Origin of the sequence: Caballeronia calidae (genome assembly GCF_900044055.2) — a bacterium.
Taxonomy (GTDB): Bacteria; Pseudomonadota; Gammaproteobacteria; order Burkholderiales; family Burkholderiaceae; genus Caballeronia; species Caballeronia calidae.
In genome coordinates, this window is sequence record NZ_FCOX02000001.1 from 396,290 (window position 1) to 453,803 (window position 57,514).

A 57,514-nucleotide genomic window follows, 5' to 3' on the forward strand; every position below is an offset into this window, starting at 1 on the left:
GATCGCCACCGAGCTCGCCGCGCGCAGCATGTCGGTGCGCAGCGGCAGGCCGGCGGGCACGCGCGACAACGCGACCGCGCCGACGGCCTGCGCCGGATCGGTGACGATGGCTTGCGGCATCGCGGTGATGTCGCCGTCGCGGGCGATCAGATCGGCGTTGCTCAGCACTTCGCCCGGCGCGATGGCGCGCGCGGCCGAATAGTAAGTGGCGTTGATCGACACGCGCGCCTGGACATACAGCGTCCACGGACGCTCGCCGATACAGCGCACGCCGACCGTCATGCGGCCCCAGAGGCGCGCGCCGGTCGGCATGAAGGGATCGAGCGCGGAGCAGGCGGCGAGGCCGCGCGGGAAAACGGGCGTGACGGTGATCTCGACCTTGCCCGGCAAACCTGCGGCCTGCTGCTGCAGAAAGTTGAGCGCGGCGAGGCGGATCGATTCGCCGTCCTGCATCGCGGCAGGCGTGCCGGGCGCTTGTGGCAACGCGGCGGCAGCCGGCGCGGCTGCGGCAGACGGATTGAAGCTGACGCGCCGCATCGGTGACGCGGCGCCGGCGACGGGCGCAGCGGGACTGGCGGCGACAGGTTTCGCATTGGCGTTGCGGGCGATGCCATCGTCGCGCGTGACGACGACGGGCGTCACATCGCGCGAAGCCGAAGCGACGGGAACCCTCGCGAGCGCGGGCGCCGCGACCGGCGCGGCGGGCGCCGTCGCGCGCGCGGGCTTCGCTTCGCCCGGACCGGGAATGACGATCATCCCGTTCGCGTCGTTCATCGAATCGTCGGCGGCGTCGGCGCGGGCGTCGAGTTCCAGCGCGGCGTTGCGCATCGCGGCGTCGGCGGCTTTCGTCGCGGCGCGATAGCCGCTCGGTCGCGCGATCTCGGGCGCGGGCATCGCCGGAACAGCGGCCGGTGCGCGCGAAACCGGCGCAGCCAGGCTCTTCGCCATATCGGCGGCGGCGGCGGGATTGGTCTCCGCGTTGCCGGGAATGACGATCGGGCCATCGCCCTGCTGCGCATACGCGCCCGCCGCGACGCCCACGAAAAGCGACACGCCGGCCAGGGCGCGCAACGTGCGGCGCGCGAACGTCGCTGCGGCGCGAGCCGTAGGGTTCGATGCACGCTTCGCGGACCTGCTCATCACTTTTCTCCGTACCTGATTCGATCGAGCCGCGATCATCGCGGCGTTTCCGGCAAACCGATCGCGCAAAACAAATCCGCCATCGGCCACGAAACGAATTCTAGATATCGGCTGGCGCGGGCAAGCGTCGAATAGAGGCCCCGTTTCCCGGTTATTCGTCGGATTAGTTATTGCACGCCGCTCCTAAGATGCGTGTCATGCAAAAAGGCCTCGGCGCTGCCGACAGGAGAAACCGCAATGCTAGACAGACTCGACAAGGAATTCGCATTTGGCCGCGAGGCGCTCGATGTGCGCGCGTATCGGCAGGAATTGCTGTCGTCGAATATCGCCAACGCCGACACGCCCGGCTACAAGGCGCGCGACGTCGATTTCTCGAGCGCGCTCGCGGGTGCGCTCAAGCAGGGCGGCGGCGCATCCAGCAACGCGACACTGAAGATGGCGCAGCCCGTCAGCGTGAGCGCGAGCGGCGGCATGGCCACGACGGCCAGAGGCCATATGAGCGGCACGTCGACGCTCGCAGCGTCGGGCGGCCCGAGCGACGACTACGGCAAGCTCGCCTATCGCGTGCCGAGCCAGCCGTCGCTCGACGGCAACACGGTCGATCTCGACGCCGAGCGCGTGCAGTTCGCGGACAACGCGCTGCACTTCGAGGCGGGCATGACGGTGCTGAGCTCGCAGATCAAGTCGATGCTCTCGGCCATCACGTCCAACAGTTAAAGAAGCGAGAACGTATGCCTTCCCTGATGAACATCTTCAACGTCGCCGGCTCGGCGATGTCCGCGCAGGCGCAGCGCCTGAACGTCACCGCGTCGAACCTCGCGAACGCGGACAGCACGACCGGCCCGGACGGCCAGCCGTACAAGGCGAAACAGGTCGTGTTCGCGGTCGATCCGCTCGGCGGCGCGCGCACTGCGTCGGGCCAGCAGGTCGGCGGCGTGCAGGTGACCGGCGTGATCGACGATCCGAGCCCGATGAAAACCAGCTACGACCCGAGCAACCCCGCGGCGAACGCGGACGGTTATGTGACGCTGCCCAACGTCGATCCGGTGCAGGAGATGGTCAACATGATTTCCGCGTCGCGTTCCTATCAGGCGAACGTCGAAACGCTCAATACCGCCAAGCAACTGATGCTCAAGACCTTGACCATCGGAACCTGATAGAGACATTCAAGGAACACAACGTGAGCTCCTCCAGCACAACCATCGGCAGCAACGGCACGACTGTGTCGCAGACCCTGCTCGACACGATGAACGGCGCGTCGAAAAGCACGTCCAGTTCGTCGACCTCGGCGACCGGCGCGCAATCGGCGTCGGATCTGCAGAACACGTTCCTCACGCTGCTCGTGACGCAACTGAAGAACCAGGACCCGACCAACCCCGCCGACAGCTCGCAGATGACCTCGCAGCTCGCGCAGATCAACACGGTGACGGGCATCGGCCAGTTGAACACGTCGCTGTCCTCGCTCGCGACGCAGCTTTCGGCGGGCCAGCAGACGCAGGCCGCGTTGCTCATCGGCTCGAACGTGCTCGCGGCGGGCAACGGCGTGACGGTGTCGAGCGGCGCATCGTCGAGCTTCGGCGTGCAGCTCGCGAACGACGTCAGCGACCTGCAGATCGTCGTGAAGAACGCGTCGGGCCAGATCGTCAACACGCTCGATCTCGGCGCGCAAGGCGCGGGCGTCGTGCCGGTGACGGGCTGGAAGCCGGTCGATTCGAAGGGCAACACGCTCGCCGACGGCAGCTACACGATCACCGCGCAAGGCACGATCAACGGCCAGCAGGCGACCGCGACGACGCTCTCGGCTTCGCAGGTGCAAAGCGTCGTGCAGATGTCGGGCGGCGCGCCGGGTCTCAAGCTCGCGAACGGCTCGACGGTTGCGCTGACGAGCGTCGCTTCGATTCTCTGATCCCCCATTCCTTTAGGGCGAGCGCGGTCTCGCTGGAGAGATACACATGAGTTACCAACAAGCACTGAGCGGTCTGGGCGCCGCATCGAGCGATCTCGACGTCATCGGCAACAACATCGCGAACGCGAACACGGTCGGCTTCAAGCAGGGCGCGGCCCAGTTCGCCGACATGTACGCGAACTCGATGGCCACGGCCGTCAGCAACCAGATCGGCATCGGCACGCGCCTCGCGGAAGTGCAGCAGCAGTTTTCGCAAGGCACGATCACGACGACCAACCAGGCGCTCGACGTCGCGATCAACGGCAACGGGTTTTATCAGCTGTCGAACAACGGCTCGATCGTGTACTCGCGCAACGGCGTGTTCCACCTCGACGACAGCGGCAAGATCGTCAACTCGGCGGGACTGCAGCTGATGGGCTACGCGGCGGATTCGGGCGGCGTCGTCAACAGCGCGAGCACGGTGCCGCTGACGGTGCCGACCGCGAACATCGCGCCGACGGCCACGAAGAAAATCACCGCCGCGTTCAACCTGAACTCGCAGGACGACGTGAAGGCCGCAGCCGATTTCGATCCGACCAACGGCAACACGTATAACGCATCGACGTCCGTCGATGTGTACGACTCGCTCGGCGGCACGCAGAAGGTGTCGGTGTATTTCACGAAGTCGAGCACGAACACGTGGGAAGCGTTCGCGAGCTACGGCGACCCCGTCGCGGGCAAGACGGATCTCGGCCCGGTCACGTTCGATTCGTCGGGCAACATGACCTCGGGCAAGACCTTCACGTTCACGATTCCGGACGGCGCGAGCGCGACGGCCGGCGCGACGCAATCGCTGACGCTCGATCTCTCCGGCACGACGCAGTACGGCGCGAAGAGCGGCCTCACGAACCTGCATCAGGACGGCAACAGCACGGGCGAACTGACGGGATTCACGGTCGGCACCGACGGCATGCTGACGGGCAATTACTCGAACGGCGAAACCAAGGCGCTCGGCCAGATCGCGATCGCCAACTTCAACAACCAGAACGGCCTGCAGAACCTCGGCGGCAACGTGTATGCGCAGACCGCGGCTTCGGGCGCGGCGCAGGTGTCCGTGCCGGGCTCGACCAACCACGGCACGCTGCAGGGCGGCGCGGTGGAGAACTCCAACGTCGATCTGACGAGCGAGCTCGTGAATCTGATCACCGCGCAGCGCAACTATCAGGCGAACGCGCAAACGATCAAGACGCAGCAGACCGTCGATCAGACGCTGATCAATCTGTAAGCACCGTCCGCACGCGAAATAGACGCATCAGGGAAGAAGGAAGCGATTCATGGACCGTCTGATCTACACCGCGATGACCGGCGCGAGCCAGGCGCTCGAGCAGCAGGCCGTCGTCGCGAACAACCTCGCGAACACGTCGACCACGGGTTTCAAGGCGCAGCTCGCGGCGTTCCGCCAGGTGCCGATGTCGTTCGAGAACCAGTCCGCCGATGGCACGACGCGCACCTTCGTGCTCTCGTCGACGCCGAACGCGGATTACTCGGCGGGACCGGTGCAACAGACCGGCAATCCGCTCGATGTCGCGATTCAGGGCCCCGGCTGGCTGTCCGTGCAGGCGGCGGACGGCAGCGAGGCGTACACGCGCGCGGGCAATCTGCACGTCGATCAGAACGGTCAGCTCGTCACGGCGAACAATCTGCCGGTGCTGGGCGGCGGCGGTCCGCTGTCGATTCCGCCGGGCGCGGAAGTGACCATCGGCAAGGACGGCACGATCTCCGCGCTGATTCCGGGCGACCCGCCGACGGCGATCGCCGTGGTCGATCAGCTCAAGCTCGTGAACCCCGATCCGGCGACGCTCACGCGCGGCGATGACGGCCTGTTCCGCACCGCGAGCGGCGATCCCGCCGACGCGGACCCGAGCGTCGTCGTGGCCGGCGGCGCGCTCGAAGGCAGCAACGTGAATCCGGTCGCCGCGATGGTCTCGATGATCACCAACGCGCGCCAGTTCCAGATGCAGACGAAGCTGATGGAATCGGCGGACCAGAACGAACAGTCGGCCAACAAGCTGCTCAACTTCTCCTAAGCGGCGCACGCAAGCCATACAGGAAACGAAAGAACATGAATCGCTCTCTCTACATCGCCGCGACCGGCATGAATGCGCAGCAGGCGCAGATGGACACGATCTCGAACAACCTCGCGAACGTGAGCACGAACGGCTTCAAGGGCTCGCGCGCGGTGTTCGAGGATCTGCTGTATCAGACCACGCGCCAGCCGGGCGCGAACTCGACGCAGCAGACGGAACTCGCATCGGGCGTGCAGCTCGGCACCGGCGTGCAGCAGGTCGCGACCGAACGCCTCTACACGCAGGGCAACCTGCAGCAGACGGGCAATTCGAAGGACGTCGCGATCAACGGCCAGGGCTTCTTCCAGGTGACGATGCCCGACGGCACGACGTCCTACACGCGCGACGGCTCGTTCCAGACGAACGCGCAAGGTCAGCTCGTCACGTCGAGCGGCTATCAGCTCAACCCGGCGATCACGATTCCGCAGAACGCGACGTCGATCACCATCGGCTCGGACGGCACGGTGTCGATCACGCAGCAGGGCAGCACGGGCAGCACGACGGTCGGCGCGATCCAGCTCGCGACCTTCATCAACCCGGCCGGTCTCGAAGCGCGCGGCGAAAACCTGTTCTCCGAAACGGGCAGCTCGGGCGCGCCGAACGTGTCGCAGCCGGGCCTGAACGGCGCGGGCTCGCTGCAGCAGGGTTATGTGGAAGCGTCGAACGTGAACGTCGTGCAGGAGCTGGTCAACATGATCCAGACTCAGCGCGCGTACGAGATCAACAGCAAGGCCGTGACCACGTCCGACCAGATGCTGCAGACGCTCTCGCAGATGCAGGTTTGAAGTCACGCTTAACCAGAGTCACCAAGATGTCGCCTACCCGAATCCTCTCGCGCGCTTCGCTGGCCGCGCTCGTCGCAGCGCTCGCCGCGTGCGGCCTCGTGCCGAAAGAGCCGATCACCCAGCAGCCGATGACCGCGCGTCCGCCGCAGCCGCCCGTCGGCACGCGTTCGCCCGGCGCGATCTACAACGCGGGCTATGCCGGCCGGCCGCTCTTCGAAGACCAGCGTCCGCGCAACGTGGGCGACATCCTGACCATCGTGATCTCGGAAAACGTCAACGCGACGAAGTCGTCGCAGGCGAACACCAACCGCGCGGGCAACGGCTCGTTCGCCGTGCCGACTACGCCGGGCATCTTCGGCGGTCTGTTCAACAACACGAACCTGTCCGCGAATGGCGCGAACAAGTTCACCGCAACGGGCGGCGCGAGCGCGGCCAACACCTTCAGCGGCACGCTGACCGTCACCGTCACGGAAGTCCTGCCCAACGGCAATCTGATGGTGAGCGGCGAAAAGCAGATGCTCATCAACCAGGGCAATGAATTCGTGCGCTTCTCCGGCGTCGTCAATCCGACGACGATCTCGGGCAGCAACACCGTGTTCTCCACGCAAGTCGCCGACGCGAAGATCGAATATTCGGCGAAGGGTTACATCGACGAAGCGCAGAACATGGGCTGGCTGCAGCGCTTCTTCCTCAACGTCGCGCCGTTCTGATCATGAATCCGCTTCTCCGTTTCGTTTCCTTCTCGCTCGCAGCCGCGCTGGTTGCCATCAGCAGCGCGCCGCACGCGCATGCCGAGCGCCTGAAAGACCTCGTCTCGTTCCAGGGCGTGCGTGACAATCCGCTGATCGGCTACGGTCTCGTCGTCGGTCTCGACGGCACCGGCGACCAAACGATGCAGACCCCGTTCACGACGCAGTCGCTCACCAACATGCTCGGCAACCTCGGCATCACGGTGAACTCGGCGACGACGCAGAACATGCAGTTGAAGAACGTCGCCGCCGTGATGGTCACGGCGACGCTGCCGCCGTTCGCGCGCCCCGGCGAAGCGATCGACGTGACGGTTTCGTCGCTCGGCAACGCGAAGAGCCTGCGCGGCGGCACGCTGCTGATGTCGCCGCTGAAGGGCGCCGACGGCCAGGTCTACGCGATGGCGCAGGGCAACCTCGTCGTCGGTGGCGCGGGCGCGAGCGCGAACGGCAGCAAGGTGCAGGTGAACCAGCTCGCGGTGGGCCGCATTTCCGCCGGTGCGATCGTCGAGCGCGCGGTGCCGTCGGCGTTGCAGCAGCAGGGCGGCGTCATGCAGATGGAACTGCGCGAGATGGACTTCGACACGACGCAGCGCATCGTCGCGGCGGTGAACAACCAGTTCGGCATGGGCACGGCGCTCGCGCTCGACGGCCGCACCATTCAGTTGCGCGCGCCGCAGGACGCGAGCGAGCAGGTGTCGTTCATGGCGCAGCTGCAGAACATCGACGTGCGTCCGGCGCAGGCCGCCGCGAAGGTGATTCTCAACGCGCGCACCGGCTCCATCGTGATGAATCAGATGGTCACGCTGCAGAACTGCGCGGTCGCGCACGGCAATCTCTCGGTCGTCATCAACACGAAGACGGCGGTGAGCCAGCCGGGCGCGTTCTCGAACGGCCAGACGGTGGCGGCGAAGGAATCGTCGATTCAGCTGAAGCAGGACAGCGGCGCGCTCAAGATGCTGAGCGCGGGCGCGAATCTCGCCGATGTCGTGAAGGCGCTGAATGCGCTCGGCGCGACGCCGGCGGATCTCATCTCGATCCTTCAGTCGATGAAGGCCGCGGGCGCGCTGCGCGCCGACCTCGAAATCATCTAAGGAACGAAGGCTCATGAACTCGAACACGACCGGCATCGCCAGCAGCGCGTTGGCATCGACCGATACGACGAGCGGCTTGTCGAACCTGTCGAACCGTTTCGCGCTCGACACGCAGGGCTTCGATGCATTGCGCGCGCAGGCGGGCGCCAATCCGCAACAAGGGCTGAAGGAAGCCGCGAAGCAGTTCGACGCCGTCTTCACGCAGATGATGCTGAAGAGCATGCGCGACGCGACGCCTTCGGACAGCCCGTTCGAATCGAACGATACGAAGTCGTTCACGTCGATGCTCGATCAGCAGTTGTCGCAGCAGATGTCGTCGAAGGGCATCGGTGTCGCGGACATGATGCTCAAGCAACTGATGCGCAATTCGGGCGCGCAGACCGGCGCGAACGCCTCGGGCGGCGCCGGCGCGATGAACGCGATGCAGGCGCTCGGCGGCATGTCGGGCGGCGGCGGCGACCTCGAAGCGAACGCGGGCAATCTCGCCGCGATGAACGCGATGGCGAAGGCCTACGCGGCGGCGCAGGCCAACAAGAGCAGCGCGTCGCTCGCGGGCAAGGGCTATTCGGCGGCGGACTCTCTCCAGCCGCCGGTGCGCGGCAACGGGTCGGACAAGGTCAACGCGTTCGTCGATCGCCTCGCGGTGCCGGCGCAGGCAGCGAGCGCGGCGACGGGCATTCCGGCGCGCTTCATCATCGGTCAGGCGGCACTCGAATCCGGCTGGGGCAAGCGCGAGATCAAACATTCGAACGGCGCGACGAGCCACAACATCTTCGGCATCAAGGCGACGAAGGACTGGGGCGGCAAGACCGTCGATTCGGTCACGACCGAGTATGTGAACGGCCGGCCGCAGAAGGTCGTCGAGAAGTTCCGCGCCTACGATTCGTACGAAGAAGCGCTCACCGATTACGCGAGTGTCATCAAGAACAATCCGCGCTATGCGCCGGTGATCCAGGCTTCGCGCGATGTCGCGGGCTTCGCGCACGGCATGCAGAAGGCGGGCTACGCAACCGACCCGCAGTACGCGAAAAAGCTCATTTCGATCATGCGTCAGATCGTCTGACGAAGCCGCGCGGCCCTCGGTGCCCACGCAATCAGCGGATGTTTGCGGCCGGCTTCTTGCTGAAAAAGGCGTCACACGCGCTTTTGCGGCGCGCGGAAAGCGCGTATGTTCGGACCTCGGGCGACAGCAAACGTTTTACGTTTCTGGGGACGGCGCACCACATACATTTTTCGTTGCGCGACCCTAAACTTTTAAAGAGGTATGCCGCTAACCTGAATAATCGAAGTGCCGGGCCAATAGGGGTTCGGAACGACGCGCGACGTTCGGGGGGGCCTGGGCGGCGCGCGGGCACATTGCACACGGCTAGCACCATGAACACCAATCACAAACATGACGTTGCCGACGAGGACATCGCGCCGATCGTGGATTTCGGTCGGCGCAATCCGCTGGAAATCGGCGTGGCACTGCGCAATCTCGCCAATCGCGGAGACTTTCTGACGGCGCAATACGGCGACGGGCAGATCGTCACGCGTCTGCTCGATGTCGACGTAACCGCGCATCGTTTCACATTCGACTGGGGCGGCGTGGCGGAACAGAACCGCGGCGTGCTCGCTTCGCAGAGGCTCATTTTCAACGCGGCGCCGGAGGGTGTGCGGGTGGAGTTCACGACGCCGCCGCCGCGCGAGACGATATTCGACGGGCATCCTGCATTCGAGGCGGAGTTTCCGCCGGTGCTGTATTACATGCAGCGGCGCGAGTATTTCCGCGTCGAGGCGCCGGTGCTCGATCCATATATGTGCACGGGCACGCTGCCGGATGGGGAGCGATTCCGCTTCGAGGTGCATGATCTGTCGCTGGGCGGTGTGGCATTGCGGACAACGGATCAGCGGGTCGCGGATCTCGAGGTGGGCGTCGTGATTCAGGATGCTGAGCTGCATTTCAGCGCGAATGGTCGCGTGACGCTGGACATGATGCTTGTTTCGCATCGCGAGTCGACGACGCCGAAGGGTGATCGGCGGTATACGATGGGGTTCAAGTTCGTTTCGATGCCGGGGTCGGCGGAGAATACGCTGCAGCGGCTCATTACGCAGTTGGAGATGAAGCGGCGGTCTTTAGCGAAGTAGGCTCGCTTCGGTCGCTGGTTTTGGGGTTTGGGGTGCGGGGTGCGGGGTGCGGTTGTGTCATCGCCGGATCCCGGTTTCGCGTCGGTGTGTTTGCTCTGCCCCTGTGCGGGGCGGCAGTCGCCTGGTTTATGCTCGCGTGCGTGCGTGCGTGCGTGCGTGCGTGCGTGCGTGCGTGCGTGCGTGCGTAAAATCCTGTTTTCGCGTCGGTCTATTAGCACTGCCCCTGTGCGGGGCGGCAGTCACTTTCTTTGCTGCTGCAAAGAAAGTAACCAAAGAAACAGCTATCCCCATCCAAAGTACTTCACACCGGCCCCGGCACAGAAACACTCTCGTGGTCCGGCAGTAGCGAGTGCCCTCATAGGCCCTACCGGGCTTGGATCGCGCACGATCTGTCACACCGCGCCGCATAACTGACTGGTAAGGCGCCAAATAGCTCCGGCCCGCTGCGCGGCCGACCGGTCCATCGGGGATGCGTGCGCTTCCTTGCTAATGCTTCCATCTCACCGCATCGGTGGTCCGTTGGTTTCCCTTGCAAACCCAACGGCAGCGCGTAGCGCTGTGCCGGAGCTATTTTGTGCTGAACCAGCGCGCTTTAACTTCTAGCTTGTCAGACCGTGCGCGATCCAAGCCCGATTAGACCTATGAGGGCACTCGCTACTGCCGGACCACGTGCAATCTTCTGTGCCGCGGCCGGCCTGAAGTGCTTAGGCTGGGGATAGCTGTTTCTTTGGTTACTTTCTTTGCAGCAGCAAAGAAAGTGACTGCCGCCCCGCACAGGGGCAACGCCAATAGACCGACGCGAAAACGGGATCCAGCGAAAGCAAGAGCAAAAGCAAAGAAATAACCCTAAAACCCAACGCTCTTCGCGCAATAGCCATTGCCGCATCCCTCCGATAATGGCCTCATCGCAAAATCCCGCCGTCTCCCGCCAGGGAAACCCCTCCGCAAACGCTCAACTTCCCCGGCAATCGGCCGATATACATAACAGCCGAGCGGCAGCGCTCTCACCAGGATTCACGCATGTCCAATAACATTTTCAGCATTGGTCTTTCCGGTCTGAATGCGGCCCAGTGGGGCCTGACGACGACGGGGCAGAACATCAGCAACGCCGCGACGCCGGGCTATACGCTCGAAAAAGTCTCGTATCAGGAGTCGTCCGGTCAATTCACCGGCTCGGGCTATCTCGGCAACGGCGTGCAGGCCGTGACCGTCACGCGTCAGTACAGCCAGTACCTCACGACGCAGGTCAACAACACGCAATCGTCGAGCAGCGCGGCCAGCACGTACTTCTCGCTGATCTCGCAACTGAACAATCTCGTCGGCGATCCGACCAAGGGCATCGCGCAAGGCATCACCAATTACTTCTCCGGCCTGCAATCCGTCGCGAACTCGGCGAGCAGCACGGCGGCGCGTCAATCGCTGATGAGCAGCGCGCAAACGCTCGCCGATCAGATCAACTCGGCAGGCGAGCAATACGATCAACTGCGCCAGAGCGTCAACACGCAACTGACCAGCGCCGTCTCGCAGATCAACAGCTACTCGCAACAGATCGCCGATCTCAACAAGCAGATCAACATCGCAAGCGCCGGCGGCCAGCAGCCGAACCAGCTCCTCGATCAACGCGATCAGCTCGTCACGAACCTCAGCTCGATGATCGGCGTGCAGGTCGTGCAGCAGGACGGCAACTACAACGTTTTCATCGGCAACGGGCAGCCGCTCGTCGTCGGCAATACGCAATACGGGCTGCAAACGGTGCCTTCGCCGTCCGATCCGAGCGAGCTCTCGGTCGCGTTCCAGAATCGCGACGGCTCGACGCAAACCGCCGCGACGACGCAATACATCGAAAACTCGGCGCTGACCGGCGGCGTGGTCGGCGGTCTCATCGACTTCCGCACGCACACGCTCGATCCGGCGCAGGCGCAACTCGGCGCCATCGCCACGAGCTTCGCCAATCAGCTCAACGATCAGAACGCGCTCGGCCTCGATCTGAACGGCCAGGCGGGCGGCAAGCTGTTCGCGACCAGCGATCCGAACATCATCGCCAACGCGCGCAACAAGGGCACCGGCGTGCCGACGGCGACGATCGTCGATGGCACGCAGCCGCCCGCCAACGATTTCACCGTCACCTACGACGGCAGCAAATACACGGTGACGGACCCGGCGAGCGGCCAGACGCTCGGCACCATCGATCCGGCCACGGAAACCGCGAAGGACATCGGCGGCCTGAACATCGATATATCCGCACTGGGCGACGCGCAGAAGGGCGACTCGTTCACGATCCAGCCGACCCGCGCCGCGCTCGACGGCTTCAAGCTCACGACGAGCAACGGCGCGGCGATCGCGGCGGCATCGCCGGCGGTGACGTCGGCGGCGAGCACGAACACCGGCACGGCGTCGATTTCATCGGCGACGGTGACGAAGAGCCCGCTGTCGTCCGAGATCAACCTGAAGTACGACGCAACGGCGAAGAGCTTCACGGCGGACGTGGCGGTGAAGGTCGACGGCACCGATTACGCCGCAGGCACGACGATTCCCTACGATGCGTCGAAGGGCATGACGGTCGTCGGTGACGGCGTCTCGGCGACCATCAGCGGCACGCCGAAGGACACCGACACGTTCACGATCGCAAAGAATAACGGCGGCACGAGCGACGGCACCAACGCGCTCGCGATGGCGAACCTGGTTTCGGCAAAGTCGCTCAACGGCGGCAGCGACACGCTGACGAGCTCGTATGCGAACTACATCAACACGATCGGCAACCAGACCAATCAACTCAAGGCGACGAGCACGGCGCAGACCGCGCTGCTGACTCAGGCGACATCGGCGCAGCAATCGGTGCAGGGCGTGAACCTGAACGAGGAAGCGGCCAATTTGATCCAGTATCAGCAGCTCTATCAAGCGAACAGCAAGGTGATCCAGACCGCCGCGACGCTGTTCCAGTCGCTGCTCGGCATGTTCAACTGAGGCTCACTGCCATGCGTATCTCCAGTTCCCAGTACTTCAACATGAACGTCGCTTCGATGAGCGACCAGCAGAGCACGCTTGCTTCGATGTATCAGCAGATTTCGTCGGGCAAGCGCATTCTCACCGCATCCGACGATCCGCTCGGCGCGGCGCAGGCGGTGCAGCTCACGTTGAAGAGCGGCGCGCTCGCGCAATACGGCACGAACCAGACGGCGGCGCTTTCGTCGCTGCAGCAGGAAGATTCCACGTTGAGCAACGTGAGCAACGTGCTGCAGAGCATCCAGACGCAGATCGTGCATGCGGGCGACGGCTCGCTCACCGATGCGGACCGCACGTCGGTCGCGAATACGATTCAGGGTTTGCGCGATCAGCTCTTCAGCCTCGCGAACACGACGGACAGCGACGGCAACTACATCTTCTCGGGACTGAAGGGCGGCACGGCGCCGTTCTCGAACAATCCAGCCGGCGTCGGCGCGACGTATGACGGCGACTTCGGCCAGCGCACGGTGCAGATCAGCGAAGGGCGTTCGATGCAGGTGGGCGACACGGGTGTGTCGATCTTCCAGAGCGTGTCGCCGATGGAAAGCGATCCGGTGTCGACCGCGGGTTCGTCGAATTCGGGCACGGCGACGCTCAGCCCGGTGAGCGTGAGCGATACGAGCGACAAGGGTAACGCGAGCAAGTACACGATCACGTTCGCGGTCTCGCAGACCGATGGCACGACGACCTATTCGATCGAGTCGGACCCGGTGGATAGCACGCTGCCGACGAATGTGCCGTACACGGACAAGGCGGACATCACGCTCGGCGGCCAGAAGGTGACGATCGAGGGCGCGCCCAAGGATGGCGACACCTTCACCGTGAACCCGGCGGCGGCGGAGAACAACGACATCTTCGCGACGCTCGACAACATCGTGAGCGCGCTGAAGCAGCAGACGGGAACGCCGGCCGCGCAGGCCGCGCTGACCAATGCGCTGACGACTGCGGGCACGAAGATCAACAACACGTTCAACAACGTGCTGGCGGCGCAGACGGTTGTCGGCGGACGCGAGCAGGAAGTGCAGTCGACGCAGACCGCGATGCAGACGAGCCAGACGCAGACGGCGAGCGATATCGCGAATTTGACGAGCATCGATCTCGTGTCGGCGATTAGTCAGTACGAGCTGACGCAGAACTCGCTGCAGGCGGCGCAGATGGCGTTTTCGCAGATTCAGAAGATGTCGTTGTTTGATTACATCGGGAGTTGATGGGCGTTTGGGAGAACGCCTTGCTCCTTTTTTGTTTGCTTGCTTGTGCGTTTGCTTGCTTGTGCGCTTGCTTGCGCTTTGTTTCGCCGGATCCCGGTTTCGTGTCGGTCTATTAGCACTGCCCCTGTGCGGGGCGGCAGTCACTTTCTTTGCTGCTGCAAAGAAAGTAACCAAAGAAACAGCTATCCCCAGCCTAAGCACTTCATGCCGGCCGCGGCACAGAAGATTGCACGTGGTCCGGCAGTAGCGAGTGCCCTCATAGGCCTACCGGGCTTGGATCGCGCACGGTCTGACAAGCTAGAAGTTATAGCGCGCTGGTTCAGCACAAAATAGCTCCGGCACAGCGCTACGCGCTGCCGTTGGGTTTGCAAGGGAAGCCAACGGTGGGCGAAGGCAGTGAGATGGAAGCATTAGCAAGGAAGCACGCGCGGACCCGATGGACCGGTCGGCCGCGAAGCGGGCCGGAGCTATTTGGCGCCTTACCAGTCAGTTAAGTGGTGCGATGTGACAGACCGTGCGCGATCCAAGCCCGGCGAGTTTTGTGAGGGCACTCGCTACTGCCGGACCACGAGAGTGTTTCTGTGCCGGGGCCGGCATGAAGTACTTTGGATGGGGATAGCTGTTTCTTTGGTTACTTTCTTTGCAGCAGCAAAGAAAGTGACTGCCGCCCCGCACAGGGGCAGTGCTAATAGACCGACGCGAAAACAGGATTTCACGCACCCACGCACGCACCTACCCACCCACGCACCCGAAAACAAACCAGGCGACAGCCGCCCCCCACCGGGGCAACGCTAAAACAAGCCTCAAAACATCATCCCTCCGGCGATTCGCCGAACCTCCCCCAATCCCACATCAAAAATCCGCTGAAAAAACGGCATAAGATTCGGCACCATAAGCTGCAACAAAAGCAACCCGACGAGCATCGTCACTGGAAACCCGACCTGAAAGATGCCGATCTGCGGCGCGGCGCGATTGAGAATCCCGAGCGCGAGATTGGCGATGAGCAGCGCCGCAACGATCGGCAACGCCAGCAGCAACCCGGTGGAAAACACGCTGGCGCCATAGCCGACGAGCAAACGCCATCCTTGCGCATGCGAAGCCGCCCCCACGACATTCGCCTCGATCGGCACGCTTTGAAACGTCGTCACCAGCGCGCTCATCAACTGCAAATGCCCGTCGAACACGAGAAAAGCCAGCATCGCGAGGGTGTTCAGATAGCGCGACACCACCACCGCATTGCCACCCGCGCGCGGATCGTAAAGCATCGCAAAACCAAGGCCCATCTGCTGCCCGATGAACTCACCAGCCGCATCGACAGCGGCGAACGCGATTTGCATCGTCATGCCGATCGCCGCGCCGATCAGAAACTGATTCACGATGATCCACACGCCCGCCGCCGAAAACACCGTCGCCTGCGGCATGGCGCCAAGCGTCGGCGCGACGATCAACGAGATGAACGCCGCAAGCGCGATCTTCACGCGCATCGGAATCGCCATGTGGCTCAGCACGGGCGCGGTCGCGATCAGCGCGAGGATGCGCACGAACGGCCACAGAAACGCCGTGAGCCAGCCGTTCAGTTGCGCGTAGGTGACGGAGAACATCGCTGCGAACTCAGCCCGTGATCGCGGGCGTGATCGTGAAAACGTGGCGCATGTAGTCGAGCAGCGTCGAAAGCATCCACGGCCCCGCGATCACGAGCGTCACCGCTACCGCAATCAGCTTCGGGATGAACGACAGCGTCGACTCGTTGATCTGCGTGGCCGCCTGGAACAGGCTCACCACGAGACCGACCACGAGCGCGACCAGCAAGAGCGGCGCGGCGAGCAACAAGGCGACATACATCGCCTGATGCGCCATCGTCATGACGGATTCCGGCGTCATTTCTAAATCCTCAGGAAACGAAGCTCTGCGCGAGCGAGCCGATCAGCAACTGCCAGCCATCGACGAGCACGAACAGCATCAGCTTGAAAGGCAGCGCGATCGTCGTGGGCGACACCATCATCATGCCCATCGACATCAGCACGCTCGCCACCACCATGTCGATGATGAGAAACGGAATGAAGATCGTGAAGCCGATCTGAAAGCCCGTCTTCAACTCGCTCGTGATGAACGACGGCACCAGCAGCGAGAGCGGCACGTCCTCGGGTCCGTTCATCGGCGCGGCATGCGAGATGCGCGCGAAGAGCGCGAGATCCGCTTCGCGCGTCTGCTTCAGCATGAACTGCTTGAACGGCGCAACGCCGCGCGTCATCGCCTGATCCATCGCGATCTGGCCTTCTGAGAAGGGCTTGTAGGCGTCGTTGTACGCCTTGTCGAGAACGGGCGACATCACGAAGAACGAGAGGAACAGCGCGAGACCGACGAGCACCTGATTCGGCGGCGTGCTCGTCGTGCCGAGCGCCTGGCGCAACAGCGACAGCACGATGATGATGCGCGTGAAGCTCGTCATCATCAGGACCATCGCGGGGAGGAACGAAAGCATCGTCAGCAGCAGCATCGTCTGCACGCTGAGCGAATACGTCGTGCCGCCGTTCGGGCCGGGGCTCGTGTTGAAAGCGGGAAGGCCCGCCGTGCTTTGCGCGAACGCCGCGAAAGGCGCCAGAGCGATCACGACCGGCAGCGCGAGCTTGAAACCGCGCACGATGTTGCGACTGACCTGCATTACTTGCTCCCGCCGACGATGCCTGCGAGAGCATCGAGAATGCGCTGACCTTGAAGAACGACGAACGTGATGACCATGACAACCTGCCTTTTTCGATAGGCTGAATTGTCGGCCACCGCGATATCGACCGATGGCGCGAAAAGAGGGCGAAACTCCGGCCAACTCGTTCTATTGCTAAACGGCCGCTGTAAACGGACATCGGGCGCGACCCTCGCGGATCGCGCCCGATGTCTTCATCGAAGAAGGAGCCTTACTTGTTCGGCGACACGAACTTCTGAAGACGCTTGTTCGCTTCGCCGGCGAGGGCATCGCGGAATCGCGTGCCGAAGCTGCCGGCGGACGATGGCGCCGCGACGCCGACGCTTTCCACTTCGGCCGAACCGGCAGGCATCGTGTGCAGCAAACGCACATTGCCGGGACCGGCGCCGAGCACGAGCCACGTATCGCCCACCTCGACGACCGCGACGCGCTCCTTGTTGCCGAGCGATGCGCCGCCGACCACCTTCACGAGACCGGAGCGCTTGCCGCCCTGAAGACCGAACTTGCGCGCGAGCCACGCGCAGCCGAACACGAAGCCGATTACGACGACGAGCCCGACGAGCGTCTGCAGCACCGCGCCGAATCCGAGCGACGGCACCGCCGTGCCCGCGCCGACGCCCGATGCGATCTGCGCGGCGTGATTGACGGCGTTCATGTCGGCGGCGCGCGCAAGAAGCGGCATCGCAGACAACAAGGCGGCAAAGCGTTTCATCGATTCAACTTCCGGATACGTTCGGACGGCGTGATGATGTCGGTCAGGCGAATGCCGAACTTGTCGTTGACGACGACCACTTCACCCTGCGCGATGAGACAGCCGTTGACGAGCACGTCCATCGGCTCGCCCGCGAGGCCGTCGAGTTCCACGACCGAGCCTTGCGCGAGCTGCAACAGGTTGCGAATCGCGATCTTCGTGCGCCCGAGCTCCACCGTCATCTGCACGGGGATGTCGAGAATCATGTCGATGTCGTTGCGCGTAGACGGCGCAGCGGCCTTCGACAGCGGCTGGAACACGCCGGCGCTCGCGGCCACCGGCGTTTCATTGCCGTTCTGCTCGGCGAGCGCGCTCGCCCAGTCGTCCATGATGGCGTCGTCGCTCACGGGTTCCGTGCCGGGCAACGTGCCGTCCTGCATCAGGTCACTCATATCCACCTTCCTTCATCGTATCGCTCGCGCTGATCATCTTCTGCACGCGCAGCGCGTATTGACCATTGAAAATTCCGTAGCCGCATTCCATGACCGGCACGCCATCCACTTTCGCGACGACGTGCTCCGGAATGTCGATCGGCAGCACATCGCCCGCCCGCATGTTGAGAAGCTGTTCGAACGACGAGCGGATCTCGGCGAGATCCACCGTCAATTCCACTTCCGCCGATTGCACCTGCTGCGACAGCACGCGCACCCAGCGGCGGTCCACTTCGAGCGCCTCGCCCTGAATCGGCGACGAGAGCACATCGCGGATCGGCTCGATCATCGAGTACGGCATGCAGATGTGCAGCGTGCCGCCCGTCGAGCCGAATTCGATCGTGAACTGCGTCACGATGACGATCTCGTTCGGCGTCGCGACGTTCGCGAACTGCGTGTGCATCTCCGAGCGCATGTATTCGAACGTCAACGGCTTCACGCTGCGCCATGACGTGGCGTAGTGCTCGAACACGAGATTGAGCAGCTTGCTGATGATGCGCTGCTCGGTCTGCGTGAACTCGCGCCCTTCGACGCGCGTATGAAAGCGCCCGTCGCCGCCAAACAGGTTATCGACGACGAAGAACACGAGGTTCGGATCGAACACGAACAGCGACGTGCCGCGCAGGGGCTTCACATGGACCAGGTTGAGGTTGGTCGGGATCGGCAGGTTGCGCGTGAATTCGCTGTACTTCTGCACCTTCACCGGGCCGACGGAGATTTCCGCCGAGCGCCGCATGAAGTTGAAGATGCCCACGCGCATGAGGCGCGCGAAGCGGTCGTTGATGATTTCGAGGCCGGGCATCCGGCCGCGGACGATGCGTTCCTGCGTCGCGATGTTGTAGGGACGTACGCCGGCGGGCTTGGTCTCGTCGGAGACTTGATCGATTTCGCCGGTGACGCCTTTGAGGAGGGCATCGACCTCCTCCTGCGACATGAACTCTTCGTGGCCCATGACTTTTTACTCGCTGATGCGGCGTTACTGGACGACGAATTCGGTGAACAGCACTTCTTCGACGCGCACTGGCTTTTCGGCGGTGCTCGCCGCCGTTTCGACGGACGCGCGCAGTTCGTTGGCGAGCTGCTTTTTGCCGTCGACGGTGGCGAGATCGTCGGGGCGCTTGCCCGAGAGCAGGAGCAGCACGCGGCTGCGGACTTCGGGCATGTGCTCGGTGACGAGCAGCTGGACCTTTTCGTCCTTCAGCTTGAGCGTGAGACCGGCGCGGAGATAGTGCATGGCGCCGTCGTCGGACTGGAGGTTCACGGTGAGCGATTCGAGCGGGAAGAACACGGGCGGCGGTTCCGGCGCGGGTCGAGCCGGGCCGTGAGTTTTGCCGAGGAAGAACCAGGCGCCGCCCGCGCCCGCGCCGAGCAGGACGATCGCGCCGACGGCGATGATCAGGATCTTTTTGAGCTTTCCGCTCTTCGCGGGAACGATGGGTTGCTGGTTTGCGGTCGTGGTAGCCATTTGCTTGCCTCTTTCGATAGGGTGAATTGTTGGCTATCGCCGTGTAAAGCGATGGGTCGAACAGAGGGGGGATTTAGGGTTAATTGGGCTTTTTGCCCCTGCGCGGGGGTGGCGGTTTTTTTCGCCGGATCCCCGGGTTCGTGTCGGTCTATTAGTCCTGGCCTTGAGCCGGGCGTGCTGCTTGCGCTTTCATGAAATCCTGTTTTCGTGTCGGTCTATTAGCGTTGCCCCTGTGCGGGGCGGCAGTCACTTTCTTTGCTGCTGCAAAGAAAGTAACCAAAGAAACAGCTATCCCCAGCCTAAGCACTTCAGGCCGGCCGCGGCACAGAAGATTGCACGTGGTCCGACAGTAGCGAGTGCCCTCATAGGCCTAATCGGGCTTGGATCGCGCACGGTCTGACAAGCTATAACTTTTAGCGCGCTGGTTCAGCACGAAATAGCTCCGGCACAGCGCTACGCGCTGCCGTTGGGTCTGCAAGGGACACCAACGAACCATCGATGCAGTGAGATGGGAGTGTTAGCAAAGAAGCGCGCGCAGACCCGATGGACCCGTCGGCCGCGCAGCGGGCCGGAGCTATTTGGCGCCTTACCAGTCAGTTGAGCGGCGCGAGGTGACAGACCGTGCGCGATCCAAGCCCGGTTAGGCCTACGAGGGCACTCGCTACTGCCGGACCACAGCCGCTCTTCTGTGCCGGGGCCGGTGTGAAGTACTTTGGATGGGGATAGCTGTTTCTTTGGTTACTTTCTTTGCAGCAGCAAAGAAAGTGACTGCCGCCCCGCACAGGGGCAGTGCTAATAGACCGACGCGAAAACAGGATTTCACGCATCCACGCACCCGAAAACAAACCAGGCGACTGCCGCCCCCACCGGGGCAACGCCAATAGACCGACACGCAAACGGGATCCGGCAAAAAAAAATCAAGCAAAGGTATCGACGAGCCCAACAGTGCGCCGCACAGGCATCTTCACACTGGCAGCGACCGAACCGCCCCCGCCAGCCCCACGCGGGCTCCCCGCCCCTGAGCGATCACCACCGCTCCCCTGCTGCGATTGCCGCGCAAACGCCGACCCATCGGAAACAGAAGCACTCCCAAGACTGATGCCATTCGCCTCCATCGCCTCGCGCAGCTTCGGCATGGCGGCCTCGACCGCCTCCCGCACCTGCGCATGTTGCGAAACGAACAACGCGTGCGCGTGACTCTCGGAAACCTGCAACGTCACCTGCAACGGCCCGAGATCCTTCGGATTCAAAGTCAGCTCAGCGCTCTGCTGATCGCCCTTGGCAAGAAACACGACCTTCTGACTGAACGCATCGTCCCAGCCCGACGAACCCACATGCGGCGCGATCGCCGCGCTCGTCGCCGATGCCATCGCGCCTTGCGGGCTGGACACCGCCGAATTCGCCGATGCCGTCTGCATCGCCACGGCGTGCGCGGCCGCGTCGGCGGCTTGCTTATACGCGACGGTCGCCGCATCGGAAGGCATCGTCGGCGCAGCCTGTGCGCCCGCGAGCGCGGCGGTGTCGGCGGTCTTGTCGTCGATCTTCGCATTGGCCACGAGCCCGGCCAGACCCGCGCCCTTGCCGCCCTTGCCGAACAAACCGCCTTGCTCCTCGCCGGTCGCGCCTTCACGTGCCGTCGCGACGGAAGCATTGACCGGCACCGCATTGGGCTGCACGTTGTTCATCGCGGCGAGCGCGGCCTGAAGCGCGTCCTGCGGCGATTTCGCGTCGCCGCTCTTGTGCGTTTCGCCGGTCGACTTGTCGTCATCGGTCGAAGCGCTCGCCGTCACGAGCGAGGCGGCGTCGGTCAGATCGGCGAGCGTGGCGTCGGTGTCGTCGTCGCTGGCGGCGTCCGCGCGGGCCTTGGCCTCTGCAGCCGCCGCGGCGGCCGCATCCGACGACGAACCCGATGCCTGCGCCGCCGGCTTCGATGCATCCGCCGTATCGGTCTTGCCCGAAGACTTCGATGCCGCGTCCGCCTGATCCGGCTTCGACGCAGCCTGCGTCTGCGATGCGTCATCGCTTTTCGAGGCCGCTGCCGATGCGCTGTCGTCGGGCTTCGGCGCGTCGTGCACGCTGGAATCGTCGGCGGAAGAGTCCGCCAGCGCCTTCGCCGCCTGCGCGTCCGCATGGGCCTTGTCGGTGATGCTCTGCAGCGTCATGCCGAACGATGCGCCCGCGCTCGCCGCGCGCTGCGCCGCGGACTTGCTCGATGACGCGGCGCCGCTCAGCGCGCCGAGAAGGGAAACGGAGGACATACGGGTCTCTCAAATGCAATGAATAGGGAACGGCTCACGCACGCTCGGCGCGCATGCGCAATATCTTGGCGGCGTGCTCGTCGGCTTCGCGCTGCTCGACGCGCGCGGCTTTCTTCGCGAGCATCGCCTCGCCGCGCGCGGCCAGCACTTCGTAACTGCCGAGCTTCTGCTTCTTCAGACGCCAATCGGGTTTCGCCGCCTCGATGCGCTGATCGGCCATGAGGAGCGCCGTGCGCTGCTGCGCGATCGCGGAATCGAGCGTATCGACGAACGCCTGGAAGTTGCGCAGCGTCTGCGCCGTCGTGCCTTCCTGCGCCGATGCCGTGAAGCGCGCGTGATACTCGTCGCGATAGGTCACGAGCGAATTCAGCTGCGTTTCGATCTCGTTGCGCTCCTGCTGGAGCTTGCCGAGCTTCTTGGTGGCGGCGTCGAGCTCCTCCGCGGCGAGTTCGATAAGCGTGTTGATCGGCAGATTCTTGGACATGGTGTGACGATCCCGTTTGGTCTTTGGCTTTCTTGTGATGATTGCTTTTTGATACTAGTCGAAAACTAATCGAATAGCTGGTTCAACATCGCGATGCTCGGCTCGAACGGCGCCTGCTCGCGAAAGCCTTGCTGCAAAAACGACTCCATGCGCGGATACAGCGCGATCGCGCGGTCGAGCAGCGCATCGCGTCCGCTCGAATACGCGCCCACGTTGATCAGGTCGCGGTTGCGCTGATAGCGCGACAACATCTGCTTGAAGAGGCGCACGCGCTCGAGATGCTTGTCGTCGATGAGCGCGGTCATCGCGCGGCTGATCGACTGTTCGATATCGATAGCCGGGTAATGTCCCGCCTCGGCGAGCGAGCGGTTCAGCACGATATGGCCGTCGAGAATCGCGCGCGCCGAATCGGCGATCGGGTCCTGCTGATCGTCGCCTTCGGTGAGCACGGTGTAGAACGCGGTGATCGAACCGCCACCTTCCGGGCCATTCCCGGTGCGCTCGACGAGCGCCGGCAGCTTCGCGAACACCGACGGCGGATAACCCTTCGTCGCGGGCGGCTCGCCGATCGCGAGCGCGATCTCGCGCTGCGCCATCGCGTAACGCGTCAGCGAATCCATCAGCATCAGCACGTGCTTGCCCTGATCGCGGAAATATTCGGCGAGCGAAGTCGTGTACGCGGCGGCCTGCATCCGCAGCACGGGCGACACGTCCGCCGGCGCCGCGACGACGACCGAGCGCGCGAGACCATCCTCGCCCAGAATCTGCTCGATGAATTCCTTCACTTCGCGGCCACGCTCCCCGATCAGCCCGATCACGATCACTTCCGCGCTCGTGTAGCGCGCCATCGTGCCGAGCAACACCGATTTACCGACGCCCGAGCCCGCGAACAGGCCCATGCGCTGGCCGCGACCGACCGTGAGCAGCGTGTTGATCGCGCGCACGCCGACATCGAGCACCTTGTGAATCGGCTCGCGGTTCAGCGGGTTGATGACCGGCGCGGACAGCGGCGCATCGACCTTCGCGCCGAGCGGGCCGAGACCGTCGAGCGGACGGCCGGAAGCATCGACCACGCGGCCGAGCATTTCCCAGCCGACGGGCAAGCGCTTCGCGCCCGCCATCGGATCGTTGATCGGCGCGCTTTCGAGCGGATACACGCGCGCGCCGGGCAGCAGACCGGCGACTTCGGTCGTCGGCATCAGAAACAGCTTGTCGCCCGCGAAGCCGACCACTTCGGCTTCGGCGGTCGGAATCGCGCTGCCCGGCGGCAGCTCGATCATGCATTCGGAGCCGACGCCCATTTTCAGACCGACCGCTTCCAGCACGAGACCGGCGGCGCGCGTGAGACGCCCGCACGGACGCAGCGGCTTCGCGATCGCGTTGCGCGTTCTCAGCGCGTCGAGCTTGTCGCGCCACGTGTCGATGTGCGGATTGCCCGCGATATCGGCGAGTTCGGCGATGGTGCGCGCGGCGAGTTCGTCGGGCGATTCGTCGTCGATGGATTCATCGGCGGCGAGCGGGCCGAACGACGCGCGCGCGAGTTCCTGTTCGAGTTCGCTCAGGCCGTCCTGAGTGATGCGGTGATTCACCACGGCTTGTTCCTCCCGAGCGCGGCCACGACGCGCTCCCAGCGCGACACGTTGGTCGCGTCGATCTCACCGGTCGCGGCGTGCGCCTTGCAGCCGCCGCGCTCGACGATCGGGTCCGGGCGCACGATCCAGCCCGCGCCTTCGAGTTCGTCCTTCAGATACGCATCGACGATCGGCATGTCGGCCGGATTCACGATGAGCGTCGGCGCACCGGACAGCTCCGGCTCGGCGGCGATCACTTCGCGCGCCACGGCGACGAGCGCTGTCGGATCGAGCGCGAGATGCTGACGCACGACCTGCTGCGCGATATCGACGGCAAGCTCCGCGAGCGATTCCGCGATGGCCGCATCGGCGGCTTGCAGCGCGGTCCTGAACGCATCGGCGATTTCCGCGAGCACCGCAGCCTGCGCGAGCGCTTCCTTGCGGCCGTCCTCGAAACCCTTCGCCTGACCCTGCTCGTAACCGGCCTGATAGCCGAGCGCCTGGCCCGCGACGTGCCCCTTCGCGAGCCCTTGCTGATGCGCGTCTTCCTCGACGCGGCGCAGGTGCGCCTCGAGCGCGGCCTGTTCCGCCGCGCTGTTGTCGACCTTGACTTCGACGGGATCGAACGATGCCATTTCCCAGCGCTGATACGCCGAGAGCGGAGCCTTCTGCGCGCGGGCGTCAGACATACGCGTCCTCCGCCTTGCCGCCTAGCTGGATCTGACCGTTTTCCGCGAGATTGCGGACGATCTGCAGGATCTTGCGCTGCTGCTGCTCGACTTCCGACACGCGCACCGGACCGCGCGAATCGAGGTCTTCGGCGAGCAGCTCGGCCGCGCGCTGCGACATGTTCGACAGGAACTTCTGACGCAGCGCCGGTTGCGCGCCCTTCAGCGACACGATCAGCGTTTCCGACTCCACTTCCTTCAGCAGCAGCTGGATCGCGCGGTCTTCGAGGTCGAGCAGGTTCTCGAACACGAACATCTGGTCGATGATCTTCTGCGCGAGCTCCGCATCGTATTCGCGGACGTTCGAGAGCACGCCTTCCTCGTGATTGCTCGACATGAAGTTGAGAATCTCCGCCGCCGTGCGGATGCCGCCCATCGGCGCGCGCTTCAGGTTGTCGCTGCCGGAGAGGAGCGTGGTCAGCACGTCGTCGAGTTCGCGCAGCGCGGCGGGCTGGATGCCGTCGAGCGTCGCGATGCGCAGCAGCACGTCGTTGCGCAGGCGGTCCGCCAGCAGCGACACGATTTCCGACGCCTGATCGCGGTCCAGATGCACGAGGATCGTCGCGATGATCTGCGGATGCTCGTTCTTGATGAGTTCCGCGACCGCGCCCGAGTCCATCCACTTCAGGCCTTCGATGCCGCTCGTGTCGCTGCCTTGCAGGATACGGTCGATCAGCGCGCCGGCCTTGGTCTCGCCGAGCGCCTTCGTCAGCACCGAGCGGATGTACTCGCTCGAATCCAGCGACAGCGCGGTGTGCTTCTCCGCTTCCTCGACGAATTCGGTCAGCACGTTGTCGAGCTGCTCGCGCGTCACGTTTTTCAGGGCCGCCATGGTCGCGCCGATCTTCTGCACCTCGCGCGGAGCGAGATACTTGAATACTTCGGCGGCTTCTTCCTCACCGATCGACATCAGGAGGAGGGCGGCTTTGTTCAGGCCTTCAGCGTTCATCGGACACCCAGTTCTTCACGACCGTCGCAACGATTCTCGCGTCCTGGCGCGCCACCATGCGCGCGTAGTCGAGGTTGCGATCGAATTTGGCCTTCTTGCTTTCATGACCGAGGAGACTCACCTCGGCATCCTTGTCTTCGTCTTCCTTCTTCTGGCCGTCGGCCGCGGGGCCGTCGAGCAGCGAGAGTTCATCCGGCGCGCCGAGCGTGGGCGCGGCTTCGGGCGGCGGCGGGAACGCGCGGCGCATCGCCGGCTTCACCATGCTGAAGTACAGGAACAGCGCCACGATGCCGATGCCCACGTACTTCGCCGCCTGGAGACCCCACGCGATCATCTGCTGCGTGCGCCACCACGGGACGTCGGGCGTTGCGTTCAGATCGGCCGAGAACGCGCTGTTCACGACGTTCACCGAGTCGCCGCGCTTCTCGTCGAAGCCCATCGCGTCCTTCACGAGCTGCTGCACCTGCGCGAGCTTGTCGGCGGCGAGCGGCGTCATCGTGACGTTACCCTTCGCGTCGATCTTCTTCTCGTAGTTCACGACCACCGCCACCGACAGGCGCTTGATGCCGCCCGTCGCCTGCTCGTAGTGGCGCACCGTGCGATCCACTTCGTAGTTCGTCGTCGTGTCCTTGCGCTGGTTCTGCGGCGTGGCCTTCGCGGCGCCCACCGCGCCCGATGCGGCCGCGTCGATCGGCGCGGAAGCCGGCTGCGGCGGCTGGTTCGACAGCGCTCCCGGCACGCCCGATGCGCCGCCGCCCGTCGTTTCGCTCGATTCGCTCGATTGCTGGCTGCGGATCGCCGTGCTCTGCGCGTTGCCGTTCGGGCCGTAGCTTTCGGCGGTTTGTTCGAGCTTCGAGAAGTCGATGTCGGCGCTCACCTGCGAGCGCGCATTGCCGGCGCCGAAGAGGGGCGCGAGGATCGCGTCGATGCGCTTTTGCGTGTTGTGCTCGATCTGCTGCACGTACTTCAGTTGCGACGCGTCGAGGCCGTTGGCGGCGCTCTGGCTCGTCAGCAGGTTGCCGTCCTGATCGACGATATTCACGTTCTTGACCGGCATGTCCGCCACGCCCGACGCGACCATGTGCGCGATCGCGACCACCTGGCCTTCGTCGAGCACGCGGCCCGGATACAGATTGACCATCACGGAGGCGGTCGGCAGTTCCTTGTCGCGCACGAAGACGGAAGGCTTCGGAATCGCCAGATGCACGCGCGCCGACTTCACCGACGAAATCGAGCCGATGGTGCGCTCCAGCTCGCCTTCGAGCGCGCGTTGATAGTTGACCTGTTCGGCGAACTGGCTGATGCCGAACTTCTGGTTGTCCATCAGCTCGAAGCCGACCGAACCGCTCTTCGGCAAGCCCTGGCTCGCGAGGCGCAGACGCGTCTCATGAACCTGCTCCGCCGGCACGAGAATGGCGCCGCCGCCTTCGCCCAACTTGTAGGGAATGTTGCCCTGCTGGAGCGCGGCAACGATTGCGCCGCCGTCGCGATCGGAGAGATTCGAGAACAGCACGCGATAGTCCGGCTGGCGCGACCACATGACGAGGCCCGCCACCACCATCACCAGAACCGCGACTACCACGATCAGCGGCACGCGCGGATTCGAGCGGAACTGGTTGAGCATCGGCACGCGCTGCGCAAAACCGCCGAAGTCGGCGCCCCCTGCGCTCGCGGCGGCCGTTCCGGCTGCACCCGGCTGTGCGCCCGCCAGGCCCATTCTGGCGTCGGGCGTGATGAGTGAGTTGTTGGGCGTTTCCATTTAGCGTCGAAGCTCCGAATCCTGATGTTCTCCTCCCGCCGCTATCCGCTGATGTAAGCGGCGGTGGAGGACTTTTCACGATGGGGATTATCCGCAGAAGATTGCAAGTCGATTCGGTGAATAGAGCGGGGTTTTCCCCGTTCTTTCGGTGCTTTGAAAAATCGCCGGCTGCTAATCTTTTTCGTACTCGAACAAGCGTCCAGACGCGGTCCGAGCACCAGGTCCCCGCCATGAGCGGCGCCGGTTTTTTCCTGTCACCCGGAGTCAACATGAACTTTCCGATCAATCCGCTTTCCGCCGCCCTCTCGGCCATTCAGTCGATGGCGTCGCAAGCCGCAGGCGGGACTGGCGCGACCTCGACCGTCGCGTCGGGCGCCATCGCGGGGCAAAGCGGGACATCGGGCGCGGCGAGCGCCGGCAGCTTCGCCGACGCGCTGAAATCGTCGATCGACAAGATCAGCGACAACCAGACGAAGGCGCTCGGCGAGGCGCACGCGTTCGAGATCGGCGCGCCGAACGTGTCCCTCAACGACGTGATGGTGGACATGCAGAAGGCGAACGTCGGCCTGCAATTCGGGCTGCAGGTGCGCAACAAGCTCGTGTCGGCCTACAACGACATCATGCAGATATCCGTCTGACGCAGCCTCCTCGCGATCCAGCCCTTTAGCGCCGCGCCCGGCTCTGGAGCCTTGCTTCCTAAAGCTTTTCCGCGTTTCTCCGATAACCCCGGTAACGGCACGGCGAACGACGGCTCGCTCGCCTGCACCGGTTTTACCGGACCTACACGGATCAGGACGAGCAGCACGGCGTCCGAATGAAGCCCGCGGACGCTGCGGCATCGCAAAAGGAGAATCGAGAGATGTATTCCCCAGGACACGCTGGAGCCAACGCCTACGCACGCGTGGGCGTGCAGACAGGAGTGATGGGAGCGAGCCCGCACCGGCTGATCGTGATGCTGTATCAGGGCGCGCGCCAGGCGATCGCGCAGGCGCGCATGCACTTGCAGCAGAAGAACATCGGTGCGCGCGGCGCGGCGATCGGCAAGGCCATCAGCATCATCGAGAGCGGTTTGCAGCAGGCGCTCAACAAGGATGCGGGCGGCGAGATCGCGGAACGTCTGGACGCGCTGTACACGTATATGACGCGCCGGCTGCTCGAGGCGAACATGAATCAGGACGAGACGATGCTCGTGGAGGTCGACAACCTGCTCGCGACGCTCGAGGAAGCCTGGGTGGGAATTGGACCGGAAGTGGCGCAAATGACCGCCGCGCCCGTTTGACGGGCAATGCGCGTCGACTGCCTCGAAAGAATGAAGACGACACAAGAATATTTCGCTCACTACGAAACCATCGCGGCGATTTCCGGCCAGATGCTGGCGGCCGCGCGCGGCGGCGAATGGAGCGAACTGAAGACGTTGCAGGGCACCTACCGCGAGTTGATCGAGCAGCTGAAGGAAGCGGATTCCGGCTCGGAACTCGACGAAGACGCCCGGGCGCGCAAGCTGGACCTCGTGAAGAAGATTCTCGCCGATGACGCCGCGATCCGCGATCTGACATCGCCGAGCCTCGCGCGGCTGTCGGCGCTCTTCACGGTCAACAGGCCGGCGCGCGTACTGAAAAAAATGGTCGGACTGCGCTAGGCGCCGGTCCGCGCCCGGCCGGGCGCATTTGAGGATGTGGGCATGACTGGACTCGATACCGCGATCGCATCGCTGCTCGCTAGCCGCACCGAGCTCCTTCTGTCCGCGATTCGCGCGCCGGGCGGTGTCAGCGGCAGCGGCGTGACCGGCGCGAGCGTCGGACAGACGACGACGCAAGCGGATATGCCGCAGGCTGCCGGATCGCCTGCGGGATCGCCGGCGCCGGCGGCATCGGCGCAAACCGCGTTCTCCAGCGTCGCGCGCACGCTCGACGTGATCTCGCGCTTCGGCGGCGCGGCCCCCGCGCTCACCGGCGATGCGCCGCTCTGGCCGACGCCGCCGCGCCCCGCGAGCGCCTTCGCCGCGCTGACGACGGGCCTCTTCGATACCGCGTTCTCGTCCAACGCGGCCGCCGTGGCCGCCGCGCGGGCCGCGACGCAGAATCTGCCGCCGCTGCCAGCCGCCGCGCTCGCGACCGCGCTGGCGAAGACCGTCGACGAAAGCGGGCTCTTCTACGAATCGCATCTGGTGCAATGGCTCGCGGGCCAGCGCAGCGCGGCGTCGCTCGCCAACGAGCCGCAGGCGCGCGTCGACGGGCGCGCGATGTCCCTGCCGCTCGATTTCGCCAGCAAGGCCGCAACCGGCGACGCCTGGCTCGACGACGCACGCTCGCCGCAATTCATCTCCGATCTGCCCGATTTGCACGCGAGCGCGCGCGCCGTCGCGACGCCGCAGACGCCGCAACAGGCGGCCGCGCTCGCCGCATCCGTGCGCGATGCGCCGCCGTCCGCGCTCTCGAATTCGCAGAGCGGCAACGCGGCGGGCGGCGCGGGCACGCAGCCGAGTCAGCACGAATCGGCGCTGCAGGCGTCGATCGCGGCGGGCGTCCATCCGGCGACGCTCAACGTCGTGCGCCAGCAGCTCGACGTGCTCGCGAACCAGCAGTTCCGCTGGCAGGGCGAGGCGTGGCCCGGCACGCGCTTCGAATGGGAAATCGCCCGCGAGCCGCGTGACCCGCGCACCGCCGACGATGCCGCGGACGAACGCGCGTGGCGCACGCGCATCACGCTGTCGCTGCCCGCGCTCGGCACCGTCGACGCCGAACTGGTGCTCACGGGCGAGAAACTCGTCGCGCGCATCAAGGCGGGCGATTCCGGCGCGCGCCGTCTGGCCGCCGACGGCGCCGCGTTCGCGCGCCAGCTCGAAGCGGCGGGCATCGCGCTGGCGTCGCTGTCCGTGCGCTCGATGGACGGCACGACCGATCTCGCGCTGTCCGGCGACAAGCCCGCCGCGAAAAGACCGATGCGCTCGCCGCTCGAGCATCTGTTCCGCCAGGCGCCGGGCGAGGGGAGCGAGGCATGAGCGCGCAGGATCATCCGCCGTACACGCGCAGGCAGGCGACCGCGCTCGCCTACGAAGCGGGCAATCGCGAGTCGACGCCGCGCGTCGTCGCGAAGGGCTACGGCATCGTCGCGGACATGATCGTGCAGCGCGCGAAGGAAGCGGGGCTGTACGTGCACGAATCGCCGGAAATGGTGTCGCTGCTGATGCAGGTCGATCTCGACGCACACATTCCGCCCGCCTTGTATCAGGCGGTGGCGGAATTGCTGTCGTGGGTTTATCGGCTGGAGAACGAGGAGCCGATGCGGGAGGCGGGGAAGGCGATCCGCTGAAAGCCTTCCGCTAGGCCCCAAACGCCCGCGTAACGATCGCCGCATGATCGAAGCGCGCGGGCAGCGTGCCGTACACGCGCCCGGTTTCGCCGCGCGGATCGCCCAGACGCGATTCGATGAACGCACTGGCGACTGCCTGCGGCGCATGCCGCGCCAGCAGCACGCCTTGCGCGCACAGCGTCAATTGCTGCGCGATGCGCCGCGCCGACGCTTCCCGCGCGGCCGGATCGCCCGTCAGCATGCCCACGAGCGACGACAGCGCGCCCGCCAGCGCCGGATGTGCGCCCGCCGTGGTTTTCCAGTCGTCGAAAAGCGCGTGCGCGGCGTCCTGCTCGCGCTCGAACGCGCGCAGCACGTCGAGACACATCACGTTACCCGAGCCTTCCCAGATCGAATTGACCGGCGCCTCGCGATAGAAACGCGCCATCGGTCCGGTTTCGACATAGCCGTTGCCGCCCCAGACTTCCATCGCCTCGCCGGTGAATTCGAGCGCGCGCTTGCACACCCAGAACTTCGCGGCCGGCGTGACGATGCGCCGCCACGCGCGCTCGGCAAGCGCTCCGTCCGGTGCGCCGCTCTGCTCGAACGCGCCCGCGAGACGCATGAAGAGGACCGTCGCCGCCTCGGATTCGAGCGCGAGATCGGCCAGTACGTTGCGCATCAAGGGCTGATCGACGAGATGCGCGCCGAACGCGCTGCGATGCCGCGCGTGGTGGATCGCCTGCACGAGCGCCGCGCGCATCAGCGCCGCGCTGCCGATCACGCAATCGAGCCGCGTGAAGTTCGCCATTTCGATGATCGTCGGCACGCCGCGCCCCTCATCGCCGATCATCAGACCGTAGGCATCGAGAAACTCCACTTCGCTGCTGGCGTTCGAGCGGTTGCCGAGCTTGTCCTTGAGCCGCTGGACCTGAACCGCGTTCTTGCGGCCGTCGGGCCGGAAGCGCGGCACGTAGAAGCACGAGAGAGCGCCTTCGTCGGCGGTGCGCGCGAGCACGAGATGTGCGTCGCACTGCGGCGCGGAAAAGAACCATTTGTGACCGACCAGCCGATACGCTCCGCCGCGTCCCGGCTTGCCGAGCGCATGCGCGCGCGTGCGGTTGCTGCGCACATCCGAGCCGCCCTGTTTCTCGGTCATGCCCATGCCGATCATCATCGAATGCTTGCCGGCCTCGAGCGGGATATCGCGCGGATCGTGCTCGCGCGACAGCAGCGGATGCGCGATGCGCGCGAACAGGTCCGGCTCGTTGCGCAAGACCGGAATGCTCGCGAAGGTCATCGTGATGGGGCACAGCGAACCCGATTCAAGCTGGCCGTGCAGATAGTAGCCGGCGCAGCGCGCGGGCATCGAGCCGGCGCGCGCGGACGGCTCGAACGGCAGCGCGTGCAGACCTTCGTGCCGCAGGCGGCGCACCAGTTCGTGCCACGCCGGATGAAATTCCAACGCGTCGATGCGCTCGCCGCGCGGACTGTGCGTCGCGAGCGACGGCTCGTGCCGGTTGGCGAAATCGGCCAGCGCGACGACGTCCGGCTGCGTGAGCGTCATGCCGTCGCGGGAGAGCGCTTCGGCGTGCCATTGCGCGCCTTCCCGGTCGAGGGCCGCCGTGAGCGCCGGATCGAACGCGAAGGCGTCGTAACCGACGAGCGGCGGCACCTGATTCGTGACTTCGTGGGTCTGCCCGAACGGGCGATCGGCGGGATCGGACATCGTCGTCTCCTTCTTTGCGTGCGCGAAATGGCGGCGCGGCGAGTCGTCGCCGTCGGGCGGGCGCAACGGACGCTTTCGGCCGCTTCCCTCATCCGGGCGCCATCTCGAATTCAGGAATCATAGGCCGCGCGTTCGATGGACGTATAGACGCATCGCTCTTTTCGGAATCGCGCAGATGTTTCCGATGCGCGGTCCTAAAGCGCCGCTCCCTGAGACAAATCCGATTGTTAATCCCGCCCCGATGACGCGCAGGAGGCCGAACCTATAATCGGCCCGGCCATATCCGGCGGATGCAATAACGCCTTTCACGGAAGCATTCTCAATGAGCATCAACCTCAATCAACTCGTCCAGGGCGCTTTGACAGAAAGCGTGTTGCAGCACATCGCCGGGCGCATCGGCTGTCCGACGGAATCCGCCAAGCGCGTGGTTTCGCTGTGCGGGCCGGCGCTCATCGGCGCCATGATGAACAAGGCGTCGTCGCTGGAAGGCGCGCGCAATCTGTTCGCCGCCATCATGTCGCCGGCGACGAACGCGCTGATCGCGGAGGATCTTCCGCACGCCGCCATTCAGGACGACGGCTTCAACACGCTCGTCGACAGCGGCACGCACGCCGACGAGGCCATTTCCTCGCACGACAGCCTCAACGCGCTCGCCGAGCGCATCGCCGAATACACGGGCGTCGCGGCGAGTGCCACGCGCACGCTGGGCGGCGTGGTCGGCGCGACGCTCTTCGGCGTGCTGAAGCGCTATCTCACCCAGCACAACGGAAGTCCCGGGCAGCTCCCGGCGCTGCTCGGCCTTCAGTTGCCGGTGGTGCGCGCGAACATGACGGACGCGTTCGCGAACGCGCTCGGTCTCGGTTCGGTCGGCGCGTTCCTCGCGGGCGTCGCATCGCGGCTTAAGGCCGTGTCGGCCCATCTCGAGCATGCGGCAACGCATGAGGCAGCGGCGTTTTCGCAGCCGTCGGAACCTGCCGCGGCGCCGGAGCAAGTCGCCGGCGAGAATGCGGGCAGGAAGAAATGGTGGTGGATCGCGATCGCCGCGGCGCTCGCGCTGCTCGCGGTTCTGCTCGGGCGCGGCTGCGCGCCGGAGAGCCCGGAATCGGAAAGCGCCCGCGCGGCAAAGCCGGACGACGCTTCCGGCGCGGCCGGCGATTCGAGCGCCGTGACCGCGGCTGCCGCGTCAGATGCGGCCGTCGCTTCGGCCGCCGCCGATCAATCGTCGGCGCCCGCCGCCGTGCCGTCCAAGGACTCGACGATGTCCTTTCTCGTCGATCCATCCGGCATTGCGACGCTGACCGCGACGGTCAGCAGCGAAGCGGAAAAGCAGCACCTTCTCGACCTGCTCGCGGTAAAGCTCGGCCTCGACAAATTCCGCGCCCATGTCACGGTCGATCCGGACACGAAGCCCGCGACGTGGATCGGCAAGCTCAATGGCCTCCTGCCGGTCATGGCGCTGCCGGGCGCGCAAGTGAGCATCGCCGGCGCCAAGATCGATCTGGACGGCCGCGCCGCGGACGCGAAGCTCGGCTGGCTGGACAAGCTGAAGGCGTTCTTCGGCGATGGCTGGACGATCGGCGCGGCCGGCACGGCGGCCACTTCCGGCGCACAGGCCGACGCGAGCTGCGCGACCGGCGACGTCGCGAAGCACCTGAATCTTCGCCCGGTCCAATTCGGCTTTGCATCGAACGCGGTGCCGCGCGCCGCGCTGCCCGAACTCGCCGAATCGGCGAAGTCGCTGAAGGATTGCGACACCGCCGGCAAGCCGGTCAAGCTGCAGATCGGCGGCTATTCGGACAACACCGGCGATGCCGCGTTGAATGTCCAGTTATCGGAAAAACGCGCACAGGCCGTGCGCGCGTATCTGATCCAGCAAGGCGTGCCGGCCGACACGCTGACGGCGGAAGGTTTCGGCGACGCGCATCCGATCGGCGACAACGCCACGCCTGCGGGCCGCGCGGCGAATCGCCGGATCGAGTTCAAGGAATTGAGCTGATCCGCGAAACGCCCGAGGGCCGCGGTAACGAACGCGCCGGTCCGCACAACGCGGGCCGGCGCGTTTCGTTTCGGGCGCATGAGAATCACGCGCCCGGCTCGCCGCGCCGCGCGCGCGGGAAACCATCGGCCATGAAGTCCTGATCGAGATTGGCGGGCAGCATCTCACGCGCGACTTCGATCCACGCCCGCGCCGCGTGCGACAGATAACCGTTGCGCCGCCAGCCGAGCGCCATGTCCCAGTGAATCTCCGGCGCGACCACACGGCGGCAGGTGAACGCGTCGGCGTCGAGCCGGCGGCAGTAGGGCGCGGGCAAGAGCGCGATGCCGATGCCCGCCTGCACCAGCGCCGCCATGAAATCCCAGTGTCCGCTGCGGCCGACGATCGTCGGCGCGAAGCCCGCCTCGCGGCACGCGTTGAGCACGACATCGTTGAGCGCGAGGCTTTCGCCGTAGAACACGAACGGCTCGGCGGCGAGATCGGTGAGGGCGACTTCGCGGGCATCGTCCCAGCGAGAACCCTTCGGCGCGACGAGCCACAGAACCTGCCGGCTGACGGGCAGCACATCGAACATGTCCGTGTTGACCGGCTGCAGGACGCCACCCAGCTCCAGCTCGCCGTCGATCAGCGCCGCCTCGATCGCCTTCGAGCCGCGCTCGAACAACTTCAGCTCGACCTTCGGATAACGGCGCCGGAACGCGGCGATGGCCGGCGTGAACAGCGATCCGCCCATCGGCGGAATGCCGATCGTCAGCGTGCCGCGCCCGAAGGTGCCGAGATCGTTGAGTTCGGCTTCGAGGCGCGCGTGCGCCGCCAGCACCTCGACACCGCGCTGATAGACGATCTGGCCCGCGTCCGTCAGCACCATCTGCCGGCCCTCGCGCAGCAGCAGCGGCGAGCCGACCTCGTCCTCCAGCGCCTTCACCATTTTGCTGATGGTCGGCTGAGTGACGAACATGTGCTCGGCGGCGGCGGTGAAGCTCTTCTGCTTCACGACCTCGATGAAGTATCGCAAGGCGCGCAATTCCATCGTCGACTCCAGAATTCCAGTTTGGAATGATTTGAATAAGGTTAAGTCATTTTTATTATGCAAGGGGCGCCCATATACTCTTCCTACAGGTTAACCCTAATCAATTGCATTTCACGTAGAAGAGTCCGCCATGTCCGCCACCCTCACGACCCACACGCCATCCGCTTTCGGCCGCTTCGTGCGCATCGCGCTGCAGTCCGCCGCGCTCGCGGCGATCTGGGTCGCGGCGGACTTCGTCGCACGCAAGCTGGCGTTGCCCGTGCCGGGCGGCGTCATCGGCCTGGTCGCGCTGCTCGCGCTCCTGTTCTGCGGCGGCATCGCGCCCCGCTGGGTGAAGGCGGGCGCCGACTGGCTGCTCTCCGACATGCTGCTGTTCTTCATCCCGGCGGCGGTCGCGGCGGTGCAGTACGGCGGCCTCTTCATGGAAGACGGCTGGCGGCTCGCCCTCGTGGTGGTCGGTGGGACGTTGATGGTGATGGTGGCCGTCGCGTTCGCCGTCGACCGTGCGGCGCGCCTCGAACGCCGTCTCGCGTTGCGCCGCGCGCTCGGCGCACGGCACGCGGCGCGGGCCTGAGCGAGCGGACATGAACCACTTTTTCGCCTCTCTTCTCGAAGACGACGCCGCGCGTCTCATCGCGGCTGGCTGCTTCGTGCTGACCGTCGCGCTGTATTTCGCGGCCAAGCAGCTCTACGCGCGCTTCAAACGGCCGTGGCTCACGCCGCTTCTGGCGGTGCCGGCGGTGCTCGTGCTCATCGTCGCGATGGCGCGCATTCCGTACGCCGTTTACTACGCCGACACGCGCTGGCTCATGTGGCTGCTCGGCCCCGCGACCGTCGCGTTCGCGGTGCCGATCTACGAGTATCGCGCGCTCATCAGGCGGCACTGGCTTTCGCTCACCGTCGGCGTGACCGTCGGCATTCTGGTGGCGGTGGGCGGGTCGCTCGCGCTCGCCAAGCTGCTGCATCTGTCGCCGGAATTGCAGCGCAGCCTCGCGACGCGCTCCGTTTCCACGCCTTTCGCGCTCGCCGTCTCCGACAAGATTCACGCGCCGAAGGACCTTACCGCGCTCTTCGTGATCGCGACGGGCGTCTGCGGCATGCTCTTCGGCGAGGTCGTGCTCGCGCTCGTGCCGCTGCGCACGCGGCTCGCGCGCGGCGCGCTGTTCGGCGCGGCGGCGCATGGCGTCGGCACGGCGAAGGCGCGCGAACTGGGGAACGAAGAGGGCGTCGTCGCGAGTCTCACGATGATGATCGCGGGCGTCGTGATGGTGCTGCTCGCGCCGGTTCTGTCGGTCCTGCCGTTCTGATCGCGCCATCGCGGGAAGGCCATTTCAGCGTCTCGAAATCACGTTCACGATACGAGACTTTGCTACAATCGACGTTCGCCTCCGAGGAGCGTTGCGACGGGTGATTCAAAAATCATCCGCCAGGCTCGGAGGCCTTCAATCCGGACGGTTCGAAGGCATGCAAAAGCCCGCTGAGCCACCGCATTCGAACGGCGCTCACGTCAACATTTCTAGTCTTTTTAGAAAAGGAGGGCGTGATGAACGCCGCAGTTCTCGATTCCAAATCTTCCAAGGATTACGTCGTCGCCGACATGTCGCTGGCCGCATGGGGCCGCAAGGAACTCGACATCGCTGAAACGGAGATGCCGGGCCTCATCCAGACGCGCGAAGAGTACAAGGCGCAGCAGCCGCTGAAGGGCGCGCGCATCGCCGGCTCGCTGCACATGACGATTCAAACGGGCGTGCTGATCGAAACGCTCACGGCACTGGGCGCGGACGTGCGCTGGGCATCGTGCAACATCTTCTCGACGCAGGACCACGCCGCTGCCGCGATCGCCGCGGGCGGCACGCCGGTGTTCGCGTTCAAGGGCGAATCGCTCGACGAGTACTGGGAATTCACGCACCGCATCTTCGAATGGCCGAACGGTCAGTTCGCCAACATGATTCTCGATGACGGCGGCGACGCAACGCTGCTGCTGATCCTCGGCGCGAAGGCGGAGAAGGACCGCTCGGTCATCGCCAAGCCGACGAACGAGGAAGAAGTCGCGCTGTACAAGGCCATCGGCAAGCATCTGGACGCGGATCCGACGTACTACTCCACGCGCCTGTCGCACATCCAGGGCGTGACGGAAGAAACGACCACGGGCGTGCATCGCCTGTATCAGATGGAAAAGGAAGGCCGTCTGCCGTTCCCGGCCATCAACGTCAACGATTCGGTCACGAAGTCGAAGTTCGACAACCTGTACGGCTGCCGCGAATCGCTCGTCGACGGCATCAAGCGCGCGACCGACGTGATGATCGCGGGCAAGATCGCGGTCGTGGCCGGTTACGGTGACGTGGGCAAGGGCTGCGCGCAATCGCTGCGCGGTCTGGGCGCCACCGTGTGGGTCACGGAAATCGATCCGATCTGCGCGCTGCAGGCGGCGATGGAAGGCTATCGCGTCGTGACGATGGAATACGCCGCCGACAAGGCCGACATCTTCGTGACGGCGACGGGCAACTACCACGTCATCAACCACGACCACATGAAGGCGATGCGCAACAACGCGATCGTCTGCAACATCGGCCACTTCGATTCGGAAATCGATATCGCGTCGACGCGCCAGTACACGTGGGACAACATCAAGCCGCAGGTCGATCACATCGTGTTCCCGGACGGCAAGAAGATCATCATCCTGGCTGAAGGCCGTCTGGTGAACCTCGGCTGCGCGACGGGCCATCCGTCGTTCGTGATGTCGAACTCGTTCACGAACCAGACGCTCGCGCAGATCGAACTGTTCACGCAAGGCAAGAAGTACGAGAACAAAGTCTACGTGCTGCCGAAGCATCTCGACGAGAAGGTCGCGCGCCTGCACCTCGGCCGCATCGGCGCGGAGCTGACCGTGCTGTCGGACGAGCAGGCCGGCTATATCGGCGTCGACAAGAACGGCCCGTTCAAGCCGAATCATTACCGCTATTAATCGCAAGCGGCGGCAGTGCCTTCTCGCGGGCGTGACGATCACGCCCGCGCGATTCGATGCATCAACCGGAGAACCTTCGATGACCGTGCTGCTGACATGGCTGATCAACGCGCTTGCGCTCCTGATCATCACCTATCTCGTGCCGTCGATTCACATTCGCAGTTTCGGCACGGCGCTCATCATCGCGGTGGTGCTCGGGCTCATCAACGCAGTGTTGAGGCCGCTCCTCATCATCCTCACGCTGCCGGTGACGGTCCTCACGCTCGGGCTTTTCATTCTCGTGGTGAACGCGCTGTGCTTCTGGCTGGCGTCGTCGCTGCTGAAGGGCTTCGAAGTGTCGGGATTCTGGTCCGCGTTCTTCGGCTCGATTCTGTACAGCATCGTGTCGTGGCTGTTGTCGGCGCTCATCTTCGGCAACCGCAACCTCGGCTGATTCAGGCCGACGAGGCCTCGCCGCCGCCCGATCATCCATCATCATGAAACCGATCGAACTCTCATTCGAGTTTTTCCCGCCGAAGACGCAAGACGGCGTGAACAAGCTGCGCGCTTCCCGCGCGGAGCTCAGGAAGCTCTCGCCCAAGTTCGTCTCCGTGACGTTCGGCGCGGGCGGCTCCACCCAGCAAGGCACGCTCGACAACGTGCTCGAAATGGCCGCGGACGGCTTCGAGGCCGCGCCGCATCTGTCGTGCATCGGCTCGTCGAAAGACAATCTGCGCGCGATCCTTTCGAACTATCGTGAGCACGGCATTCGCCATATCGTCGCGCTGCGCGGCGATCTGCCTTCGGGCATGGGCGAAGTCGGCGAGTTGCGCTATGCGTCGGAGCTCGTGGCGTTCATTCGTCAGGAGCACGGCGACTGGTTCAACATCGAAGTGGCCGCGTATCCGGAGTTTCATCCGCAGTCGAAGTCGCCGAAAGCCGATCTCGAAAACTTCGCGCGCAAGGTGAAGGCGGGCGCGAACTCCGCGATCACGCAGTATTTCTTCAACGCCGATTCGTACTTCAAGTTTGTCGAGGAAGCGAGGAAGCTCGGCGTCGACGTGCCGATCGTGCCGGGCATCATGCCGATCACCAACTTCACGCAACTGATGCGCTTCTCCGACATGTGCGGCGCGGAAGTGCCGAAGTGGGTCGCGCGCCGGCTGGAGAGCTTCGGCGACGATCGCGAATCGATCCGCGCGTTCGGCGCCGATGTGGTGACGGGCCTGTGCCAGCGTCTCATCGACGAAGGCGCGCCCGGGCTGCATTTCTACACGCTCAACGGCTCGTGGGCTTCGAAGACGATCTGCGAGCGTCTCGGCTTCAAAAGTCTCTGATTGCATGACTGTTTCACCCGCGCGGCGTTCGCCGCGCGGTTCTGTTCTCTTTCCCTTCTGTTTTCGCCTTTTTGCGCCGCGCCGCGTTCGCGCGCGCAATATCTCGCGCCCCGCTCCATCACCTCTGCGCATGGCCGATAACCTACCCTTATTGGAGTGCGATCGACGACAAACTCTACTGGGGAAAACCAACTACGCATGTCACTTTTGTTCGTGCTAGGGTAGCGCCCGACTTCGCGCGTGCGTCCGCAAAACGGGCGATGCGATCCATTAAACTCGCGCTACGCCGGCCAAAATCACCGGCATCGACCTGGAGGAAACATGAAGAAAAACAGCCTGTTGCGAGCCGTTCGCAGATCGGCGCTCGCGGGCGCCGTGGCCACGGCATCGCTCTTCGCGGCAAGCGCGGCGAACGCTGGCGCCATCCCGAACAAGACGCTCGTCTACTGCTCGGAAGGCAGCCCGGCCGGCTTCGATCCCGCCCAGTACACCACCGGCACCGATTTCACCGCGAACACGTTCACCGTCTATAACCGTCTCGTCGAATTCGAGCGCGGCGGCACGAAGGTCGAGCCGGGTCTCGCGGAGAAGTGGGACGTGTCCTCGGATGGCCTTACGTACACCTTCCATCTGCGTCACGGCGTGAAGTTCCAGGCGACTTCGTTCTTCAAGCCGACGCGCGAATTCAACGCGGACGACGTGATCTTCACGTTCAACCGCATGCTCGATCCGAACAATCCGTTCCGCAAAGCGTACAACGTGCAGTTTCCGTACTTCACGGACCTTGGCATGGACAAGCTGATCTCGAAGATCGAGAAGGTCGATCCGTACACCGTGAAGTTCACGCTCAAGGAAGTGAGCGCGCCGTTCATTCAGAACATGGCGATGGAATACGCATCGATTCTCTCCGCCGAATACACAGACAAGCTGATGAAGGACGGCAAGGCCGCCGATATCAATCAGCAGCCGGTCGGCACGGGCCCGTTCATCTTCCGCAGCTACACGAAGGACGCGACCATCCGCTTCGACGGCAATCCTGATTACTGGAAGCCGAACGCGGTGCAGATCTCGAAGCTGATCTTCTCGATCACGCCGGACGCCGCCGTGCGCGTGCAGAAGCTGAAGAACAACGAATGCCAGGTGATGAGCTATCCGCGTCCGGGCGACATCGCGGCGCTGAAGTCGGCGTCGAACGTCGATACGCCGTCGCAGGCGGGCTTCAACGAAGGCTATGTCGCGTACAACGTGACGAAGAAGGGCCTCGACAACACCGACGTGCGCCGCGCGCTCGACATGGCCATCAACAAGAAGGCGATCATCGATTCCGTGTATCAGGGCGCGGGCCAGCCGGCCACCGCACCGATGCCGCCGACGCAGTGGTCCTACGACAAGAACCTGAAGGGCCAGCCGTACGACACCGCGAAGGCGAAGGAACTGCTGAAGAAAGCGGGCTTCCCGGACGGCTTCGAAATCACGCTGTGGGCCATGCCGGTTCAACGCGCGTACAACCCGAACGCGCGCCTGATGGCAGAGATGATTCAGGCCGACTGGGCGAAGATCGGCGTGAAGGCGAAGATCGTCTCGTACGAGTGGGGCGAGTATTTGAAGCGCGCGCACGCGGGCGAGCATGATGCGCTGCTGATCGGCTGGACGGGCGACAACGGCGATCCCGACAACTGGCTCGGCACGCTGCTCGGGTGCGACGCGGTGAAGGGCAGCAACTTTTCGAAGTGGTGCTACAAGCCTTTCGACGAACTCGTCGTGAAGGGCCGCTCGACCACGGACGTGGCCGCGCGCACCAAGGCGTACACCGACGCGCAGCAGATCTTCGCGCAACAACTGCCGTTCTCGCCGATCGCGCACTCGACGGTCTATCAGCCGGTGAGCAAGAAGGTGACGAATATGAAGATCGAGCCGCTCGGCTACGCGCGCTTCGATGGCGTCGGCCTGCAATAAGGTTTTGCTGCGGAACACTTTTTGCACTAAACCATAACTAATCGAAAAGGTCCGGCGGCGCGGGTCGAGAGCGATCCGAGCCGCCGTTCACATTTCTATCCCCACGAACGATACCCAAAGGGCGATCATGTTCCGATTCGTTTTGCGGCGCATAGGAATGGTGATACCGACGTTCATCGGCATTACGATTCTCGCGTTCGCGCTCATCCACCTGATCCCTGGCGATCCCATCGAAGTGATGATGGGCGAGCGCGGCGTGGACCCGGCGATGCACGCCGAAGCCATGAAGCGCCTGGGCCTCGACCAGCCGCTTCCGCTGCAATATCTCACTTACGTCGGGCACGCGCTGAAGGGCGATCTCGGCACCTCGATCATCACGAACACGAGCGTGATGGGCGAGTTCCTCGCGCGCTTTCCCGCGACCGTCGAGCTCTCCATCTGCGCGATGATCTTCGCGCTCGCCGTCGGCTTGCCCGCGGGCGTCGCCGCTGCGTTGCGACGCGGCACCGTCGTCGATCACGGCGTGATGGGCACCGCGCTCACCGGCTATTCGATGCCGATTTTCTGGTGGGGCTTGATCCTCATCATGTTCTTCTCGGCGAAGCTCGGCTGGACGCCGGTGTCGGGCCGCATCGCGGTGGAATACGACATTCCGCACGTCACCGGCTTCATGCTGATCGATTCGCTCTTTTCCACCGACGAAGGCGCGTTCAGGTCGGCGCTGTCGCATCTCATTCTGCCGACCATCGTGCTCGGCACGATCCCGCTCGCGGTCGTCGCGCGCATGACGCGTTCGTCGATGCTCGAAGTGCTGCGTGAGGACTACATCCGCACGGCACGCGCGAAAGGTCTCGCGCCGCTGCGCGTGGTCGTCGTGCATGCGCTGCGCAACGCGCTGATTCCCGTGGTGACCGTGATCGGTCTGCAAGTCGGCACGCTGCTCGCGGGCGCCGTGCTGACCGAGACGCTGTTCTCGTGGCCGGGCGTCGGCAAGTGGCTCATCGATGCAATTTCGCGTCGCGACTATCCGGTCGTGCAAGGCGGCATTCTGATGATCGCGACGCTCGTGATCGTCGTGAATCTGGTCGTCGATCTGTTGTACGGCGTGTTGAATCCGCGCATTCGCCATACGAGGTAACTGGAAGATATGGCTGACGTTCAAAACAATCTCCCGCCCGGCGCGCTGACGCCGCCTTCCGGCCGCATGGTCGCGGCGCGCGAATTCTGGGCAAACTTCTCGCGCAATCGCGGCGCTGTCGTCGCGGGCCTGATCGTGCTGCTGCTGATTCTGGTCGCGCTGACCGCGCCGCTGATCGCGCCGCATAGTCCGATCGAGCAATATCGCGATCACGTGAAGATTCCGCCCGCGTGGCTCGAAGGCGGCAATCGCATGTTCCTGCTCGGCACCGATGAAGCCGGCCGCGACATTCTCTCGCGCCTGATGTACGGCGCGCGGCTGTCGTTCTGGATCGGCTTCGTGTCGGTGGTGCTCGCGCTGATTCCGGGCGTCGTGCTCGGTCTCATGGCCGCGTTCTTCCACTGGCTCGACACGCCGATCATGCGCGTGATGGACGTGCTGCTCGCGCTGCCGTCGCTGCTGCTCGCGGTCGCCGTCGTCGCGATCATCGGGCCGGGGCTGGTCAACACGATGCTCGCCATCGCGATCGTCGCGCTGCCGGGTTATGTGCGTCTCACGCGCGCGTCGGCGCTCGGCGAGCTGCAGAAGGAATACGTGACGGCATCGCGCGTCGCGGGCGCGGGCACGGTGCGGCTCATGTTCTCGCAAGTGCTGCCGAACTGCGCAGCGCCGCTCATCGTGCAGGCGACGCTCGGCTTTTCCTCCGCGATTCTCGATGCCGCCGCGCTCGGCTTCCTCGGCCTCGGCGTGCAACCGCCGGCGGCGGAGTGGGGCGCGATGCTCGCATCGGCGCGCGATTACATCGAAAGCGCGTGGTGGATCGTGACGATGCCGGGCCTGTCGATCCTGATCTCGGTGCTCGTCATCAACCTCCTCGGCGACGGGCTGCGCGATGCGCTCGATCCGAAACTCAAGCGGATGGGCTGATATGAACGACCTTCTGACTATCCGAAATTTGCAGGTGACGTTCGGCGGCACGCAGGCCGTCGATCGCATCGATCTTTCCGTTGCGCCGGGCGAAGTGGTCGGCGTCGTCGGTGAATCCGGCTCGGGCAAGAGCGTCACGATGATGGCGCTGATGGGCCTCATCGACGCCCCCGGCAAAGTGACCGCCGATCAGATCACGTTCGACGGCAAGGACTTGCTGAAGGCATCGGCGCGAGCGCGTCGCAGGATCATCGGCAAGGACATCGCGATGGTGTTTCAGGACGCGCTGACGAGCCTGAATCCGAGCTATACCGTCGGCTATCAGATCAAGGAAGTGCTGAAGCTGCACGAGGGTTTGCGCGGCGATGCGCTCAACAGGCGCGCGCTCGAGCTGCTCGATCAGGTCGGCATTCCGGATGCGAAGAGCCGCATCAACGCGTTTCCGCATCAGATGTCGGGCGGCATGAACCAGCGCGTGATGATCGCGATGGCCGTCGCGTGCAATCCGAAGCTGTTGATCGCCGACGAGCCGACCACCGCGCTCGACGTGACCATTCAGGCGCAGATCATGGAGCTGCTCGTGAAGCTGCAGAAGGAACGCGGCATGGCGCTCGTGCTGATCTCGCACGATCTGGCCGTGGTCTCCGAAGTGGCGCAGCGCGTCGCGGTGATGTACGCGGGCGAGATCATCGAAACGAATCACGTGCCGACGATTTTCAGCGAGCCGCATCATCCGTACACGGAAGCGCTGCTCGCCGCGATTCCCGAGCATTCGCGCGGCGCGGAACGTCTCGCCGCGCTGCCGGGCATGGTGCCGGGCAAGGATGACCGGCCGAGCGGATGCCTGTTCGCGCCGCGCTGCAAGTATGTCGTCGACGATTGCTGGAAGGGCCGGCCGAGTCTGTTCCAGCTCGACAAGAACGATCCGGCCGTGCGCGCGCGATGCATCAAGCCGTTGAACATCGATGTGGTGGTGGAAGGGGGCGCGCGATGAACGCCGTACCGAAGGAAATGAATCAGGACATCGTGCTCGCCGCGGACCAGCTCACGAAGCATTACGACGTGAAGCGCAGCGCGTTCAAGCACGGCACGGTGAAGGCGTTGAACGGCGTGTCGTTCGAATTGAAGCGCGGGCGCACGCTTGCGGTCGTCGGCGAATCGGGCTGCGGCAAGTCCACGCTCGCGCGCCAGTTGACGATGATCGAAACGCCGACGTCGGGCCGCTTGCTGATCGAAGGCGATGACGTCGCGGGCGCGAGCAAGGCGAAGATCGCCGAGTTGCGACAGCGCGTGCAAATGGTGTTTCAGAATCCGTTTGCGTCGCTGAATCCGCGCAAGACCGTCGAGCAGACGTTGGGCGAGCCGCTCGCGATCAACACGAAGCTCAGCGCCAGCGAACGCGCCGAACGCATCGCGCACATGATGCGCACGGTCGGCTTGCGGCCCGAGCATGCGTCGCGCTATCCGCACATGTTCTCGGGTGGCCAGCGTCAGCGCGTGGCGATCGCGCGCGCGATGATTCTGGATCCGCAGATCGTCGTCGCGGATGAGCCCGTGTCGGCGCTCGATGTGTCGATCCAGGCGCAGATTCTGAATCTGTTCATGGACCTTCAGGCGCAGTTCGGCACGAGCTACGTGTTCATTTCGCACAATCTGTCGGTGGTGGAGCATATCGCCGACGACGTGATGGTGATGTACTTCGGCGGCATCGCCGAACTGGGCGACAAGAAGACGATCTTCGCGAAGCCGCGTCATCCGTACACGCGCTCGCTGATGTCCGCGACGCCTGCGATCTTCGAGGAAGACCGGCGCATCAAGATCAAGCTGCAGGGCGAGATGCCGTCGCCGCTCAATCCGCCGTCGGGCTGCACGTTCCATCAGCGTTGTCCGTATGCGATCGAGCGATGCCGCGTGGAAGAGCCGAAGCTGCGCGTGGTCGATGGACGTCAGGTGTCGTGTCATCGCGCGGAGGAAGTGGGGGACGACGAGGCCTGAAATCCCGGCCGGAGCGTGCACGGCGCGTCATGCGAATGTTTTAAGATGTCGGTCGTGCCGGATTCACTCGTCAAGCCGCGCTTTCTGCGCGCGGCGTTCGCCCAAGCGACAGCCCTCGTGCTGTCGTTCGTGCTGTTTACGGGCGGCGTGATTGTTTCGCCGGCGAGTTTTGCCGTGATCGGATCGCGCACGCCGCAGGCCGCGGGCGATGCCGGCTCCGCCGCCGCGCCCGCCAATCCGGCGACCGCGCCGCGCGCGGATCGCTCGGACGGCACGACCGCGAGCGGTCCGGTACGTGCGCAGCCGCCGCGCATGCCGTTCTATGTCGCGACGAAGGGCGCGACGACTCTCTACGTGCTCGGCACGCTCCATGTGGGATTCGCGAGCGACTATCCGCCCGAGCAGCCGTTTCGCAAACCGATACTCGCGGCGCTCGAAGCGTCGCCGACACTGGCGCTGGAAATCTCCCCCGACGAACTGCTGCTGTCACAGGACGACGTGAATCGTTACGGCATGTGCCGCAGCGAGTGTCTGATCGACTATCTTCCGGACTCGATGTGGAAGAAGGTCGAGGCGCGCATGCGCGGCAATCAGGCGGCGCTGAAGGAGTTGCGGCACACGCGGCCGTGGCTCGCGTCGATGCTGATCGAAACGTATGACACGTTGAAGGCCGGGTTTCAGAGCGAGTATGGGACGGAGGCGCAGTTGCAGAACGTGTATCTGCGGGTGAGGGGGAAGATCGTCGGGCTGGAGACGTTGAATGAGCAGATTTCGACTTTCACGCGGCTCACGTCGGCGCAGCAAAGGGAGATGCTCGCGCAGGATCTGGTGCAGACGCCCGCGGAGAATATCGCGGATGTGAAGGAGCTGCATCGGTTGTGGCGGATCGGCGATGCGGATGCCTTGAAGGCCTGGGACGATGCGAAGTCGAGCAAGCTGGCGAGGAACAAGGCGCTGGCGGATCAGGTGGATAATCGCGTGGTTTATCAGCGAAATCAGCGGTTTGTTAACCGGATGGTGGCGCTGGCCGCGCCGGATAGGCCGGTGTTCGTGGCTATCGGAGCGTTGCATCTCGGCGGGCCCAGGGGGGTGCTCGAATTGTTGAGGAAGCGGGGGTTTGTGGTGGTGGGGTGGTGAGGCATCCGGCCGTTCTTCGGACGCGCCGATGAGATATGTTATCGGCCGAGCGCGACACCCGTCTCGTCTGTCGTATCACCTTTGAACTGGCAGGGCACATTGCCCAATGCCGCCTCTCTGACATCATGAAGCGGTTTTCACGGACTCTCAATATTTCACTTTCGGTTGTTGCGATAGCTTCGGCTTTATCGCTGACAACGCCGCTGGTGCGCGCCAAGGATCCTTCGCGCGCCCTCGCCAAACCGACAGCAGTTCGTTTGCCGTCTGTGGGCACACAGGTCAAGATCGAAACTTTTTCGGACCAGGATGCCGACGCGATTGCACGCGTCGGCTTTGAGTTCGTGCGCTTCGGCGTATGGACGGATCGTCTGGGCGATGCGGCGTATGTACGTCGCGTCGCAAGGGCTTTTTCGATTGCGGATGGCGCTCGACTTCCCGTGTTGCTGACGGTCCGCTCGACGGTTCCGCTAGGTGCCGAGGGCGAAGCTCGGCCGGCACAGATGGAGGTGGCCGGCCGGCAATTCGGCGCACAAATAAACGCACTGACACAAAAGTACGGCAAACAGCTTATCGGCATCGAATTGTGGAACGAGCCGGACATGAGTCGTTACTGGCCAACGGGCCAACCGGCCGAGACATTTCCGCCGTTCGTGCGGGGTTTGTGCGCGCAGATCGATGCGTCGCGGGTACCGGTTTATGGTTTTGGCTTTGCACGCGCGCCGGTCGGGCGCAATGACGCGAGCAGGTTGCTGCAGTCGGCGCTCTCCGAGGCGCCGAAGTGCATCCACGCCGTCTCGTATCACGCATATGGAATGACGCCGGCGCAGGTCGGCGACGCGGCACGCGAAGTGCGTTCGCACTATGGTTTGCCGACGATGATCACCGAATGGGGCGTGCCTTCTCAAGGCTCGTCAACGAGCAGTCTTGCGAATCAGGCGCATAGATTCGGCACATTCGTCGCGTTGGTCGATACGCTTGATGTCTCGCTCGTCTCGATCTACGAGTGGAAAGACACGGAGCGCGCCGCGAGCGCCCGTGAGCGCAGTTTCGGTCTCGTCGACGCGAATGGTGCGGCGAAACCTGCGCTCGGTTCGGTAACGGCCTACTTTAGCCGGCGACCGGGAGCACGTTGATCGACGGCATCTCCGGCGCGCTCAGCCTGGAAGCTGGTGGCGAATAGCACCATGCAGAAGATCGATACGCTGGATAAATGCCGCACGTAACTGCCGAGATCAGGTTCGAACAGCATCGACACCATGATGTGGCCCATCACCAGGCACGAGAGCACATGAGCGCCCGGCGCAACTTCGGCAGCAGGGCGCAGCGGCCGAGTGGCGCGCCATGCGGCCATCACGAACATCTGCATCGCAAGACCGCGTGGATCGGGCGAAAACAGAATCGGCAAATGCAAGCGAACGGTCGCGTATACATAGTCGACACAAAACGCAGTGAACGAGTCAGGTGGCAGCAAGTTATAAAAGCTGGTCCGCGCGCCGTAAGGCGACTGGTACACGAGATAGTCAACCGCCATGTCGCGCGGATTCAGTAACGCGGTATATGCGCCGGAGGGCAGCAGGAACAGCACGAGCAGTACGGTGGCGACCAGAACGATGCGCGTCCCGCGCCCGGCACGGCGATAACACCAGACGCCAGCGCCGGAAGCGACAATCAAAAGGAAGTATCGCCGCACCAGTAGCGCATAGGTGGCGTAGGCTGCGAGCGCAACCACAATGGTAAATCCCCCGCGCCCGCGACGGAGTGTGCACACGATCAACAATGCCATCGCGACGACGAGCGTGTCTTTCGATGCGACGAACAGATTGAAAAAGACACAAGGTGCGCCAAACAGCAGCGCCATGCTCAATGCGCCGGCGTGCTTCACGCGGCTGAACAGAGCCCAGATGAACCACACTCCGATCGCCATCACGAAAAGACCGAGTAGCGTCGGACCGAACATGGCGTAGAACTTGCCGACTGCATCGAATGAAGAGCCGTCGTAGGTGCTCGCACCGTCCATCTGCGCCTGAATCTTGTCCGCATCGCGATACAGGAATTCGGGGAGCAAGGACTTTCCGGCCAAGAACAGACCGATATAGCCGCACGACGATATCCCGGCGAGCCAGGCGATCAGGCCTTGGCTCAGTCGCGGACCGGTGACCATCAGCCGCTTAAACATCGTCGCGTGCTCCGGCCCGTTGTCCGCCGAGCGCCCAGGAAAGCGCAAGCAGTACCGAGATACTGGCCAGCAGATGCGCGAATGCGACCCGCGTTGCCCCGTGATCGGAAATGAGCCAGAGCGAAAGCGGTAGTGCGACAGCAGCGGCGCTGCACATGCCGGTCACGATGCGGGTTCGCGCACGGCGGGCCACCGATGCAGACCAAAGGAGATCACCGACGGAGCGGAGCAGAAACGAGACAAGCAGAATCAGAAGTGTCGCGAGTGCCGCGGGAGTCATCCGCTCTTTCGCAAGCCAGAAGAGAAGCGGCGACGTCGCCGCGATTCCCGCCGCCACGGCAACGCTCACGCCGACCGTGCTCCGAAGCGACTTGCCGAACGCGTCACGCCAGTCGACATCCGAGCCGCTGGCCGCGCGCGCGAGTCGCGGTCCGGCGATCACGCCGACAGTCGCATAGGCGATCGTCTGAGCGGCGTTCGCGAGCGACCACACGAAGACATAATGCCCGACCTCCGCAGCGGAAAGCCACGCGGACGCAATGAAGCGCTCCGCATACTGCAGTCCGGCAAGCAGGATTCCGCCGATGTAGAAGTGCAGGCCGGCCAACCAGGTGGTGCGCAATGTCGATGCGGAATCCTTCTTCGGTATGGTGATGCCAGGGCCGCGCGAGACGGTTTGCGTCAGCAGTGCCCATGCCCAGACGATCACACCGACGTTTGTGAGGATCCAAAGGACGAAGATCATGCGAACGTCGCCGAACACGTGGGCTAACAGGCCGACGATCGCGATGGCCGACCATCCGCCCGTTCTCAGGAACAGCATCGTCGAACCTTCGCGAGGCCGGTGAATCGAGAAGACGTACGTGTTGGCTTCCAGTGCATAGTGTTCGCTTGCGGCGACGAGGAGCACCAGACACAACGACTCCAGGTCTGCTGAGGCGCCCGGGAGCAAGCCGCAAAGGGACGCAGTGACAAGTCCCAATCCTGCAATCGCATAGAAAGCCGCATAAATGCCGCGCAGTACGCGCGCCGACTCAATCGCGGCATCGCGAGCCGCGCCGCTCAGTTGGCGGTTCACTTCGGCGCTGAAGCCGAGTCCGCACAGTTTCGACGCGATAACCGAGACTGCAACCGCCAGCCCGTACTCGCCAATCGCCGCGAAACCCAGCACACGGGCGATCGCGATGGTGAGCCCGAACTTGGCAGCGAGTGACATCGAACGTAAGAAGAGACGCAGTAGCATGGTCGCCTGCCCTCAGGCGTCCAGAAGCTGCGGTCGTTCGTGATGGGACTCGTCCCGCCTCGCTTCCATACCGGCGGCACAGCGCAGTGTTTCTATGAGCGACGCGCGTTGCGCCGAGATGCGCACCAGCGCGCCTTCCGTTGCGTCCCAGAACGACGGAAGTGCTTGCGGGGCGAACAGGTGTTGTGCAACTGCCGTGGCATTGAAGTCGGCAGCATTCGCGACCCAACCCGGAATGCCGAGATCGTCGTATGCGCCGAACCCCTTGCGTTCGTAACTGAGATGAAACGCCGGTACGCCGTGAAGTAGCGATTCGAGTGCGCCGTGCAGACGGACCGACACAACGGCGTCCGGGGTGTCGTGCTGAAGCAGATGACGCAAGCTCGGCAACTCTCCAGATACACCCAGGCGCCGGTAGTACGCGGCATCGTCATTGCCGCGACCGGTGCTCTGTACCGCGAAGCTCAGTCTGCATTGGCCTTGCAGCAACGCGATGATCTCGCGCGTCGAGTGCGCATAGCGTTCGCGTTGCGCACGGCTCCAGCTCGGTGCCTCACGAAGCACCAGCGCGACATGTTTCACGTGATCCCCGCGCGATGCCGCACGCGCCAACACCTCTTCCCGCGCACGCGCGAATTCGAGCACCGCCATATCAGGCATGCGCAACACATTGGCATTGCCGCGAAGGAACGTCTTTGAGCGATCATCGCGCACGCATACCGCGCTGAAAGCGGAAAGCGCGTCCCGCAAACGCGTCGCGGCATAGTCCGATAGTGTCGATGTGCATGCCATCGCCGGTCCGATGCTTTGCGGCAGATAGACCGTCGGCTTGTTCGCGGCGCGCGCTGCGTCGGCTTGTGCGACATGACCGAGTGCGAGCTTGATTGCCTCGACTCCGTCGCGCGCGCGCAGATAACCGCCACCTACGCCGACAATCAGATCAGCTTGCGTCAGGCGTTCGCGCAGCGTCTTGAGCGCGGGCGTTGCAAGGCCGCAGGCGGTGCCAGCGGCGGCCGTGACGCGCGCGAGTCCGCTCGCGGCGATGACAGGAGCGGGCAGCACGTCGGCGTATTCTGGGAACGAGGCGGGATCCGCAGCGACGACGGCAAGTCGGATCCGCGGACCGAAGGCTTCCCGCAGGAGCGCTGCGGACAGGTCGACGAGCAATCCATCGCCCGAATTGCGGCGACTGTAGGCGTGCAGAAGCACGATGTTCTGAATCGGTTTCATGAGTCTTCGTTGGCGATGCATCGCCGGTAAAGGGCGAGCGTCTCGCCGACCATCCGCTCGGAGGTGAATTGAGCGGCGGCGGTCTCGCAGTTGGAGCGGAATCGTGTAAGTCGATGGGGGTTGTCGGCCAATGCGATCACGGCCTCGGCGAATGACGTCGCATCGTCGTCGTTGGCGACGACTACGCCCGTCTCGAGTGCAGCCACCAATGCGTCGGCACCGGCTACGCGTGTCGAAACGATCGGCACGCCGGCCGCCACGGACTCGACATAGACATAGGGAAAACCTTCGTATCGGCTCGGTAGCGCAAGGACGTCGAACGCGTTGAAGTAACGGCGCGCGTTAGGCACGGCGCCGGCGACTCGCAGATTCGCCGGCAGTTCATCGTGCGTTACGCCGGAAGCTGCAGAAAAGTCGCCGCCGCCAACGCAGACGAACTGGACACGCTGGCCCAGCTTTTTGCCGACTTTGCTCGCAATCGAGACCAACCGGTCCACACCCTTTTGGAACGCAAAGCGCCCCACCATGCCAACGACGAACGCGTCTTCGGGTACTCCCAGCCGGCGGCGCGCGTGTGAACGGCTCACCCGCTCGAACATGGAGATACCGTTCCAAACCGTCGCGATACGGTCGGCAGGAATCCTCAAATCCTCGTGAAGGTGACGAGCTTCGTCATCCGAGACGGCAACTATCCGATCGGTCAACCGGCGCCCGAAATAGCCTTCGAGCGCGCCGAACAGGCGACGCGCGGCGAAGTTGAGCGACGGGTTCAAGGTATAGACCGCATGCGGCGTATAGACGTGGCGCCACGGTCCGCGACACGCACGTGCGAGAACGCCAGCCTTGGAGCTGTGTGAATGCACGATATCCGGGCCGATGCGCGCGAGCGCTCTCCACACGCGAGCGAACGAGCGGAGATCCTGAAGACCTATTCCGCGCTGCATCGATATGCGGGTCACGGAGACGCACGAAGACAGACAATCGGGCGTCAGCCACTGCGAATCAAAGCGTTCTCCGTCTGGCGGTGCGATCAGATGTACATCGACACCGCGCGCCGCGAGTCCGGGAATGAGATCCGCGAGGTGCGTGGCAACGCCGCCCGCGGCCGCTTCCACCACGATCGCCACACTCATCCGCCGCTGTAAATGAAGAGCAGTTCGATCGGTATGGGGTTCGTGCGCGGGCCGTGTGTCGCCGCCGAACAAGGAACGGGCCTTCATTTGCGCTTCAACCACGTTCGCAGACGCGCCGACCGTGTCGACTGAGATGCATCGGCGGGAGCGCCATAGTCGTAGCTGCGGTATCCCTGGCTTCCATACGCAGCGCGTACCGAGCGGGAAGGCAAGCCGTTGAGCACCACTGCGGCGGGCTTCGATCCGCCAAGCCCAAGTCGCTTCATCGCTTCATTCAACTCACCGACGCGCGTCTTCCCCGCTCTCGCCACCAGAAGCACCGTATGCGCTTGGGCGGCGAATGAGGCAGCGTCATCGACCGCGAGCACGGGAGGCGTATCGACGAGTACATAGTCATAGGCGCCGCGCAGAGCGTCGATCAACGCGGCGGCGTGCGGCGAGGCGAGCAGTTCCGAAGGGTTGGAGACAGAAGACCCTGCGGCGATGAAATCGAGTCGCGGCGACGGTATCGGATGCAGCACCTGCTCCAGAGCCGCCTTGCCGACAATCAGATCGGACCAGCCCGGACCACGCGCCACACCGAAACAGGGATTGAGCGAAGGGCGGCGCAGATCTCCATCGATGACGAGTACGCGTTGACCCATCGCGGCAAGTACAGTGCCGAGATTGGCCGAGATGAAGGACTTGCCCACGTCAGGCGCCGCGCCAGTCAACACGATTACTTTGCCCGGCGTATCGGCCATCGTCATGCGCAATGCAGTTCGCAGGCTGCGCAGGCCTTCGATCGCCTGATCGTGCGGTGCGTCGGTTGCCAGAACATGCGCCCGACCGTACTTCGCGTCCACGGAGGCTTTGCGAAGCGACCGCTGCGCGGCGGACAGCGGTACTGTCGCGAGCACCTGCAATCCCGTACCGCACTCGATCGCTTCCGCTGAGTTGACCGCCCCCGCGAGAAACTCGCGCGCGAACGCATAGACGATGCCGAGCAGCAACCCGCCGAAAACGCAGGCGACAATCACCAGGGGCCGCTTTGGCCAAGCCGGATCGTCCTGTATCACCGGCGTGTCGACAAGACGGACACTGCCCACTTTGCCGGCCTTCACGAGTTGCAACTGCTGAGCGTTGTTGAGCGTCGCGGTATAGAGGTCCGTGTCGACCTTTACATCGAGCATGAGACGCGCGGCGTCCTGCTCGACGTTCGGGAGCCGGCCGAGTGCCGCGTCGAACTCCGAAATCTGCTTTTGCAGCAATCCGATTTGTTCATCGATGGCCACAACGCCCGGGTGCATCGACGTATAGCGAGTCACGAGCTCCGCGCGCTTCTGTTGCAGAGCGACCAGTTGAGCCTTTGCTTCAGCCTGCTGTTGCAGACCGGTCGTGGTCTCCGTGGGCAGATCGATGACGCTTCGTTCGTTACGTAGTTTCGTGTACCGAGCCTGAGCGTCTTCGAGTTTCTGCTTCAACTCGGGTAACTGCGCGTTCAGGAACTTCAGTGATTGGGCGGCGTCCGCGTACTTCCGCTCGACGTTCTGGCGGACATACTGTTCGCCGATCTCCTGCAAGGTAAGGCTGGTGCGTTCGGCATCTCGCCCGAGCAGGGTGGCGACAATCACGCCGGACTGCTTGACCTTTTCCTGTACGTCCAGTCGCGCCTGCAGCTTGTTGACGGTGTCGTCGAGCGAATGGCGAACCACGGAAAAGTGGGTTCCCGGTAACGCGTCGAAACGGGTGACATTGATGGCAAGCGGTCCATACAGCGTGTTGACCTTGCTTTCGAGGCCGACCGTTCCGCGCACCGGAAGATCGAGATACGAGTTCGTCAGCGTGTAATGACCCGCGTCTTCCACGCTCAGCGTGAAGGGTTCCTCCAGCAATGGCTTCGGTACGTCGAAGCGCGACAGTTCAGCGCGCTCCTGGCCCCACGCGAACCCTCCAAGACCGAACACGCCTGGACGAATCGGCTTCTCATACACACGGGATATGAAATCACCGACTACCGGAAACCGTTTCGGCGTGACATCGATATAAAGGCGCCGCTTTTCTACGGCACGTGACACCACGAGCCGAGACGTGATGATCTGGGCTTCAGCAGCAGCCGAGGATTTCACATCGAAGAGCGTCGAGATTTCGTTGAGCACGCTACCGGTGACTCCGCCATCCGCGCTGTCTTCGACCTGGATCATGATGTCGGCCTGGTACTTGGGAGGCCAAAGGAAGGCCCAGGCAGTGCCGGCGAGCGCGACGACTGCCATGATCAGAACGATGCGCCACGCATTCTTGAGAAGGGTGTCGATGACGGCGATTACATCGAGCTCGGCGGCTTGCACCGGGCTGTGTCGATCAGGGTGTGACATGCGTGGTTCCATCAGGGGAGGCAGTTCGCAACGCGTTTGCGCCGGCTATGCGGCGGACGACGTGTGCCGATGTATGGTTCAGGAAGCGGGCTCGAGCCTGGAGGCTCGCAATCTGTGAAGCCAGCTGAAGACGCCGCGCTCAATTTGCGCGAGCGAGGATCTGAAAGCGGTGAGATCCTGGCGGTACGGATCGACGACATCGCCCTGTTCGTCGTGCAACAGGCGATAGACGCGGCCGCGGGAGAACGGGTAGCGCGCCAAGAGCTCCTTGCGCTGAGCGAGCGTCATGACGAGCACGAGATCATGCGAACGCATCAGGTGAGGGCTTAGCGTCCGCGCCGAGTGATCAGACAAGTCGATATCTCGCTCGCGCATCAGCTCAACGGCATGAGGGTCCGCCGGCCAGCCCACCAGCGCGTGCGTCCCCGCCGACGTCACCTCCAGCTCCGGCATCTCACGCGCGAGCAGCGCGGCCGCGAGCGGACTGCGGCAGATATTTCCTTCGCACACCATCAGCACGGAGCGGATCATTTCGCGATCACTCCCGCGGTGAGACCGGTGTTGATCAGCGGCATCAGCAAGCCGATCACGCGGTTGAAGCGCACGAGGCCGCTGCCGTCGACATACACGATGTCCTTCGGCTTCAGTTCGAATTCATTCGCGACGAGCATCGACACCGGCGAGCGGCTGTCGAGGTGGAAAACTTGCGGCGTGCCGTTGACCGAGCGGACCACGAACATCTGCGCGGTGTCCGCGGTATTCGAATTGATGCTGCCGACCTGCGATATCGCGTCCGCGAGCGTCAACGCGCCATCGCGGCGCGGCACCGCCGAGCCGGGCCGGTTCACTTCGCCCATCACGTACACGGCGCCTTCATCGCGCGGCGCGATGCGCAACACATCGCCGGTCTTCAGATAAAGCCTCGAGGGATTGAGCCCCTCCGCGATCAGTCGCGGCACATCGATCCGATGGGACGTGCCACCGCGCACCAGCACCACATCGCTCTGATCGGCGTTGTCGCTGAATCCGCCGGCGCGCGCGATCGCGTCGTAGAAACTGAGCGGCACGTCGGTCAGGGAGAACGCGCCGGGACTGCGCACCTCGCCGTCGACGTACACCTGACGCGAGCGATACGACGCCATGCGCACAGTGACTTGCGGCTTGACGAGATACGTCGACAGGGCGGTCGTCAGCTTTTGCTGGATCTCATCGGTGCGCAGGCCCGCGACCGCGAGCGTGCCCGCGTAAGGGAAACGCAGATTGCCGTTCTGATCGACGACGAAGCCGCTCGCGGGATCGCTCGCCTTCGTCGACGGCTGGTTCTGCGACGTGCCGATGGCCGCCGCGAGTTCGGGGTGATCCCACACGACGATCTGCAGCACGTCGCCGACGCCCACCGTATAGGAGCCAGGCGCGCCGAAGAGCCGCCTCGCCTGCTGATCCTGATTCGCCTTGCGCTGATCGGCGAAGCGCTTCACGAGGGCTAGATCGAGTTCCGTGATGGGAATCGCGGGCGTCGCCGCGGTGGCTTCGATATGCGGACGGGCGTCGCCTTGCGTGGTCATGTCGCCGGAGCTGACCGGCATGCGGAAACCGGGTGCGAACGCGCATGCGCCGAGCAGTGTCGTCAGCGCCGCGGCCATTGCAGTCCCGCGAACGCGCTGCATCGAGTAAGTCATGATTGAGTCCTGCGCGTCAGTACGCGTTGCGATGTACGAAGCCCCGCACGATGGTCGCGAGCACGATGCGCATGTCGAGCGCGAACGACCAGTTCCTGAGGTAATAGAGATCGTGTTCGACCCGCCGCTGCATCTTGTCGACGGAGTCGGTTTCGCCGCGCAGCCCGTTGATCTGCGCCCAGCCCGTGATGCCCGGCTTGATGCGATAGCGGTGGATGTAACCGTCGACGACGTCCTGATAGAGCGCGTCGTGCTGGAGCGCGTGCGGACGGGGACCGACGACCGACATCTCGCCGCGCAGCACGTTGAAAAACTGCGGCAGTTCGTCGAGGCTCGTGCGGCGCAGGAACGCGCCGAGACGAGTGACGCGCGGATCGTCGCGCGTGGCTTGCACGATCACGCCTTCGTCGATCGTGTGCGCGTGCATCGTGCGGAACTTGTAGATGTCGAAGGGCTTGCCGTTCACGCCCCGGCGCCGCTGCCTGAAGAGCACGGGACCGCGCGACGTCAGCTTGACGGCGAGCGCGATCGCGATGAGGAACGGCGCCAGCGCGATCACCGCGCAGGCGGAGAAGGCGCGGTCGAAGTTCGCCTTGGCGACGAGTCCTTCGGCATCGAGCGGCGCAGCGACGAGGTCGATGGCGAGCGCGCCCTCGAGATCGACGCGATCACCATGAAAGCGCGCGATGCGGCTCACGTCCGGAATGAAGCGAATGTTCAGCAGGTCATTGCGGAAGATGTCGAGGAAGCGCAGCATCGCGGCTTCGTCGGTGAGCGGCAACGCGAGCCACAGTTCATCGATGTGACGGGCGCGTACATGCGCGGCGAATGCGTCGATGTCGCGAAAGACCGGCACGTCAGCCGGATGGGTGCCGAAATGGGCGTCGATGTCGAACAGGGCGTCGATGCGGCATGCCGAATCGCGCATCGACGCGATGCGTCGGACGAACGTCGCGCAACGCTCGCCGCGGCCCGCCACGGCGACCGACACGTGCGGCACACGCCGCG

General features: G+C 64.2%; 54 protein-coding genes and 1 riboswitch (2 of these 55 cut by a window edge). Of the genes, 30 read left to right on the top strand and 24 right to left on the bottom strand.

What is annotated here, in order from left to right; all coding sequences use genetic code 11:
- On the bottom strand, positions 1-1,140 hold the 5' portion of the coding sequence (flgA, locus tag AWB78_RS01870; RefSeq protein WP_062601627.1) for a flagellar basal body P-ring formation chaperone FlgA. It extends 168 nt beyond the left edge of the window; 1,140 of the gene's 1,308 nt are visible here — the first part of the coding sequence; it begins with the start codon at positions 1,138-1,140; the stop codon falls past the left edge of the window.
- Positions 1,141-1,377: 237 nt separating this feature from the next.
- Between flgA and flgB the strand changes: the two genes are divergently transcribed.
- The 12 genes from flgB (at position 1,378) to flgL (ending at position 14,114) form a co-directional block, all read left to right on the top strand.
- A complete protein-coding gene (flgB, locus tag AWB78_RS01875; RefSeq protein WP_062601628.1) occupies positions 1,378-1,857 on the top strand; it encodes a flagellar basal body rod protein FlgB in 480 nt (159 codons plus the stop codon).
- A 14-nt stretch (positions 1,858-1,871) separates the two neighbouring features.
- The gene (gene flgC, locus AWB78_RS01880; protein ID WP_035499295.1) at positions 1,872-2,297 is read left to right on the top strand and encodes a flagellar basal body rod protein FlgC; all 426 of its coding nucleotides are present in this window, start codon (positions 1,872-1,874) and stop codon (positions 2,295-2,297) included.
- 89 nt (positions 2,298-2,386) lie between these two features.
- On the top strand, positions 2,387-3,046 hold the full coding sequence (locus AWB78_RS01885; RefSeq protein WP_269768915.1) for a flagellar hook assembly protein FlgD: 660 nt from the start codon (positions 2,387-2,389) through the stop codon (positions 3,044-3,046).
- A 46-nt stretch (positions 3,047-3,092) separates the two neighbouring features.
- Entirely contained in the window at positions 3,093-4,310 is a 1,218-nt protein-coding gene (gene flgE, locus AWB78_RS01890) for a flagellar hook protein FlgE (protein WP_062601630.1), read from the top strand.
- A gap of 49 nt (positions 4,311-4,359) precedes the next feature.
- Positions 4,360-5,112, top strand: a complete 753-nt coding sequence (flgF, locus tag AWB78_RS01895) for a flagellar basal-body rod protein FlgF (protein ID WP_062601631.1) — start codon at positions 4,360-4,362, stop codon at positions 5,110-5,112.
- Positions 5,113-5,147: 35 nt separating this feature from the next.
- On the top strand, positions 5,148-5,936 hold the full coding sequence (flgG, locus tag AWB78_RS01900; RefSeq protein WP_062601632.1) for a flagellar basal-body rod protein FlgG: 789 nt from the start codon (positions 5,148-5,150) through the stop codon (positions 5,934-5,936).
- Positions 5,937-5,962: 26 nt separating this feature from the next.
- Positions 5,963-6,646, top strand: coding sequence for a flagellar basal body L-ring protein FlgH (locus tag AWB78_RS01905; RefSeq protein WP_062601633.1), 684 nt, complete (start codon positions 5,963-5,965; stop codon positions 6,644-6,646).
- A 2-nt stretch (positions 6,647-6,648) separates the two neighbouring features.
- The gene (locus tag AWB78_RS01910; protein ID WP_062601634.1) at positions 6,649-7,776 is read left to right on the top strand and encodes a flagellar basal body P-ring protein FlgI; all 1,128 of its coding nucleotides are present in this window, start codon (positions 6,649-6,651) and stop codon (positions 7,774-7,776) included.
- Positions 7,777-7,789: 13 nt separating this feature from the next.
- Positions 7,790-8,839: a flagellar assembly peptidoglycan hydrolase FlgJ gene (gene flgJ, locus AWB78_RS01915; protein ID WP_062601635.1), complete on the top strand. Its 1,050-nt coding sequence runs from the start codon at positions 7,790-7,792 to the stop codon at positions 8,837-8,839.
- A gap of 311 nt (positions 8,840-9,150) precedes the next feature.
- Entirely contained in the window at positions 9,151-9,903 is a 753-nt protein-coding gene (locus AWB78_RS01920) for a flagellar brake protein (protein ID WP_062601636.1), read from the top strand.
- Positions 9,904-10,923: 1,020 nt separating this feature from the next.
- Positions 10,924-12,867 (top strand): flagellar hook-associated protein FlgK, encoded by a 1,944-nt coding sequence (gene flgK / locus AWB78_RS01925; protein ID WP_062601637.1) that lies wholly within the window; start codon positions 10,924-10,926, stop codon positions 12,865-12,867.
- A gap of 11 nt (positions 12,868-12,878) precedes the next feature.
- Positions 12,879-14,114, top strand: coding sequence for a flagellar hook-associated protein FlgL (gene flgL / locus AWB78_RS01930; RefSeq protein WP_062601638.1), 1,236 nt, complete (start codon positions 12,879-12,881; stop codon positions 14,112-14,114).
- 803 nt (positions 14,115-14,917) lie between these two features.
- Here the strand turns inward: flgL and fliR are convergent.
- The 13 genes from fliR to fliF all read right to left on the bottom strand — a co-directional run bounded on the left by fliR (position 14,918) and on the right by fliF (position 27,211).
- On the bottom strand, positions 14,918-15,715 hold the full coding sequence (gene fliR / locus AWB78_RS01935; RefSeq protein WP_062601639.1) for a flagellar biosynthetic protein FliR: 798 nt from the start codon (positions 15,713-15,715) through the stop codon (positions 14,918-14,920).
- A 10-nt stretch (positions 15,716-15,725) separates the two neighbouring features.
- Positions 15,726-15,995, bottom strand: a complete 270-nt coding sequence (gene fliQ / locus AWB78_RS01940; RefSeq protein WP_008352562.1) for a flagellar biosynthesis protein FliQ — start codon at positions 15,993-15,995, stop codon at positions 15,726-15,728.
- 10 nt (positions 15,996-16,005) lie between these two features.
- Positions 16,006-16,776, bottom strand: coding sequence for a flagellar type III secretion system pore protein FliP (gene fliP, locus AWB78_RS01945; protein ID WP_062601640.1), 771 nt, complete (start codon positions 16,774-16,776; stop codon positions 16,006-16,008).
- Between the two features lie 250 nt (positions 16,777-17,026).
- On the bottom strand, positions 17,027-17,527 hold the full coding sequence (gene fliO / locus AWB78_RS01950) for a flagellar biosynthetic protein FliO (protein WP_062601641.1): 501 nt from the start codon (positions 17,525-17,527) through the stop codon (positions 17,027-17,029).
- Positions 17,524-17,958 carry a flagellar motor switch protein FliN gene (gene fliN / locus AWB78_RS01955; protein ID WP_062601642.1) on the bottom strand — a complete coding sequence of 145 codons (435 nt, stop codon included), beginning with the start codon at positions 17,956-17,958 and terminating at the stop codon, positions 17,524-17,526. Before fliN ends, fliO begins: the two co-directional genes overlap by 4 nt.
- Entirely contained in the window at positions 17,951-18,949 is a 999-nt protein-coding gene (fliM, locus tag AWB78_RS01960) for a flagellar motor switch protein FliM (RefSeq protein ID WP_062601643.1), read from the bottom strand. Before fliM ends, fliN begins: the two co-directional genes overlap by 8 nt.
- Before the next feature lie 24 nt (positions 18,950-18,973).
- Positions 18,974-19,462: a flagellar basal body-associated protein FliL gene (gene fliL / locus AWB78_RS01965; RefSeq protein ID WP_062601644.1), complete on the bottom strand. Its 489-nt coding sequence runs from the start codon at positions 19,460-19,462 to the stop codon at positions 18,974-18,976.
- 917 nt (positions 19,463-20,379) lie between these two features.
- Positions 20,380-21,720: a flagellar hook-length control protein FliK gene (locus AWB78_RS01970; RefSeq protein ID WP_062601645.1), complete on the bottom strand. Its 1,341-nt coding sequence runs from the start codon at positions 21,718-21,720 to the stop codon at positions 20,380-20,382.
- A 34-nt stretch (positions 21,721-21,754) separates the two neighbouring features.
- Entirely contained in the window at positions 21,755-22,204 is a 450-nt protein-coding gene (gene fliJ / locus AWB78_RS01975; RefSeq protein ID WP_062601646.1) for a flagellar export protein FliJ, read from the bottom strand.
- A 65-nt stretch (positions 22,205-22,269) separates the two neighbouring features.
- Entirely contained in the window at positions 22,270-23,796 is a 1,527-nt protein-coding gene (gene fliI / locus AWB78_RS01980) for a flagellar protein export ATPase FliI (RefSeq protein ID WP_062601647.1), read from the bottom strand.
- Positions 23,790-24,464 carry a flagellar assembly protein FliH gene (gene fliH / locus AWB78_RS01985; protein WP_062601648.1) on the bottom strand — a complete coding sequence of 225 codons (675 nt, stop codon included), beginning with the start codon at positions 24,462-24,464 and terminating at the stop codon, positions 23,790-23,792. Before fliH ends, fliI begins: the two co-directional genes overlap by 7 nt.
- Positions 24,457-25,452, bottom strand: coding sequence for a flagellar motor switch protein FliG (gene fliG, locus AWB78_RS01990; RefSeq protein ID WP_062601649.1), 996 nt, complete (start codon positions 25,450-25,452; stop codon positions 24,457-24,459). The genes fliH and fliG overlap by 8 nt, the downstream gene beginning before the upstream one ends.
- A complete protein-coding gene (gene fliF / locus AWB78_RS01995; RefSeq protein ID WP_062601650.1) occupies positions 25,442-27,211 on the bottom strand; it encodes a flagellar basal-body MS-ring/collar protein FliF in 1,770 nt (589 codons plus the stop codon). The genes fliG and fliF overlap by 11 nt, the downstream gene beginning before the upstream one ends.
- A 269-nt stretch (positions 27,212-27,480) precedes the next feature.
- Here fliF and fliE point away from each other — a divergent pair, with 269 nt between their 5' ends.
- The 5 genes from fliE (at position 27,481) to AWB78_RS02020 (ending at position 30,523) form a co-directional block, all read left to right on the top strand.
- Positions 27,481-27,849 (top strand): flagellar hook-basal body complex protein FliE, encoded by a 369-nt coding sequence (gene fliE / locus AWB78_RS02000; protein WP_062601782.1) that lies wholly within the window; start codon positions 27,481-27,483, stop codon positions 27,847-27,849.
- Between the two features lie 221 nt (positions 27,850-28,070).
- Positions 28,071-28,490: a flagellar export chaperone FliS gene (gene fliS / locus AWB78_RS02005; RefSeq protein WP_062601786.1), complete on the top strand. Its 420-nt coding sequence runs from the start codon at positions 28,071-28,073 to the stop codon at positions 28,488-28,490.
- Between the two features lie 30 nt (positions 28,491-28,520).
- Positions 28,521-28,850: a flagellar protein FliT gene (locus AWB78_RS02010; protein WP_062601784.1), complete on the top strand. Its 330-nt coding sequence runs from the start codon at positions 28,521-28,523 to the stop codon at positions 28,848-28,850.
- Between the two features lie 42 nt (positions 28,851-28,892).
- The gene (fliK, locus tag AWB78_RS02015; RefSeq protein ID WP_062601651.1) at positions 28,893-30,212 is read left to right on the top strand and encodes a flagellar hook-length control protein FliK; all 1,320 of its coding nucleotides are present in this window, start codon (positions 28,893-28,895) and stop codon (positions 30,210-30,212) included.
- Positions 30,209-30,523 (top strand): EscU/YscU/HrcU family type III secretion system export apparatus switch protein, encoded by a 315-nt coding sequence (locus tag AWB78_RS02020; protein ID WP_062601652.1) that lies wholly within the window; start codon positions 30,209-30,211, stop codon positions 30,521-30,523. The genes fliK and AWB78_RS02020 overlap by 4 nt, the downstream gene beginning before the upstream one ends.
- Positions 30,524-30,533: 10 nt before the next feature.
- On the opposite strand, the gene AWB78_RS02025 is transcribed toward AWB78_RS02020, so the two are convergent.
- Positions 30,534-32,231, bottom strand: a complete 1,698-nt coding sequence (locus tag AWB78_RS02025; protein WP_062601788.1) for an isovaleryl-CoA dehydrogenase — start codon at positions 32,229-32,231, stop codon at positions 30,534-30,536.
- Between the two features lie 322 nt (positions 32,232-32,553).
- Here AWB78_RS02025 and AWB78_RS02030 point away from each other — a divergent pair, with 322 nt between their 5' ends.
- A complete protein-coding gene (locus AWB78_RS02030; protein ID WP_062601653.1) occupies positions 32,554-34,227 on the top strand; it encodes an OmpA family protein in 1,674 nt (557 codons plus the stop codon).
- A gap of 85 nt (positions 34,228-34,312) precedes the next feature.
- Here AWB78_RS02030 and AWB78_RS02035 read toward each other — a convergent pair whose 3' ends face one another.
- Complete coding sequence (locus AWB78_RS02035; RefSeq protein ID WP_062601654.1) at positions 34,313-35,257, bottom strand: LysR family transcriptional regulator; 945 nt, start codon at positions 35,255-35,257, stop codon at positions 34,313-34,315.
- A 130-nt stretch (positions 35,258-35,387) separates the two neighbouring features.
- Between AWB78_RS02035 and AWB78_RS02040 the strand changes: the two genes are divergently transcribed.
- The 12 genes from AWB78_RS02040 to AWB78_RS02095 all read left to right on the top strand — a co-directional run bounded on the left by AWB78_RS02040 (position 35,388) and on the right by AWB78_RS02095 (position 47,824).
- A complete protein-coding gene (locus AWB78_RS02040) occupies positions 35,388-35,831 on the top strand; it encodes a CidA/LrgA family protein (RefSeq protein ID WP_062601655.1) in 444 nt (147 codons plus the stop codon).
- Positions 35,832-35,841: 10 nt separating this feature from the next.
- Positions 35,842-36,564 carry an LrgB family protein gene (locus AWB78_RS02045; RefSeq protein WP_062601656.1) on the top strand — a complete coding sequence of 241 codons (723 nt, stop codon included), beginning with the start codon at positions 35,842-35,844 and terminating at the stop codon, positions 36,562-36,564.
- Between the two features lie 77 nt (positions 36,565-36,641).
- Positions 36,642-36,768, top strand: a riboswitch (S-adenosyl-L-homocysteine riboswitch).
- Between the two features lie 32 nt (positions 36,769-36,800).
- A complete protein-coding gene (gene ahcY, locus AWB78_RS02050) occupies positions 36,801-38,222 on the top strand; it encodes an adenosylhomocysteinase (RefSeq protein WP_062601657.1) in 1,422 nt (473 codons plus the stop codon).
- Positions 38,223-38,301: 79 nt separating this feature from the next.
- Complete coding sequence (locus tag AWB78_RS02055; protein ID WP_062601790.1) at positions 38,302-38,655, top strand: phage holin family protein; 354 nt, start codon at positions 38,302-38,304, stop codon at positions 38,653-38,655.
- A gap of 43 nt (positions 38,656-38,698) precedes the next feature.
- Positions 38,699-39,538: a methylenetetrahydrofolate reductase [NAD(P)H] gene (gene metF, locus AWB78_RS02060; protein ID WP_062601658.1), complete on the top strand. Its 840-nt coding sequence runs from the start codon at positions 38,699-38,701 to the stop codon at positions 39,536-39,538.
- Between the two features lie 321 nt (positions 39,539-39,859).
- Positions 39,860-41,494 (top strand): ABC transporter substrate-binding protein, encoded by a 1,635-nt coding sequence (locus tag AWB78_RS02065; protein ID WP_062601659.1) that lies wholly within the window; start codon positions 39,860-39,862, stop codon positions 41,492-41,494.
- Between the two features lie 127 nt (positions 41,495-41,621).
- A complete protein-coding gene (locus tag AWB78_RS02070) occupies positions 41,622-42,632 on the top strand; it encodes an ABC transporter permease subunit (RefSeq protein WP_062601660.1) in 1,011 nt (336 codons plus the stop codon).
- A gap of 9 nt (positions 42,633-42,641) precedes the next feature.
- Positions 42,642-43,559: an ABC transporter permease subunit gene (locus AWB78_RS02075; protein WP_062601661.1), complete on the top strand. Its 918-nt coding sequence runs from the start codon at positions 42,642-42,644 to the stop codon at positions 43,557-43,559.
- A 1-nt stretch (position 43,560) separates the two neighbouring features.
- A complete protein-coding gene (locus AWB78_RS02080; protein WP_062601662.1) occupies positions 43,561-44,553 on the top strand; it encodes an ABC transporter ATP-binding protein in 993 nt (330 codons plus the stop codon).
- Entirely contained in the window at positions 44,550-45,554 is a 1,005-nt protein-coding gene (locus tag AWB78_RS02085; RefSeq protein WP_062601663.1) for a peptide ABC transporter ATP-binding protein, read from the top strand. Before AWB78_RS02080 ends, AWB78_RS02085 begins: the two co-directional genes overlap by 4 nt.
- A 45-nt stretch (positions 45,555-45,599) precedes the next feature.
- On the top strand, positions 45,600-46,691 hold the full coding sequence (locus AWB78_RS02090) for a TraB/GumN family protein (RefSeq protein WP_062601664.1): 1,092 nt from the start codon (positions 45,600-45,602) through the stop codon (positions 46,689-46,691).
- Positions 46,692-46,726: 35 nt separating this feature from the next.
- A complete protein-coding gene (locus AWB78_RS02095) occupies positions 46,727-47,824 on the top strand; it encodes a glycoside hydrolase family protein (RefSeq protein ID WP_157697392.1) in 1,098 nt (365 codons plus the stop codon).
- Here AWB78_RS02095 and AWB78_RS02100 read toward each other — a convergent pair.
- The 8 genes from AWB78_RS02100 to AWB78_RS02135 form a co-directional block, all read right to left on the bottom strand.
- Entirely contained in the window at positions 47,794-48,867 is a 1,074-nt protein-coding gene (locus AWB78_RS02100; protein ID WP_063958920.1) for a hypothetical protein, read from the bottom strand. The genes AWB78_RS02095 and AWB78_RS02100 overlap by 31 nt on opposite strands.
- The gene (locus AWB78_RS02105) at positions 48,860-50,110 is read right to left on the bottom strand and encodes a lipopolysaccharide biosynthesis protein (protein ID WP_062601667.1); all 1,251 of its coding nucleotides are present in this window, start codon (positions 50,108-50,110) and stop codon (positions 48,860-48,862) included. Before AWB78_RS02105 ends, AWB78_RS02100 begins: the two co-directional genes overlap by 8 nt.
- Before the next feature lie 12 nt (positions 50,111-50,122).
- Positions 50,123-51,340, bottom strand: coding sequence for a polysaccharide pyruvyl transferase family protein (locus AWB78_RS02110; protein WP_062601668.1), 1,218 nt, complete (start codon positions 51,338-51,340; stop codon positions 50,123-50,125).
- On the bottom strand, positions 51,337-52,560 hold the full coding sequence (locus tag AWB78_RS02115) for a glycosyltransferase family 4 protein (protein ID WP_082883216.1): 1,224 nt from the start codon (positions 52,558-52,560) through the stop codon (positions 51,337-51,339). Before AWB78_RS02115 ends, AWB78_RS02110 begins: the two co-directional genes overlap by 4 nt.
- Entirely contained in the window at positions 52,557-54,827 is a 2,271-nt protein-coding gene (locus AWB78_RS02120; protein ID WP_157697393.1) for a polysaccharide biosynthesis tyrosine autokinase, read from the bottom strand. The genes AWB78_RS02115 and AWB78_RS02120 overlap by 4 nt, the downstream gene beginning before the upstream one ends.
- Before the next feature lie 78 nt (positions 54,828-54,905).
- Positions 54,906-55,358 carry a low molecular weight protein-tyrosine-phosphatase gene (locus AWB78_RS02125; protein ID WP_062601673.1) on the bottom strand — a complete coding sequence of 151 codons (453 nt, stop codon included), beginning with the start codon at positions 55,356-55,358 and terminating at the stop codon, positions 54,906-54,908.
- Positions 55,355-56,506, bottom strand: coding sequence for a polysaccharide biosynthesis/export family protein (locus AWB78_RS02130; RefSeq protein ID WP_062601675.1), 1,152 nt, complete (start codon positions 56,504-56,506; stop codon positions 55,355-55,357). The genes AWB78_RS02125 and AWB78_RS02130 overlap by 4 nt, the downstream gene beginning before the upstream one ends.
- A 16-nt stretch (positions 56,507-56,522) precedes the next feature.
- Positions 56,523-57,514, bottom strand: the 3' portion of a protein-coding gene (locus tag AWB78_RS02135) for an undecaprenyl-phosphate glucose phosphotransferase (protein ID WP_062601677.1). The gene runs 406 nt beyond the window's last position; the window shows 992 of its 1,398 coding nt (coding positions 407-1,398); its start codon lies beyond the right edge, outside the window; its stop codon occupies positions 56,523-56,525.

Coding starts and splice junctions, on each gene's coding strand:
- flgB (WP_062601628.1), top strand. CDS start 1,378: ATGCTAGACAGACTCGACAAGGAATTCGCATTTGGCCGCGAGGCGCTC.
- flgC (WP_035499295.1), top strand. CDS start 1,872: ATGCCTTCCCTGATGAACATCTTCAACGTCGCCGGCTCGGCGATGTCC.
- AWB78_RS01885 (WP_269768915.1), top strand. CDS start 2,387: ATGAACGGCGCGTCGAAAAGCACGTCCAGTTCGTCGACCTCGGCGACC.
- flgE (WP_062601630.1), top strand. CDS start 3,093: ATGAGTTACCAACAAGCACTGAGCGGTCTGGGCGCCGCATCGAGCGAT.
- flgF (WP_062601631.1), top strand. CDS start 4,360: ATGGACCGTCTGATCTACACCGCGATGACCGGCGCGAGCCAGGCGCTC.
- flgG (WP_062601632.1), top strand. CDS start 5,148: ATGAATCGCTCTCTCTACATCGCCGCGACCGGCATGAATGCGCAGCAG.
- AWB78_RS01905 (WP_062601633.1), top strand. CDS start 5,963: ATGTCGCCTACCCGAATCCTCTCGCGCGCTTCGCTGGCCGCGCTCGTC.
- AWB78_RS01910 (WP_062601634.1), top strand. CDS start 6,649: ATGAATCCGCTTCTCCGTTTCGTTTCCTTCTCGCTCGCAGCCGCGCTG.
- flgJ (WP_062601635.1), top strand. CDS start 7,790: ATGAACTCGAACACGACCGGCATCGCCAGCAGCGCGTTGGCATCGACC.
- AWB78_RS01920 (WP_062601636.1), top strand. CDS start 9,151: ATGAACACCAATCACAAACATGACGTTGCCGACGAGGACATCGCGCCG.
- flgK (WP_062601637.1), top strand. CDS start 10,924: ATGTCCAATAACATTTTCAGCATTGGTCTTTCCGGTCTGAATGCGGCC.
- flgL (WP_062601638.1), top strand. CDS start 12,879: ATGCGTATCTCCAGTTCCCAGTACTTCAACATGAACGTCGCTTCGATG.
- fliR (WP_062601639.1), bottom strand. CDS start 15,715: ATGTTCTCCGTCACCTACGCGCAACTGAACGGCTGGCTCACGGCGTTT.
- fliQ (WP_008352562.1), bottom strand. CDS start 15,995: ATGACGCCGGAATCCGTCATGACGATGGCGCATCAGGCGATGTATGTC.
- fliP (WP_062601640.1), bottom strand. CDS start 16,776: ATGCAGGTCAGTCGCAACATCGTGCGCGGTTTCAAGCTCGCGCTGCCG.
- fliO (WP_062601641.1), bottom strand. CDS start 17,527: ATGAAACGCTTTGCCGCCTTGTTGTCTGCGATGCCGCTTCTTGCGCGC.
- fliN (WP_062601642.1), bottom strand. CDS start 17,958: ATGAGTGACCTGATGCAGGACGGCACGTTGCCCGGCACGGAACCCGTG.
- fliM (WP_062601643.1), bottom strand. CDS start 18,949: ATGGGCCACGAAGAGTTCATGTCGCAGGAGGAGGTCGATGCCCTCCTC.
- fliL (WP_062601644.1), bottom strand. CDS start 19,462: ATGGCTACCACGACCGCAAACCAGCAACCCATCGTTCCCGCGAAGAGC.
- AWB78_RS01970 (WP_062601645.1), bottom strand. CDS start 21,720: ATGTCCTCCGTTTCCCTTCTCGGCGCGCTGAGCGGCGCCGCGTCATCG.
- fliJ (WP_062601646.1), bottom strand. CDS start 22,204: ATGTCCAAGAATCTGCCGATCAACACGCTTATCGAACTCGCCGCGGAG.
- fliH (WP_062601648.1), bottom strand. CDS start 24,464: ATGTCTGACGCCCGCGCGCAGAAGGCTCCGCTCTCGGCGTATCAGCGC.
- fliG (WP_062601649.1), bottom strand. CDS start 25,452: ATGAACGCTGAAGGCCTGAACAAAGCCGCCCTCCTCCTGATGTCGATC.
- fliF (WP_062601650.1), bottom strand. CDS start 27,211: ATGGAAACGCCCAACAACTCACTCATCACGCCCGACGCCAGAATGGGC.
- fliE (WP_062601782.1), top strand. CDS start 27,481: ATGAACTTTCCGATCAATCCGCTTTCCGCCGCCCTCTCGGCCATTCAG.
- fliS (WP_062601786.1), top strand. CDS start 28,071: ATGTATTCCCCAGGACACGCTGGAGCCAACGCCTACGCACGCGTGGGC.
- AWB78_RS02010 (WP_062601784.1), top strand. CDS start 28,521: ATGAAGACGACACAAGAATATTTCGCTCACTACGAAACCATCGCGGCG.
- fliK (WP_062601651.1), top strand. CDS start 28,893: ATGACTGGACTCGATACCGCGATCGCATCGCTGCTCGCTAGCCGCACC.
- AWB78_RS02020 (WP_062601652.1), top strand. CDS start 30,209: ATGAGCGCGCAGGATCATCCGCCGTACACGCGCAGGCAGGCGACCGCG.
- AWB78_RS02025 (WP_062601788.1), bottom strand. CDS start 32,231: ATGTCCGATCCCGCCGATCGCCCGTTCGGGCAGACCCACGAAGTCACG.
- AWB78_RS02030 (WP_062601653.1), top strand. CDS start 32,554: ATGAGCATCAACCTCAATCAACTCGTCCAGGGCGCTTTGACAGAAAGC.
- AWB78_RS02035 (WP_062601654.1), bottom strand. CDS start 35,257: ATGGAATTGCGCGCCTTGCGATACTTCATCGAGGTCGTGAAGCAGAAG.
- AWB78_RS02040 (WP_062601655.1), top strand. CDS start 35,388: ATGTCCGCCACCCTCACGACCCACACGCCATCCGCTTTCGGCCGCTTC.
- AWB78_RS02045 (WP_062601656.1), top strand. CDS start 35,842: ATGAACCACTTTTTCGCCTCTCTTCTCGAAGACGACGCCGCGCGTCTC.
- ahcY (WP_062601657.1), top strand. CDS start 36,801: ATGAACGCCGCAGTTCTCGATTCCAAATCTTCCAAGGATTACGTCGTC.
- AWB78_RS02055 (WP_062601790.1), top strand. CDS start 38,302: ATGACCGTGCTGCTGACATGGCTGATCAACGCGCTTGCGCTCCTGATC.
- metF (WP_062601658.1), top strand. CDS start 38,699: ATGAAACCGATCGAACTCTCATTCGAGTTTTTCCCGCCGAAGACGCAA.
- AWB78_RS02065 (WP_062601659.1), top strand. CDS start 39,860: ATGAAGAAAAACAGCCTGTTGCGAGCCGTTCGCAGATCGGCGCTCGCG.
- AWB78_RS02070 (WP_062601660.1), top strand. CDS start 41,622: ATGTTCCGATTCGTTTTGCGGCGCATAGGAATGGTGATACCGACGTTC.
- AWB78_RS02075 (WP_062601661.1), top strand. CDS start 42,642: ATGGCTGACGTTCAAAACAATCTCCCGCCCGGCGCGCTGACGCCGCCT.
- AWB78_RS02080 (WP_062601662.1), top strand. CDS start 43,561: ATGAACGACCTTCTGACTATCCGAAATTTGCAGGTGACGTTCGGCGGC.
- AWB78_RS02085 (WP_062601663.1), top strand. CDS start 44,550: ATGAACGCCGTACCGAAGGAAATGAATCAGGACATCGTGCTCGCCGCG.
- AWB78_RS02090 (WP_062601664.1), top strand. CDS start 45,600: ATGTCGGTCGTGCCGGATTCACTCGTCAAGCCGCGCTTTCTGCGCGCG.
- AWB78_RS02095 (WP_157697392.1), top strand. CDS start 46,727: ATGTTATCGGCCGAGCGCGACACCCGTCTCGTCTGTCGTATCACCTTT.
- AWB78_RS02100 (WP_063958920.1), bottom strand. CDS start 48,867: ATGTTTAAGCGGCTGATGGTCACCGGTCCGCGACTGAGCCAAGGCCTG.
- AWB78_RS02105 (WP_062601667.1), bottom strand. CDS start 50,110: ATGCTACTGCGTCTCTTCTTACGTTCGATGTCACTCGCTGCCAAGTTC.
- AWB78_RS02110 (WP_062601668.1), bottom strand. CDS start 51,340: ATGAAACCGATTCAGAACATCGTGCTTCTGCACGCCTACAGTCGCCGC.
- AWB78_RS02115 (WP_082883216.1), bottom strand. CDS start 52,560: ATGAAGGCCCGTTCCTTGTTCGGCGGCGACACACGGCCCGCGCACGAA.
- AWB78_RS02120 (WP_157697393.1), bottom strand. CDS start 54,827: ATGTCACACCCTGATCGACACAGCCCGGTGCAAGCCGCCGAGCTCGAT.
- AWB78_RS02125 (WP_062601673.1), bottom strand. CDS start 55,358: ATGATCCGCTCCGTGCTGATGGTGTGCGAAGGAAATATCTGCCGCAGT.
- AWB78_RS02130 (WP_062601675.1), bottom strand. CDS start 56,506: ATGACTTACTCGATGCAGCGCGTTCGCGGGACTGCAATGGCCGCGGCG.